The organism is Vagococcus sp. CY53-2, assembly GCF_022604695.1.
GTDB lineage: Bacteria > Bacillota > Bacilli > Lactobacillales > Vagococcaceae > Vagococcus.
In genome coordinates this window covers 1-56,825 of the sequence record NZ_JALAHP010000006.1, presented here as the reverse complement: position 1 = coordinate 56,825, position 56,825 = coordinate 1, and the positions used below count along the sequence as shown (strand labels likewise).

The 56,825-nt window shown below is 35.9% G+C and carries 66 protein-coding genes, 17 tRNA genes and 1 pseudogene; 5 read left to right on the top strand and 79 right to left on the bottom strand.

Annotated elements, in window-relative coordinates:
* Nucleotides 1-62: 62 nt before the first annotated feature.
* The 3 genes from MN581_RS08675 to MN581_RS08665 are packed head-to-tail and all read right to left on the bottom strand — an operon-like array spanning nt 63 to nt 4,270.
* Nucleotides 63-1,466, bottom strand: coding sequence for a C69 family dipeptidase (locus MN581_RS08675; RefSeq protein ID WP_117973880.1), 1,404 nt, complete (start codon nt 1,464-1,466; stop codon nt 63-65).
* Nucleotides 1,467-1,495: 29 nt separating this feature from the next.
* Nucleotides 1,496-2,827: a C1 family peptidase gene (locus MN581_RS08670; protein ID WP_117973882.1), complete on the bottom strand. Its 1,332-nt coding sequence runs from the start codon at nt 2,825-2,827 to the stop codon at nt 1,496-1,498.
* Between the two features lie 24 nt (nt 2,828-2,851).
* Entirely contained in the window at nt 2,852-4,270 is a 1,419-nt protein-coding gene (locus MN581_RS08665) for an APC family permease (RefSeq protein WP_117973885.1), read from the bottom strand.
* A gap of 837 nt (nt 4,271-5,107) precedes the next feature.
* On the opposite strand from MN581_RS08665, the gene MN581_RS08660 reads away from it, so the two are divergent.
* On the top strand, nt 5,108-6,679 hold the full coding sequence (locus MN581_RS08660; RefSeq protein WP_117973887.1) for an Nramp family divalent metal transporter: 1,572 nt from the start codon (nt 5,108-5,110) through the stop codon (nt 6,677-6,679).
* Between the two features lie 91 nt (nt 6,680-6,770).
* Here MN581_RS08660 and MN581_RS08655 read toward each other — a convergent pair whose 3' ends face one another.
* From MN581_RS08655 to MN581_RS08610, 10 genes are all read right to left on the bottom strand, one after another.
* Entirely contained in the window at nt 6,771-7,634 is an 864-nt protein-coding gene (locus MN581_RS08655) for an SDR family oxidoreductase (RefSeq protein ID WP_241699604.1), read from the bottom strand.
* A 156-nt stretch (nt 7,635-7,790) separates the two neighbouring features.
* Nucleotides 7,791-10,298 (bottom strand): sigma 54-interacting transcriptional regulator, encoded by a 2,508-nt coding sequence (locus MN581_RS08650; RefSeq protein WP_241699603.1) that lies wholly within the window; start codon nt 10,296-10,298, stop codon nt 7,791-7,793.
* 178 nt (nt 10,299-10,476) lie between these two features.
* Nucleotides 10,477-11,301: a PTS system mannose/fructose/sorbose family transporter subunit IID gene (locus MN581_RS08645; RefSeq protein WP_079346344.1), complete on the bottom strand. Its 825-nt coding sequence runs from the start codon at nt 11,299-11,301 to the stop codon at nt 10,477-10,479.
* Nucleotides 11,298-12,107, bottom strand: a complete 810-nt coding sequence (locus tag MN581_RS08640; protein ID WP_241699602.1) for a PTS sugar transporter subunit IIC — start codon at nt 12,105-12,107, stop codon at nt 11,298-11,300. Before MN581_RS08640 ends, MN581_RS08645 begins: the two co-directional genes overlap by 4 nt.
* 12 nt (nt 12,108-12,119) lie before the next feature.
* Nucleotides 12,120-12,617 (bottom strand): PTS sugar transporter subunit IIB, encoded by a 498-nt coding sequence (locus MN581_RS08635; protein ID WP_241699601.1) that lies wholly within the window; start codon nt 12,615-12,617, stop codon nt 12,120-12,122.
* 11 nt (nt 12,618-12,628) lie between these two features.
* A complete protein-coding gene (locus tag MN581_RS08630) occupies nt 12,629-13,045 on the bottom strand; it encodes a PTS sugar transporter subunit IIA (RefSeq protein ID WP_117973893.1) in 417 nt (138 codons plus the stop codon).
* Nucleotides 13,046-13,231: 186 nt separating this feature from the next.
* Nucleotides 13,232-14,197 (bottom strand): tRNA-dihydrouridine synthase, encoded by a 966-nt coding sequence (locus MN581_RS08625; RefSeq protein WP_241699600.1) that lies wholly within the window; start codon nt 14,195-14,197, stop codon nt 13,232-13,234.
* Nucleotides 14,198-14,518: 321 nt separating this feature from the next.
* A complete protein-coding gene (locus tag MN581_RS08620) occupies nt 14,519-15,631 on the bottom strand; it encodes a lactate oxidase (protein WP_241699599.1) in 1,113 nt (370 codons plus the stop codon).
* A gap of 45 nt (nt 15,632-15,676) precedes the next feature.
* Entirely contained in the window at nt 15,677-16,384 is a 708-nt protein-coding gene (locus tag MN581_RS08615; protein ID WP_241699598.1) for an LrgB family protein, read from the bottom strand.
* Entirely contained in the window at nt 16,374-16,787 is a 414-nt protein-coding gene (locus tag MN581_RS08610) for a CidA/LrgA family protein (RefSeq protein WP_241699597.1), read from the bottom strand. Before MN581_RS08610 ends, MN581_RS08615 begins: the two co-directional genes overlap by 11 nt.
* A gap of 173 nt (nt 16,788-16,960) precedes the next feature.
* On the opposite strand from MN581_RS08610, the gene MN581_RS08605 reads away from it, so the two are divergent.
* Nucleotides 16,961-17,866, top strand: a complete 906-nt coding sequence (locus MN581_RS08605; protein ID WP_241699596.1) for a LysR family transcriptional regulator — start codon at nt 16,961-16,963, stop codon at nt 17,864-17,866.
* An 8-nt stretch (nt 17,867-17,874) separates the two neighbouring features.
* On the opposite strand, the gene MN581_RS08600 is transcribed toward MN581_RS08605, so the two are convergent.
* The 8 genes from MN581_RS08600 to MN581_RS08565 are packed head-to-tail and all read right to left on the bottom strand — an operon-like array spanning nt 17,875 to nt 25,962.
* The gene (locus MN581_RS08600; protein WP_241699595.1) at nt 17,875-18,504 is read right to left on the bottom strand and encodes a WxL domain-containing protein; all 630 of its coding nucleotides are present in this window, start codon (nt 18,502-18,504) and stop codon (nt 17,875-17,877) included.
* Between the two features lie 16 nt (nt 18,505-18,520).
* The gene (locus MN581_RS08595) at nt 18,521-19,159 is read right to left on the bottom strand and encodes a WxL domain-containing protein (RefSeq protein WP_117973907.1); all 639 of its coding nucleotides are present in this window, start codon (nt 19,157-19,159) and stop codon (nt 18,521-18,523) included.
* A gap of 26 nt (nt 19,160-19,185) precedes the next feature.
* Nucleotides 19,186-19,926, bottom strand: a complete 741-nt coding sequence (locus MN581_RS08590) for a WxL domain-containing protein (protein WP_117973909.1) — start codon at nt 19,924-19,926, stop codon at nt 19,186-19,188.
* Between the two features lie 27 nt (nt 19,927-19,953).
* Nucleotides 19,954-20,748, bottom strand: a complete 795-nt coding sequence (locus MN581_RS08585; protein ID WP_117973911.1) for a WxL domain-containing protein — start codon at nt 20,746-20,748, stop codon at nt 19,954-19,956.
* A 15-nt stretch (nt 20,749-20,763) separates the two neighbouring features.
* Nucleotides 20,764-21,504, bottom strand: coding sequence for a WxL domain-containing protein (locus tag MN581_RS08580; RefSeq protein ID WP_117973912.1), 741 nt, complete (start codon nt 21,502-21,504; stop codon nt 20,764-20,766).
* Between the two features lies 1 nt (nt 21,505).
* Nucleotides 21,506-21,892: a hypothetical protein gene (locus MN581_RS08575; protein ID WP_241699594.1), complete on the bottom strand. Its 387-nt coding sequence runs from the start codon at nt 21,890-21,892 to the stop codon at nt 21,506-21,508.
* A gap of 26 nt (nt 21,893-21,918) precedes the next feature.
* Nucleotides 21,919-24,807 (bottom strand): hypothetical protein, encoded by a 2,889-nt coding sequence (locus tag MN581_RS08570; RefSeq protein WP_241699593.1) that lies wholly within the window; start codon nt 24,805-24,807, stop codon nt 21,919-21,921.
* Nucleotides 24,808-24,813: 6 nt separating this feature from the next.
* Nucleotides 24,814-25,962 (bottom strand): DUF916 and DUF3324 domain-containing protein, encoded by a 1,149-nt coding sequence (locus MN581_RS08565; protein WP_117973918.1) that lies wholly within the window; start codon nt 25,960-25,962, stop codon nt 24,814-24,816.
* 419 nt (nt 25,963-26,381) lie between these two features.
* Between MN581_RS08565 and MN581_RS08560 the strand changes: the two are divergent.
* Nucleotides 26,382-26,657: pseudogene (locus MN581_RS08560) on the top strand (5-methyltetrahydropteroyltriglutamate--homocysteine methyltransferase); the annotation flags it as partial.
* 48 nt (nt 26,658-26,705) lie between these two features.
* Here the strand turns inward: MN581_RS08560 and MN581_RS08555 are convergent.
* From MN581_RS08555 to rpsL, 40 genes are all read right to left on the bottom strand, one after another.
* On the bottom strand, nt 26,706-28,172 hold the full coding sequence (locus MN581_RS08555; RefSeq protein ID WP_241699592.1) for a C69 family dipeptidase: 1,467 nt from the start codon (nt 28,170-28,172) through the stop codon (nt 26,706-26,708).
* Between the two features lie 731 nt (nt 28,173-28,903).
* Nucleotides 28,904-29,296: a 30S ribosomal protein S9 gene (gene rpsI, locus MN581_RS08550; protein WP_071457734.1), complete on the bottom strand. Its 393-nt coding sequence runs from the start codon at nt 29,294-29,296 to the stop codon at nt 28,904-28,906.
* A 13-nt stretch (nt 29,297-29,309) separates the two neighbouring features.
* Nucleotides 29,310-29,753, bottom strand: coding sequence for a 50S ribosomal protein L13 (gene rplM, locus MN581_RS08545; RefSeq protein ID WP_071457735.1), 444 nt, complete (start codon nt 29,751-29,753; stop codon nt 29,310-29,312).
* A gap of 128 nt (nt 29,754-29,881) precedes the next feature.
* A complete protein-coding gene (truA, locus tag MN581_RS08540; protein ID WP_117973922.1) occupies nt 29,882-30,646 on the bottom strand; it encodes a tRNA pseudouridine(38-40) synthase TruA in 765 nt (254 codons plus the stop codon).
* 63 nt (nt 30,647-30,709) lie between these two features.
* A complete protein-coding gene (locus tag MN581_RS08535) occupies nt 30,710-31,507 on the bottom strand; it encodes an energy-coupling factor transporter transmembrane component T (protein WP_241699591.1) in 798 nt (265 codons plus the stop codon).
* Entirely contained in the window at nt 31,497-32,375 is an 879-nt protein-coding gene (locus MN581_RS08530) for an energy-coupling factor ABC transporter ATP-binding protein (protein ID WP_241699612.1), read from the bottom strand. The genes MN581_RS08535 and MN581_RS08530 overlap by 11 nt, the downstream gene beginning before the upstream one ends.
* Nucleotides 32,351-33,190 carry an energy-coupling factor ABC transporter ATP-binding protein gene (locus MN581_RS08525; RefSeq protein ID WP_117973928.1) on the bottom strand — a complete coding sequence of 280 codons (840 nt, stop codon included), beginning with the start codon at nt 33,188-33,190 and terminating at the stop codon, nt 32,351-32,353. Before MN581_RS08525 ends, MN581_RS08530 begins: the two co-directional genes overlap by 25 nt.
* Nucleotides 33,191-33,453: 263 nt before the next feature.
* Nucleotides 33,454-33,840, bottom strand: coding sequence for a 50S ribosomal protein L17 (rplQ, locus tag MN581_RS08520; protein WP_117973930.1), 387 nt, complete (start codon nt 33,838-33,840; stop codon nt 33,454-33,456).
* Nucleotides 33,841-33,869: 29 nt separating this feature from the next.
* The gene (locus tag MN581_RS08515) at nt 33,870-34,808 is read right to left on the bottom strand and encodes a DNA-directed RNA polymerase subunit alpha (RefSeq protein WP_071457741.1); all 939 of its coding nucleotides are present in this window, start codon (nt 34,806-34,808) and stop codon (nt 33,870-33,872) included.
* A gap of 77 nt (nt 34,809-34,885) precedes the next feature.
* On the bottom strand, nt 34,886-35,275 hold the full coding sequence (rpsK, locus tag MN581_RS08510; protein WP_071457742.1) for a 30S ribosomal protein S11: 390 nt from the start codon (nt 35,273-35,275) through the stop codon (nt 34,886-34,888).
* Between the two features lie 28 nt (nt 35,276-35,303).
* Complete coding sequence (rpsM, locus tag MN581_RS08505) at nt 35,304-35,669, bottom strand: 30S ribosomal protein S13 (RefSeq protein ID WP_071457743.1); 366 nt, start codon at nt 35,667-35,669, stop codon at nt 35,304-35,306.
* Between the two features lie 17 nt (nt 35,670-35,686).
* Complete coding sequence (gene rpmJ, locus MN581_RS08500; protein WP_071457744.1) at nt 35,687-35,800, bottom strand: 50S ribosomal protein L36; 114 nt, start codon at nt 35,798-35,800, stop codon at nt 35,687-35,689.
* Nucleotides 35,801-35,832: 32 nt separating this feature from the next.
* Nucleotides 35,833-36,051 (bottom strand): translation initiation factor IF-1, encoded by a 219-nt coding sequence (gene infA, locus MN581_RS08495; RefSeq protein WP_071457745.1) that lies wholly within the window; start codon nt 36,049-36,051, stop codon nt 35,833-35,835.
* Between the two features lie 187 nt (nt 36,052-36,238).
* Entirely contained in the window at nt 36,239-36,892 is a 654-nt protein-coding gene (locus MN581_RS08490) for an adenylate kinase (RefSeq protein WP_117973932.1), read from the bottom strand.
* Between the two features lie 56 nt (nt 36,893-36,948).
* The gene (gene secY, locus MN581_RS08485) at nt 36,949-38,247 is read right to left on the bottom strand and encodes a preprotein translocase subunit SecY (protein ID WP_117973934.1); all 1,299 of its coding nucleotides are present in this window, start codon (nt 38,245-38,247) and stop codon (nt 36,949-36,951) included.
* Nucleotides 38,247-38,687: a 50S ribosomal protein L15 gene (gene rplO, locus MN581_RS08480; RefSeq protein ID WP_117973936.1), complete on the bottom strand. Its 441-nt coding sequence runs from the start codon at nt 38,685-38,687 to the stop codon at nt 38,247-38,249. Before rplO ends, secY begins: the two co-directional genes overlap by 1 nt.
* 43 nt (nt 38,688-38,730) lie before the next feature.
* A complete protein-coding gene (gene rpmD / locus MN581_RS08475; protein WP_117973938.1) occupies nt 38,731-38,910 on the bottom strand; it encodes a 50S ribosomal protein L30 in 180 nt (59 codons plus the stop codon).
* 12 nt (nt 38,911-38,922) lie between these two features.
* The gene (gene rpsE / locus MN581_RS08470) at nt 38,923-39,423 is read right to left on the bottom strand and encodes a 30S ribosomal protein S5 (protein WP_071457750.1); all 501 of its coding nucleotides are present in this window, start codon (nt 39,421-39,423) and stop codon (nt 38,923-38,925) included.
* A 20-nt stretch (nt 39,424-39,443) separates the two neighbouring features.
* Nucleotides 39,444-39,800, bottom strand: a complete 357-nt coding sequence (rplR, locus tag MN581_RS08465; protein ID WP_117973940.1) for a 50S ribosomal protein L18 — start codon at nt 39,798-39,800, stop codon at nt 39,444-39,446.
* A 25-nt stretch (nt 39,801-39,825) separates the two neighbouring features.
* A complete protein-coding gene (gene rplF / locus MN581_RS08460; protein ID WP_079346405.1) occupies nt 39,826-40,362 on the bottom strand; it encodes a 50S ribosomal protein L6 in 537 nt (178 codons plus the stop codon).
* Between the two features lie 29 nt (nt 40,363-40,391).
* A complete protein-coding gene (gene rpsH, locus MN581_RS08455; protein ID WP_071457753.1) occupies nt 40,392-40,790 on the bottom strand; it encodes a 30S ribosomal protein S8 in 399 nt (132 codons plus the stop codon).
* Nucleotides 40,791-40,824: 34 nt separating this feature from the next.
* Nucleotides 40,825-41,010 carry a type Z 30S ribosomal protein S14 gene (locus tag MN581_RS08450; protein ID WP_016184192.1) on the bottom strand — a complete coding sequence of 62 codons (186 nt, stop codon included), beginning with the start codon at nt 41,008-41,010 and terminating at the stop codon, nt 40,825-40,827.
* 18 nt (nt 41,011-41,028) lie between these two features.
* Entirely contained in the window at nt 41,029-41,568 is a 540-nt protein-coding gene (gene rplE, locus MN581_RS08445) for a 50S ribosomal protein L5 (protein ID WP_071457754.1), read from the bottom strand.
* A 26-nt stretch (nt 41,569-41,594) separates the two neighbouring features.
* Complete coding sequence (gene rplX / locus MN581_RS08440; RefSeq protein WP_117973942.1) at nt 41,595-41,906, bottom strand: 50S ribosomal protein L24; 312 nt, start codon at nt 41,904-41,906, stop codon at nt 41,595-41,597.
* Between the two features lie 34 nt (nt 41,907-41,940).
* Nucleotides 41,941-42,309, bottom strand: a complete 369-nt coding sequence (rplN, locus tag MN581_RS08435) for a 50S ribosomal protein L14 (RefSeq protein WP_071457756.1) — start codon at nt 42,307-42,309, stop codon at nt 41,941-41,943.
* Nucleotides 42,310-42,359: 50 nt separating this feature from the next.
* Nucleotides 42,360-42,626, bottom strand: coding sequence for a 30S ribosomal protein S17 (rpsQ, locus tag MN581_RS08430; protein WP_117973944.1), 267 nt, complete (start codon nt 42,624-42,626; stop codon nt 42,360-42,362).
* Nucleotides 42,627-42,649: 23 nt separating this feature from the next.
* Nucleotides 42,650-42,841, bottom strand: a complete 192-nt coding sequence (gene rpmC, locus MN581_RS08425; protein ID WP_071457758.1) for a 50S ribosomal protein L29 — start codon at nt 42,839-42,841, stop codon at nt 42,650-42,652.
* Nucleotides 42,831-43,265, bottom strand: coding sequence for a 50S ribosomal protein L16 (gene rplP, locus MN581_RS08420; protein WP_117973946.1), 435 nt, complete (start codon nt 43,263-43,265; stop codon nt 42,831-42,833). The genes rpmC and rplP overlap by 11 nt, the downstream gene beginning before the upstream one ends.
* A 2-nt stretch (nt 43,266-43,267) precedes the next feature.
* Nucleotides 43,268-43,924 carry a 30S ribosomal protein S3 gene (rpsC, locus tag MN581_RS08415; protein WP_117973948.1) on the bottom strand — a complete coding sequence of 219 codons (657 nt, stop codon included), beginning with the start codon at nt 43,922-43,924 and terminating at the stop codon, nt 43,268-43,270.
* Nucleotides 43,925-43,937: 13 nt separating this feature from the next.
* The gene (gene rplV / locus MN581_RS08410; RefSeq protein WP_071457761.1) at nt 43,938-44,288 is read right to left on the bottom strand and encodes a 50S ribosomal protein L22; all 351 of its coding nucleotides are present in this window, start codon (nt 44,286-44,288) and stop codon (nt 43,938-43,940) included.
* Nucleotides 44,289-44,307: 19 nt separating this feature from the next.
* Nucleotides 44,308-44,586, bottom strand: a complete 279-nt coding sequence (gene rpsS / locus MN581_RS08405; RefSeq protein WP_071457762.1) for a 30S ribosomal protein S19 — start codon at nt 44,584-44,586, stop codon at nt 44,308-44,310.
* 39 nt (nt 44,587-44,625) lie between these two features.
* Nucleotides 44,626-45,459, bottom strand: coding sequence for a 50S ribosomal protein L2 (rplB, locus tag MN581_RS08400; protein WP_071457763.1), 834 nt, complete (start codon nt 45,457-45,459; stop codon nt 44,626-44,628).
* Nucleotides 45,460-45,492: 33 nt separating this feature from the next.
* Complete coding sequence (gene rplW, locus MN581_RS08395; RefSeq protein ID WP_117973950.1) at nt 45,493-45,780, bottom strand: 50S ribosomal protein L23; 288 nt, start codon at nt 45,778-45,780, stop codon at nt 45,493-45,495.
* The gene (gene rplD, locus MN581_RS08390; protein ID WP_117973952.1) at nt 45,780-46,403 is read right to left on the bottom strand and encodes a 50S ribosomal protein L4; all 624 of its coding nucleotides are present in this window, start codon (nt 46,401-46,403) and stop codon (nt 45,780-45,782) included. The genes rplW and rplD overlap by 1 nt, the downstream gene beginning before the upstream one ends.
* 23 nt (nt 46,404-46,426) lie before the next feature.
* A complete protein-coding gene (rplC, locus tag MN581_RS08385) occupies nt 46,427-47,062 on the bottom strand; it encodes a 50S ribosomal protein L3 (protein ID WP_117973954.1) in 636 nt (211 codons plus the stop codon).
* Between the two features lie 24 nt (nt 47,063-47,086).
* The gene (gene rpsJ / locus MN581_RS08380; RefSeq protein ID WP_071457767.1) at nt 47,087-47,395 is read right to left on the bottom strand and encodes a 30S ribosomal protein S10; all 309 of its coding nucleotides are present in this window, start codon (nt 47,393-47,395) and stop codon (nt 47,087-47,089) included.
* 356 nt (nt 47,396-47,751) lie between these two features.
* The gene (gene tuf, locus MN581_RS08375) at nt 47,752-48,939 is read right to left on the bottom strand and encodes an elongation factor Tu (RefSeq protein WP_117973956.1); all 1,188 of its coding nucleotides are present in this window, start codon (nt 48,937-48,939) and stop codon (nt 47,752-47,754) included.
* A 135-nt stretch (nt 48,940-49,074) separates the two neighbouring features.
* A complete protein-coding gene (fusA, locus tag MN581_RS08370; RefSeq protein ID WP_117973958.1) occupies nt 49,075-51,162 on the bottom strand; it encodes an elongation factor G in 2,088 nt (695 codons plus the stop codon).
* A 71-nt stretch (nt 51,163-51,233) separates the two neighbouring features.
* Nucleotides 51,234-51,704 (bottom strand): 30S ribosomal protein S7, encoded by a 471-nt coding sequence (gene rpsG, locus MN581_RS08365; protein ID WP_071457770.1) that lies wholly within the window; start codon nt 51,702-51,704, stop codon nt 51,234-51,236.
* Between the two features lie 41 nt (nt 51,705-51,745).
* Nucleotides 51,746-52,159: a 30S ribosomal protein S12 gene (rpsL, locus tag MN581_RS08360; RefSeq protein WP_071457771.1), complete on the bottom strand. Its 414-nt coding sequence runs from the start codon at nt 52,157-52,159 to the stop codon at nt 51,746-51,748.
* A gap of 281 nt (nt 52,160-52,440) precedes the next feature.
* Between rpsL and rpiA the strand changes: the two genes are divergently transcribed.
* Nucleotides 52,441-53,121, top strand: coding sequence for a ribose-5-phosphate isomerase RpiA (rpiA, locus tag MN581_RS08355; protein ID WP_117973960.1), 681 nt, complete (start codon nt 52,441-52,443; stop codon nt 53,119-53,121).
* Nucleotides 53,122-53,153: 32 nt separating this feature from the next.
* The gene (gene gpmA, locus MN581_RS08350) at nt 53,154-53,840 is read left to right on the top strand and encodes a 2,3-diphosphoglycerate-dependent phosphoglycerate mutase (protein WP_117973962.1); all 687 of its coding nucleotides are present in this window, start codon (nt 53,154-53,156) and stop codon (nt 53,838-53,840) included.
* A gap of 18 nt (nt 53,841-53,858) precedes the next feature.
* On the opposite strand, the gene brnQ is transcribed toward gpmA, so the two are convergent.
* The 18 genes from brnQ to MN581_RS08260 all read right to left on the bottom strand — a co-directional run bounded on the left by brnQ (nt 53,859) and on the right by MN581_RS08260 (nt 56,787).
* The gene (gene brnQ / locus MN581_RS08345) at nt 53,859-55,208 is read right to left on the bottom strand and encodes a branched-chain amino acid transport system II carrier protein (RefSeq protein ID WP_117973964.1); all 1,350 of its coding nucleotides are present in this window, start codon (nt 55,206-55,208) and stop codon (nt 53,859-53,861) included.
* A gap of 74 nt (nt 55,209-55,282) precedes the next feature.
* Nucleotides 55,283-55,354, bottom strand: a tRNA-Glu gene (locus MN581_RS08340).
* Nucleotides 55,355-55,368: 14 nt separating this feature from the next.
* Nucleotides 55,369-55,456, bottom strand: a tRNA-Ser gene (locus MN581_RS08335).
* Nucleotides 55,457-55,473: 17 nt separating this feature from the next.
* Nucleotides 55,474-55,547 (bottom strand) — tRNA-Ile (locus MN581_RS08330).
* Nucleotides 55,548-55,560: 13 nt separating this feature from the next.
* Nucleotides 55,561-55,631, bottom strand: a tRNA-Gly gene (locus MN581_RS08325).
* Between the two features lie 13 nt (nt 55,632-55,644).
* Nucleotides 55,645-55,717 (bottom strand) — tRNA-Asp (locus MN581_RS08320).
* 3 nt (nt 55,718-55,720) lie between these two features.
* Nucleotides 55,721-55,794 (bottom strand) — tRNA-Met (locus MN581_RS08315).
* 9 nt (nt 55,795-55,803) lie between these two features.
* Nucleotides 55,804-55,893, bottom strand: a tRNA-Ser gene (locus MN581_RS08310).
* 11 nt (nt 55,894-55,904) lie between these two features.
* Nucleotides 55,905-55,976: transfer RNA gene (locus tag MN581_RS08305), tRNA-Glu, on the bottom strand.
* A gap of 21 nt (nt 55,977-55,997) precedes the next feature.
* Nucleotides 55,998-56,071, bottom strand: a tRNA-Ile gene (locus tag MN581_RS08300).
* 13 nt (nt 56,072-56,084) lie between these two features.
* Nucleotides 56,085-56,155, bottom strand: a tRNA-Gly gene (locus MN581_RS08295).
* 9 nt (nt 56,156-56,164) lie between these two features.
* Nucleotides 56,165-56,237, bottom strand: a tRNA-Phe gene (locus MN581_RS08290).
* 8 nt (nt 56,238-56,245) lie between these two features.
* Nucleotides 56,246-56,318 (bottom strand) — tRNA-Asp (locus MN581_RS08285).
* 3 nt (nt 56,319-56,321) lie between these two features.
* A tRNA-Met gene (locus MN581_RS08280) sits at nt 56,322-56,395 on the bottom strand.
* Between the two features lie 9 nt (nt 56,396-56,404).
* Nucleotides 56,405-56,494: transfer RNA gene (locus MN581_RS08275), tRNA-Ser, on the bottom strand.
* 20 nt (nt 56,495-56,514) lie between these two features.
* A tRNA-Ile gene (locus tag MN581_RS08270) sits at nt 56,515-56,588 on the bottom strand.
* Between the two features lie 16 nt (nt 56,589-56,604).
* A tRNA-Met gene (locus MN581_RS08265) sits at nt 56,605-56,678 on the bottom strand.
* A 35-nt stretch (nt 56,679-56,713) separates the two neighbouring features.
* A tRNA-Arg gene (locus tag MN581_RS08260) sits at nt 56,714-56,787 on the bottom strand.
* Nucleotides 56,788-56,825 lie beyond the last annotated feature (38 nt).

Genomic DNA, 56,825 nt, shown 5'->3' with positions numbered 1-56,825 from the left:
CTTCATTTCCATAGTTTTAATGAGAAAAGGATAATCGCTGGGATTATCCTTTCAACGGCTTACTAAACGTCTTTAGTAATATCAAAAGTCAGTTTAGATAATCCCAAACCTCTTTGAACTAAATCACCAATATGTTTCATAGCTAAAGCATTCATTTTGTCAATATTTTTATTGTTTTGTTCTGTTAGGAATTCTTCAACGTTTGACACGTTTCCTTCTTTAAAAGCCTTGTCTGTTTCCAACACAAGATGTTTGGCTAGCGTTTTTGCAGATGTTAAGTAGTCAAAGTTCACTGAAGATAATTTATTGTAATCACGTTCTACCAACACAGCTAATGTGCGATACATCCAGTATGCTTGGTTAATATCATAGCTATCTGTTGTATCACGGTAGCTTTTTGGTGTATCTAAACTATTAGCGAAGAATGGTACATATGGGTTAAAGGCTGTCGGAGCACTATTTAACCAAATGATTGCAGCGATTTCTTCAGGTACGTTGTTTCTGATTTCTAAAATATGAGATTCAGCCGTACGGTTCATAGAGATTGGTCTAAATACATTGCGATCGACATCACTCTCAGAATTAAATGGATCATAGATTGTTTCATCAAAGTGTGAACTTAGTACAGCAGCCACATCATTAACTGTCAGTAAACGATTTGGTTTAAAGACAAACGGCATATCGCTACTTCTAGGATCTTCTACTTTATGACCTAAATAGTTTTGACCATACCACACACGGGCAGTATTATATTGTCTGTCTTCTTTTGTACTTGTTCCAAAAATATGGCGGAAATTAAATCCTTCATAATCTGGGTTTAATTGATACTCATCAACAAATTCACGAATTCCTTCAGAATACATAAAGTTTTCTGGGTCGTTAAAATTAATTTCTTCAATGATTGATTGGTTGGCAATCACAGCGCAGCAATCATCTGGCACGCGCTGAGCAACCCAATGATGACCACATGGGATTTCCATATACCACACTTCATCTTTATCACTAAAAATGATACCATTTCCTTCATGAGAACCATGTTCTTTAATCAGTTGACCTAAATAAGTCACACCATCTCTTGCTGATTCAATATATGGTAAGACCATATTAAGTAATGAATCTTCACCTAAACCAGCTGGAGTTAATGGGTCAATGGCTAAAACATCTGTATTTGAGAAAATACTTTCTGTTGAGCTCATGGCCACATTTTTTGAGTTAATTCCAGCTTCACCAAAAATCCCTAACTTACTTTCATCTAAAAATGGCACCATTGTATATTTCAATGATTTATTAGGATATTTTTCAGTAAACTTCGTCATATTACTTTTATAGATACCACTCACATGAGCATCTTCAGCAACGGTAATAAAACGAACGGGTTGGATAGGTTCTTCAGAGTCACAGTTTCTAGCAATCAATGTTGATCCTGTTCTAGAGGCTTTTTTTCCCACAACAACGGTTGTACACATACTATTTCCTTCTTTCTATTAATAAACGCTTAGGCAATTGGATTCATAGGATTCCAAAATGGTAATTCGACAGGTTCTGTTACTAAGGCTTGTTTTAAATCTTCTGTTAGATAGTCTTTTTTCACAACGACTTCAAAGACAAATTCCTCCATCCATTTGTCATCCATCACGCAGTAACCTTGGTCACCGATTTTTTCTCCCCAACTATTTTCTACTTTCCATTTAGTTGGCATATCATCCACAAGGTTTACACCACCAATTACCATAGCATGTGTTGGTAAGCTTTCTTTGTAGTTAAAACGATCGCCTTTTGTCATTGAAAAATCCATGTTGAATAATTCTTCAAATTTATATAAATCATGAGACATGATCCCTTTTTGACGATCAAAATGTTTTAACACATCACAACCAAACCAAACTGGTTCACCAGCTTTTAGTTGTTTAATTGTGGCTTGTTTTAGCTCATCCATTTCAATGTTTAAATAACGGTTTGGTGTGCCACCTACCATGTTTCCTGATAAAGCCACTTCGTAAACTTTACCAAAAGGCATGTTTTCAGCTGGAACGTTGATTAATCCAACATAGTCCGTTACATCAATATCAATGTAGTCAGTGTAAAGTTGTTGAGGTGTTAACCCATGGTAAGAAGTGTATTTTTTGTCTTTATCTCTGAATGTAAAGTCAATTGTTTTTGGTGGTGTCCCTAAAGCAATTGATAATAGTCGGTAAACTTCAGATAAACTTTTTTCAATGTAATCATTGATGGTGGATTCTGTCGCATTATCTTTGACAAGTTGTCTTAACTCAACAGCGTCACGTCGTAATTTGCGATTTAACATCGTATTTAATTCAGCTGATGTAACACTACAGCTAGAGTCGTTCATTTCATAAATTGGTACGACACCATATTTTTCTACTAATGAGATGATTAAGTTCCAATCGCCACCATCTTGTTGCGGTGAGTTGATTAAAAATTGAACGTCGCGACTAGAAATAGGTTCATTCGCTGTATTAAGAATATTTTGATAGAAGTAATTCGCTTTTTCTAATTTGTCATAGAAGAATAAGTAGTTTTGTGATAATTCAAAGTTTTCAATGTTGTATTGTTTTTCTAATTGGAAACGAATGACATTTAAACAAGCAAACATCCAACAGCGGCCACTTTGATTTTGATTAGTCACTTTATGTGAGTCAATATCAATCGAAAAGTTAAAATTCGCATCATCAATTGCACGAATATTTTCAGATGCTTTAAAAATACCGTTTGTTGTAGCTGCTGTTTGGGCGATTTCATTTGCTCTGTCACCTGTAAAAAGTTCTTGCATATGATTAATTTGATCAAAAGTTAATTCGTTTGTCATAATAAAACACTCCATTCAGTTAATTTATTTTGTTGATGCATGAGTTGGTGCACTTTGAGTAGTGGTTGCTACTTTGTCAGCCAATTTAGTTGTTGCTTGAGCGACTTTACCTTTTGGTGCTTGTGGTGCAGATGGTGAGTCTGGTTTATTTTTGATACTTGTGTAATACATGATCAACCCAACGACAAATACACCGATGATTAGTAATAAAACATCTAATCTAAAATTAGTTAATAAATACATTGAGATAACCAACGCAATAATTGGAATGGTATCTCCTCCCTTTAAAGAGAACCCATTATTTGGAAATTGTTTTGTATGTTTAAATTTAATCACGGCTAAAATTGATGGAACATATTGGATAAATGATGCTAACACAATGGCCGCTACTAAGAAAATATAACTAAATGATACTAAGAAAATACTGATAATCATCGTAATAATGACCGCAATATAAGGTGCATCATTTTTATTTCTTTTACCAAAAGCTGAAGGTAAAAGGTTATGTTCTGTTGATAAAGATGCAGCTAAAACTGGTGTGTTAAATGATACGGCAAAAGCCACGCCAAAAATGGAAATAATCATACCAATGACAATCAGTACATATGCCCAATGACCAATAGAAGCGTTTAGTGCTTGAGCAATAGGAATATCAAATTTTGCAATATTTGGTCCTAAGATACCAATCGCTATTGCTTGTACTAACACATAAATAATAGTCACACTAGACATAACGGCGATTAATGCTTTTGGAATATTTTTTTCTGGGTTGTTCATTTGTCCAGCTGCTACTGGGATAAATGAAAATCCAGTGAACATGTAAAATACGACACTAAAGGCTTGACCAAAGTGACCAAAGAAGCTACCTGTTGTTTTAACACTTTCAGGAACAATAGGGGTAAAATGTGCTGTTTTAATAAAGAACACACCGACAACAAGGAAAAATACCAAAGTAGCAATTTTAATAATTGAAGACACGCTGTTGATTTTTTTAACAATACTTGTACCAAAAAGATTGATAATACTTAATAGAACTATCATACCAATTGGAAAAGCATATTTTGCAATTGGATTATCTAACACGGGATACATGCTTTTTAATGTTCGATGTAAGGCAACAGATTCTGCTGTAAATGTCAGACATCCTAAAAACCACGAAAATAAGCCAATTTGAAACCCAGTAAATTTACCAAATGCGTTATACGAATAAAGCCATGCTGCTCCTGATCCAGAAAATCGACTTGATAAATCCGCATAACATAATGCAACCATACTCACTGTTAATGCTGCAGTAAGAAGAACCAGAATACTCATTACCCCAATATTTTTATAAATTTGTTGCGGTAATAAGAACGCTCCTGACCCGACAATTGCATTGATACCTAAAAAATAAATTGATGTAAACGTCAACTTTTTATTAGGCGTTGCTGTTTTCGCACTCATGACATATCATCTCTCCTCTTCATCCATTTCTCATGAATTCGTTTTTAATATTGCTTGTGAGTAAATCATAACTCTTTTTTTTTTTTAAAACAATCTTTGATACATTAACAACAAAATAATCATATTAAATATTATTTTTAGATAAATTCAATACCTTTATGAATTAAAAGTAAATTATTTATGGATTATCTTTTATTTATTTGTAATCAGTTAGTGAATGTTACGTTCTAAATAAGAATAGAATGCTTATTTTTTTTGCCTTACTCATTCTTTATTCATCATTTCATCATATATATTTTTTTCGTCAAAAAAATAACTAACTTATTTCAATGTTTTGTATAAAAAGGCTTTTTATATACTAATCTCAGTATCATTAGATAATTAATTCATCATAACTTTATAAACTACTCATTTTATTGCAAATAAATAGAAAAAAATGAGGCTGGCCCAAAAGTAATTTATTAAGTAAAAATCACCAAACTAATAAAACAGAAATCCCATGAAATCAATATTTTAATAAATTGATTTCACGGGATTTTTTCTATTTTAAGACTTCTGGGTCAGCCTCATACCTATAATTTTATCACTTCATTAGTTTTAGCCAATGAGGTTGTATCTATGCGATACCATCATAATTAGTCGATTATATCGTTCTTTCTTTATAGATTATAAAATAACCGAAATAGGGTGTTGATTATAATTAAAAAATATTCTCACCTTTAATGAACTGTCTTATGTCCTACTATTTCTCAGATGTCAATCTTTCAATAAACTTTACTTTCACATTTGCAGGTTTAAGTGTATGATATGTACAGAAAAAACTAAAGGAGGGGTAAAATGAGTGAACCTCATAATAATCATGAACCTCACAAACTAATGGCCCATACAAATGGACGCTCTTTAGAAGAAATAAATGGATCAGTTGAGGTGCCTGTAGGAAAAGGATTTTGGCGAACATTACTCGCCTATTCAGGACCTGGAGCGTTAGTTGCTGTTGGGTATATGGATCCAGGTAATTGGTCAACATCCATTACAGGTGGACAAAATTTTCAGTATCTATTGATGTCTGTCATTTTGATGTCTAGTTTAGTTGCTATGCTCTTGCAATACATGGCTGCTAAGTTAGGGATTGTCACCCAAATGGATTTAGCCCAAGCGATTCGTGCTAGAACAAGTAAAAGACTGGGAATTGTCTTATGGATTTTAACTGAGTTAGCTATTATGGCCACTGATATTGCTGAAGTTATTGGAGCCGCAATTGCCTTGTATTTACTGTTTGGTATTCCACTGCTCTATGCCGTACTTATTACTGTATTTGATGTTTTGCTATTATTGCTTTTAACAAAAATAGGGTTTAGAAAAATTGAAGCGTTAGTTGTCTGCCTAATTTTTGTCATTCTTTTTGTTTTTATTTATCAAATTGCCTTATCAAACCCATCATGGGGAGCTGTTTTTGAAGGCTTAATTCCTACTAAGGACACCTTTGCTGACTCACCAAGAATCGGAGGACAAACACCTTTAACTGGTGCACTAGGAATTATTGGGGCAACGGTTATGCCACATAATTTATATCTGCATTCAGCGGTATCTCAAACAAGAAAAATTGACCATTCTGATGAAAATCATGTCGCTGAAGCCGTTCGTTTTTCGACTTGGGATTCAAATATTCAATTGACTATGGCATTTTTTGTCAATGCCTTACTGTTAATTATGGGGGTTGCGGTATTCAAATCAGGAACGGTTAAAGACCCGTCATTCTTTGGTTTATATGAAGCGTTGTCAGACCCTAATACTTTAAGTAACGGACTTCTTGTCTCTGTTGCCAAATCTGGTGTCTTATCCACTCTTTTTGCTGTCGCACTTTTAGCATCAGGACAAAACTCTACAATTACAGGAACGTTGACTGGACAAGTCATCATGGAAGGATTTATTCATATGAAGCTTCCAACTTGGTTAAGACGTCTAGTGACACGTTTAATTTCAGTCATTCCCGTTATTATCTGTGTCATGATGACAAGCAAAAAAGGGACATTAGAAGAACACGAAGCACTTAATAATTTAATGAATAATTCTCAAGTCTTTTTAGCATTTGCTTTGCCTTTTTCAATGATTCCATTACTCATGATGACTAACAGTGAAGCTGAAATGGGACATCGCTTTAAAAATAATTGGCTCGTCAAATTTTTTGGTTGGATTTCAGTTATTGCATTAACCTATCTAAATTTAACTGGACTGCCAGGACAAATGGAAGCTTTCTTTGGAGATGAACCATCAGCTAATGAATTAACCTTAGCTCATGGTATTGCTTATACACTTATTATTGGTGTCTTACTGCTTCTTGCATGGACCATATGGGATTTATATAAAGGAAATAAACGAATTATCGAACAATCCCAAAAAAAGATTTAATAAATACCAATTAATTTAAAAGAGATCTCTTCCAAGTCATAAATAAAAACCCCTCAGAATGTATTTTCCACACATTCTGAGGGGTACTTTTTTAACCATTTAATACTGCTCCACCATTAACATGTAAACATTGACCACTCATGTAACTACTATCTTGGTTTGAAGCTAAAAAGACAAAACTAGGTGCTACCTCATAAGCTTCACCACAACGTTTCATCGGTGTATCTAACCCAAATTTTTCATGAGTCATGCCCTTCATTGTAGCGGGGATAAGTGGTGTCCAAATTGGACCTGGCGCTACGCAATTTACACGGATTTTTTTCTTAATAAACTCTTCACGCACTGATAATGAACGAGTATATCCTACAACAGCACTTTTAGTTGTTGAATAAGTCAATAAATAAGGATGTCCACGATAAGCATTGACAGACGCGTTATTTATAATAGCTGCTCCTTCATTGAAATATGGGAAAAGGTATTTTGTAAAATACATAAAACTATAAATATTTGTCGCAAATTCACGTTGAACTTCGGCTTCCGTAATATCAACGATACTATCACGTTCATGCTGTTCAGCAACATTATTAACTAGTATATCAATTGATTTAAACTTATCGATAAAGTAATCAACGGCTTCTTTTACAACATGTTCATGCCCAACGTCTCCCTTGTAAAGATAAACAGTTGCACCTAATTCTTCTGCACGTTGTTTTACTTGTAACGCATCAGCATCATTTTCATGATAGACAATTCCAATATCTGCCCCTTCATGTGCATACGCTATAACAACAGCTGCTCCGATTCCACTATCTCCACCTGTGACAATCGCTTTTTTTCCTTTTAACTTATTCGCTGACAAGTAATTAGGATTTTCAATCAACACTTCTGTTGACACGAATTCATTACTGTCTTTTTGATGATAATCTTCTTTAGGTGTTCTTAATTTATGTTCCAATGATATCTCTCCTTTTCTAAACTAACGTTAGTAAAAAATACACTCATTGTTTTAATATAACTACAATTTGAATACTATCATAAAAAAAGTATTTTTGTTAAATGATAAACATCAAAAAAAAACAAATAATATATAAATATTACACTTAAAAACTGATTAACTGGCAATAATTTCGTGTAAGACATATAATTCCCAATCAGAAATACTAATGCGATAAAAATCTTCAATAGAGGATAGTAAGTCTTTTATATTCCCATAAAAATAGTTATCATTTATTTTTAACTGCGATAAATCTGTTGGCACAGGATAATCAACTGACCCTAAAATCGTACGTTCAATCATCAATGCTAAATGCATCGTCAAATTAAATTTAATTTTGACGTTAAATTTAATACCAAAACGTCGCTCACATTTTTCGATAATTAGCTCTACTTGTTTAATAATGATTTCCGGATTTAAGAAATTTAATTTTTCAGATAGACCTTCTTTTGAGAAGAAATAAATACATTTATTCGTCAAATCGGTCATGTATTTTTCGTGAATGGTATTACGAAACGTATATTTCATGGCTTGATGTTCAGTATCTTCATCTAAAATATCCAATAAATTAACGGAAGACACAGCTGTTTTATTATCTAGATAAGACGTTGTAATAATGAGTTCTGTTGTATCAAGATAACCTTTATCTGAGTTTTCACGATCTAAAATATCGAGTAATTCATTAAAATGCATCACAATGATTTTTATTTCTGGATTAATAAACGGTTCGAATAATTTCTTCAGTTTTTTGGCAATATCATAACCCAAAATACTTGAAATAATAACATTGCGGTCATTTGAAAATCCCTCAAAATACTGAATATCTGTGATAAATTTTTGTTTAATATTTTTTGTGATGTCATAAAAGGTATGATGATTCAGTAGTTGTTGACCAATTTCCAGTGCAAATGACGTCGTAAGATTATTAACAACCAATAATTCTCCCATAATCTCTGGTTTTAAACTCTTATAAAAATGAACCAATGAGCCCATATCTACCAACATAATGACCCCTTCAGAAGTATCTCGCTCAGAAAGCCACGACTTCACTTCTAATACAATGTCTTTAATGGAGGCATCAAGTGGCATGTTAATTGCGTCAAACACATAATTGCCACATAATTGATTGGACACCGCTTGTATACTACTTGCTGTCGTATCACCATGAGCAACAAGTAAGGCATGATAAGCAATTTCTTCTTTTATAGACCCTATTAAAAATAAACTCAACAAAAAACGTGCTTCTTTTTTATATTCAACGGGTAGTTTAGACGTAATTTTTTTAGCAAAAAGTGCCGTACGTGGATAGTCCATACTAATCATTTGTTTTATTGGTTGATGATCAAACTTGATACAATCTTTTAGTAATAGGTATGTAGTTAGTTTTTCAAGATAAGGTGTCACACTATCTACTTTACCCATTATTTGTTTAGTATTAGCAAGTATTTTTTCTCTAATTTGTTTTAAAACATAGGTTTCTCCACCAAAATCATCTTTGAATAGCGGAAAACCCAGTAGCGTTTCTCGTAACTCTAATACATCACTCGTGGAATGTAGTAGCACATTTAGTTTTTCTACCCTCTCTGTTGACACATCCACTAGTTGATTAAGTGGTTCATCATAAATCACTTTCACCACATCATCATGATTATCCCCTATGTAAAGTACGTCTTGATCCTCTTGATAATGAAGTGCATCAGCACAATATAACTTGACCTTATTGGCTAATTGTCCAATATTCCCTGACATTTTTTCATGTAAAAAGTGATCAAAAATCAAACGATCAATCATCATGTCCTTTTTCAACAATTTGGCTTCTTTTAAAAATAAAACGCTTAAAATCGTCTCTCGCTCTTGTAATGGCCGTAGATGATAATCTGCTAACTCCAATACAGCTGAAATACGACGTAAGAAAGTTGGTAATAATACCTCTTTAGGATCTTCTGTTGTCGCAAAAATCAAGCGAACGTTAGCTGTTTCTATTTTATCTTCCTCCCCAATTAAGCGAAACTGACCTGAATCCATAAACTGAAATAATTTTTCTTGATTTTCATATGACAAACGATGGACTTCATCTAAAAATAAAATACCGTTGTCTGCTTTACTAAGTAACCCTTTTTTATCTTTGTCAGCACCTGTATAAGCCCCTTTTTTATGACCAAATAAGGTGGAAGACAACAATTCAGGATTATTCGCGTAATCCGCACAGTTAAATACCACGATATTATCTGAGCAATTCGCCTGTTGTTGATTAAGGTAATCAAAAATCAAGTGTGCTAAATAAGTTTTCCCTACCCCACTATTTCCATGAATTAAAACAGGTAGCCCTTTTGGTGGATAAGACATCGCAGCTTTACAGATTTTTATCATAGATTTGGCACTACCTTTACTGCCAATAAATTGTTCGAACACATCTTGTGACGTATGGTACTCGTGACTAGTTAGTCGCCAAACGATTGGATATGTTTCACTTTTAATAACCTCTTTATCTTTGGCCAACTCATTTAAATATAAACTCGTGACTGAGCGACTTAACCCAATTTTTTTAGCTAATTCAGTTGTCGTAATCCCACCTTGTTCTTCTCCTATACCTTGAAGCAAATGTCTTCTAGTCGACTCCTTCATTCTACCAATCCTCCTACATACTAAAAAACGCATGGCACGTATTGCCCATGCGTTTCACTCTTACATACCGATAACATAACGACACACAACTACTTTGCTTGTTAAATTTTAGCATAGTTTACCTGATTAATGTGTCATGATTTATTACCAAAACCCTATGTATTGTGTAATAAATTGATTAACAAATACCAAGTAACCCTAAAATAATTCCAAGAATCATAATGCCAAACATCACAACATTGATATTTACTTTTTTACGTAATAACCAGAACGTAATCAATGTCACAGTTAATGGCACAATCCCTACAAATAGTTGATCTAAGTAATCTTGAATTTTAATTGGATCAGAACCACTGACTGTTACTTCTAAAATCGTTTTGAATTTTACAGTTGAAGCAGTCATACTTCCCATCATCAGTAACCCAACCATACTAGATGCTTTAGTTAGTATTTTCATACCGCCACTTTCATATAGTTTTTGAATGAAGTTGGCCCCAACAGAATAACCTGTATAAAGAGCATAATAATGAATAATAAAAGCCGGAATATTGTAAAGGGCTAAGAAAACGATGGCTCCCATAACTGATCCAGTACTGGCAATTGAAATCCCAATACTTGCAGCAATGACACGTAAAATACCCCAAAAGAATGAATCTCCGATACCTGATAAAGGTCCCATCAATGATGCTTTAACAGCAGTGATTGAGCTTGCATCAAAATTCTCATCTTCACTATTTTGTTTTTCCATTGAAGTCACAAGACCCATAATAAAGTTATTAATATGCATGGTAGCATTAAACCACGTTGTATGACGGACAATCGCGTCTGCTCGTTCTTCCTCTGTTTTGTAGTAACGATTGATGACTGGAAGTAAAGTATAGATAACGCCTAACGCATGGTATTGTGTCGCTCCTGTACGACTGGCATTCATTGTCCATGAACGCCAAAAGACTGAGCGCATCATTTTTTTATCTTCAACTGACATATCTTGTTTTAGTTTCATGCGAAAAAGTCCTCCTCTTCTTCTTCTTTACTCATTTCACCACTGGCAACTTTTCCTTGTGTAGTTGGTAAATTCATCATTTGTACATCACGTTGAACCATCATCACACAAATGACAATTCCAACAGCCGCCACCGCAACAGCTGGTAATTTCAAGTAAGCTGTTAAAATAAACCCTAATAAGTAAAAGACAGATAATTTATTGTCCCAAAGCAATTTCATCAACATCGCAAACCCAACAGCTGGTAATAAGCCGCCTGCCGCACTCAAACCATTCATCACATTTTGAGGAATGTTGTTTACCATAACGGCAACAGGTTCACTTCCAAGTAGGACCCCAACAAATGAAATCGCGGCAATAATAAAGTAATAGAAAATCCATGTCCCATAATGTAGTGCCACAATTTTTCGTTGATTATTTTCACGTGCAACACGATCCAGCATTGGGGCAAAAATATTCATCAAAACATTTTTCAAGAACATCACCACAAACGCTGCTAACATCCCAATTGGAATGGCTAGTGTAATTGCCGCTTTTTGTTCAACGTTTGCAATAATCGCGAATGTTGTCGCAAGGGTTGTTGCTGTCACTGGTTCGGCAGAAATCACGCCACCAATATTCACATTTCCCATAAACACGGCTTCAAGTGCTGCTCCCATCAAAACACCTGTTTTTAAATCTCCCATCAATAGCCCTGTTACCAGTCCAACAACTAACGGACGTTCCAACATACTTTGACCTGTTAAATAGTTACCAGCAAAACAGATAAACACACTAAGTCCTGCCATAAGTGCATGCATTAACATTTTTTATCCCCCTTAGACATTTTTCAATGCTTTTTTCAATTCTAATTTTGGATTAGTCGGTAAAACTTGATTGTAGCTATCCACCTGTTCTAACTCTGATAATTCTTTGGCAGCCGTTAATTCATCTGGATTAAGTAACACGCTTGGAAAAATCGTTGTTTTGTCTTTTGGATCTGATTTATCAAAACGACCCGCATTTGCCACATTCACTGTTTCTACAGCATCGACGTGTTGTGCAATTTTATTCGCATCAGACACACAGTTCACAATCACAAACATGCGTTTATCTTTCCCGCGAGGGTCATTAAATAATTCAATCGCATCATCTACTGAACGAACTAACAACTTCATCCCATTTGGTACGGCCATTTTTAATGTCATTTGCATCACTTGATTTTTTGCCGCCTCATCATTTGCTACTACTAAAAGTGGGGCATTTAATTCTTTTGTCCATACAACTGCTACCTGTCCATGGATTAATCGGTCATCTACTCTAATTTGTGTAATCATCTTTTCTCCTCCTAAAAAATATCGTCCTCTTCTTCTATTGTGGTTGAAACCAGTTGAACCTGTGATTCTTGAATTGCAGCTAATACCTCTTCTTTTGACAACATGCCAGTATTTTCATGGAACATAATGGATAAAATAATAGCTAAATTTGAATTTGATACCAACATGATATTGTCTTTCCCTGACGTCATAATTTCTGCTGCGATTTTTTGATTCACACTTCCACCATATAAATCTGTGAATACAATTCCCTGACTATCTTCACTAACCTCCTGAATAAATTGTTGAACTTCCGGTGTGTAATCATCATCCGTGACATAAGCATCTATTACTTGGACGTTGTCTCCACTACCTGTTAAGATGTTCAACGAGTTTTGTAACCCACTAGCAAATTTGCCATGTGTGGCAATTAAATAACTTCTCTCCATTCTTTTCACCTCTTCACTTTTATATAAGCAAGTATGATGCCAACTTTCAAAACAATAGAATGCGGTTACAAAAGGCTTTTAGGTAAATTATACTGTTTAAACACTTTTCTTTTTTCCTAAACAACCTAAACACTTAAAAAAGACACTGTTTCTTAAAGTTAAGAAACACTGTCTTTTAATGATTATTTAATTATCTTTTTGAAAAAAGGTATCCAATAAGGCACGTACTTCATCTGTTGATTTGGTATTCATCAAACTAACACGTAAATCACTGGCTCCTGGAAAGCCTTTAACATAAATTTTAAAGAATCGATGCAAACCAACAATGGAACGTGGCACTTGTTTAGCATACTCATCTTGTAAGTCTAATTGAAGTCTCAATAGCCCTAATAAGTCTTCTGTTGAATGATTTTTAGGTTCTTTCTCAAAGGCATAGGGATTTTTGAATATCCCTCTTCCTATCATGACACCATCCACACCATATTTTTCGACTAACTCAAGCCCCATCTGTCGATCAAGCACATCACCATTAATGGTAATGAGTGTATCAGGAGCAATCTCATCTCTTAATGCTAATATTTCTGGAATTAATTCCCACTTAGCAGGTACTTTACTCATTTCATCCCGTGTTCTTAAATGAATCGACAAGTTAGCGATGTCTTGTTTTAAAATATGTGCCAACCAATCAATCATCTCATCTTGCGAATGATACCCTATACGTGTTTTCACACTAACTGGTAGTCCACCTTCTTTTGCTGCGGCGATTAATTCAGCTGCTACATCTGGACGTAAAATTAATCCACTGCCTTTCCCTCGTGTGGCCACATTAGGAACCGGACATCCCATATTAATATCAATGCCTTTAAATCCCATCTCTTTTAATTCTTTACTCATCTGTCTAAAATATTCTGGATTATCTCCCCAGATATGTGCCACAATAGGTTGCTCGTCTTCTTCAAAGACTAATCTCCCTTGAACACTTTCTTTACCATCCGGATGACAAAAACTATCCGAGTTAGTAAATTCGGTAAAAAATACATCTGGTGCTCCTGCCTTTTTCACCACATGACGAAATACCACATCCGTCACATCTTCCATCGGAGCTAAAATAAAAAATGGCTTTGGTAAATCTTGCCAAAAATTGGTTGTCATATCAGTTTCTCCGTTCTAAATCCTTTTACTAAGTCACTTGGTATTATACTAATAATGATAGAAAGACGCAAAGCAGAAAACTCCCTTCCGAATTTACACTAGATAAATACACCATAAGTCTGATATATATATTTCAACCTATCATCTATCATAAAATTAATAAAACAACAACATTAATTTAGTTAACGTATATTCCTGATTTAAAAAAATGAAAGTAATAGCTCTTATCATTATACTGAAACACACCTACCTAAATAAAATTTTAATAATAAAAAACCATCTACCTAATATAACTTAGTTAGATGGTTTAAAGTGCGTATACTATTTTTTCATATCATATAATCGTGCATGTTTGACATCTTCAATTGTTTGTGTTCCTGCTAATTGCATCACACGTTTTAAGTCTGTTTCAAAGTATTCTAAAACAGATTTAACACCTTTCCATCCACCTAAAGCCAAACCAAATAATACTGGACGACCTAGAGCAATGATATCTGCTCCACTTGCTAGTGCTTTAAAGATATGCTCTCCACGACGAACACCACTATCAAATACGATTGGCACACGTCCTGCTACAGCTTCTGAAATGTCAGCTAACACTTCAAACGAGCCTGGCGCATTATCTAATTGACGTCCACCGTGATTTGATACCCAAATACCTGCTGCTCCAGCACCAATTGCTAATACAGCATCTTCTGGTGTTTGCACTCCTTTAACAAATACTGGTAAACCAGAGTACTCCGCAATAAACTTCACATCGGCTGGTTCAATTTTTTGTTTTGATTGAGCGTAAATGTTATTTAGTGACATGTTTTCTCCAGAACCTGTTAAGTAACGAGAAACAATTGGCATACCAAATGGGTAAACAAATTTATTTTCTAAGTCACGTTCACGGTTACCACTCAATGTTGCATCTGCTGTTAAAATAATGGCTGTTGCACCATCTGCTTTTGCTTCATCTAGGATGTTTTTATTCATCTCTTCGTCTTTACTCATATAGATTTGGAACCAACGTGTATTACCATTTAAACCAGCATCAATTTCTTCAAACGTCGCACCAGAATAAGCGCTAATTGACATAATGGTTCCACCGAATTCTGAAATTCCTTTAGCTGTTCCTGCTTCTTTTGTTGCATGAGCTAATCCGTGAGCTGCAATCGGAGCCATAATAAATGGTACTTTCAAGTCATGTTCGAAAATTTTTGTTGAGGTATCTGGGTGTTCGACGCCAGCTAATACACGAGGTAAAATCCCTTTACTTAACCATGCTTCGTCATTACGTTGTAGCGTAAATTCTTTTCCTGAACCACCTGAAATATAGTCAAATCCACCTTTAGGAACGACTTTACTTGCTGCTTCTTCTAATCTATATGTACTAATTACGTCGATTTCTTGCTCAATTGTTGGTGCGTTATATGTTTGTTGTTCTGTCATGTTTTTTCATCCTTTTTAAACGTTTTTTTAAGTGTTGTTTTCTAATTAAAATAAAATATTGGTGACTGGTACAGTAAATGGTGCTAATGCTACGACCGTTAACCCTGTTACCACGATTGAAAGGCCAGACATTGCGCCTTGAACCTCTCCCAGTTCAATTGCTTTTGCTGTTCCCATAGCATGAGATGAGCTACCTAGTGCGACGCCTTGAGCCACTGGATCTGTGATGTTAAACCATTTAAAAATCGTTGGTCCCATCATGGCTCCAATAACCCCTGTAAATACTACTACCGCAACCGTTAATGAGACAATACCTCCTAATGAATCCGATACACCCACAGCAATCGCTGTCGTAATAGATTTTGGTATCAATGTTGCGCCCATCTCTCGTTCAAATCCAAATAACAAACTAAACGCATAAATCATCATAGTGTGAAAAATAACACCGCTAAAAATCCCGGTTAAAATCGCTGGATAATATTTTTTCAAATACACGAAATTTTGTTCTAACTTAATGGCTAACGCCACTGTTGCTGGTGTGACAAAGAGGCTTAAAAACTGTCCACCTTTTTTATAAGTATCTAGTGGAATATCCATAAAAACGAGTATTAAAATAAGCGTGACAATCGCAAATACTAATGGTGTAAATAAGGGATTCTTTGGCCATTTCTCTTTTAATTGTCCTGCTAATAAATACAAGCCTACTGTCAAGCTAATCCATAAAAACGGACTTTCTAACACATTAGATAACATCAACTTCCACCTCAATTTCTTCAAGAGAATCTGTTGTATTTGTTTGCGCTTTCAATTCTTTGGACTTAATAGCTTGGACAATGCGTCCAACAACCCCCATCATTAACATGGTGGTAATCGCCATAATAACAAGTAATTGCCACCATGTATTGGCTAGCACGCCAAAGTTTGACATCAACCCAACACCGGCAGGGACAAAAAAGATTCCCATATTATTTGTTAACCATGTTCCCACTTCATCTACTTGTTCCATCTTAATCCATTTGAAATGAAGAGCACAGAATAATAGCACCATACCAATCACACTTCCGGGAATTGCGATTAATTGGGATAGTAAAGCAGATATCACTTCACCTATTAATGAAAATAAAAAAATCCAAAAAAGTTGTTTAATTTGCTTCATAAAAATCAACTCTCTTTCGTTTTGTAAACGTTTTATTAAGACTAATATAGCATGAGAACCATTCTTTGGATAATATTTTTTGCTTATGGTATTATAACTATTACTTATGTAAATAGCGTTTATATACATTTTACTTATGAGTGTTTTTTCACAATGTTTGAAAGGGGTTTCTAATGAATTTAAAAGATTTATTATACTTTAATCACTTAGCTCATACACTTAGCTTCACAGCAACAGCCGAACACTTTTACGTTTCTCAGCCATCTATTTCAATGGCTATAAAACGATTAGAAAACGAACTAGATACCATTCTAATTGATAGAAAAAGAATTCACAAGAAGCTTAGTTTGACTGAAACCGGTGATATTTTATATCGTTATTCTCATCAAATTTTAAAGTCAGTTGAACAAGCTGAAGAAGAAATTCATGATTTTAAACATCAAATCGTCTATTTTGGGTTCTTACCAACGATTGGTGGATATTTTATGTCCCGCCTTTTACCTCATTTAGAGAAATTTTCTTCCTCAATGAAATTTATTGAAGAAGAAAGTTCCGACACGATGCTAGAACTCGTCAAAACTGGTAAAGTTCCCATTGCCATTATTGGGAGTGATGAACCAACGTTCAATGATAACTCACTCATCCAAATTCCTTTAAAACAAGAAGACATGGCGTTATGGGTTTCAAAAAGCAACCCTCTTTCTACCAAAAAAAAAATCTCCCCTACAAGTTGTAAGGAAGATGTGTTTATTTCACTTGAGAAAGGCTACATGCACCACCGTATTTTTGATGACTGGGTTCGCTCTCACCATTTAAATTCTATTCAGACAATTTACACAAAAGAAATTCAAACAGCTCTCTCTATTGCCAGTTCAACTAATATGATTGCTTTTTTAAGCGACATTTTAGTGCGCGAACATTCTGGACTGGTAAAAGTTGAACTAGAGCAACCTCCTCAAATCTATATTAGTCTTATTGTGAATAAAAAAATTCATCAATCCAATACGTTTCAAACTGAATTTAATCAAACGATTATTGATTTGACTAAAAGCTTTGGGAAACCTTTTAAAGTAGAGTAATCATCTATTTAATGTGACGTTGGTGAGTCGGTTAATGTATAGGTCAATGTTGCTGTATAAGTATCTTGTAAATTTCCAGCTGGGATTTTTAATTGAATTTTATCTGTTGGATACTGTATAGTCCAGCTACCATAACCTTTACCGACATCAGCTGTCACAATATTAACAGTATCTTCACCAGAAGACACAATCTTTCCTTTGTCATCTCCAGTAAAGGCATTATCTGTTGTCAATGTATTAGGTAAAATGGCGCTAGTATCACCATTTGTTGTGGTTGTTGGTGTCACACTAGGATAAAACAATTGAGCACCAGTCAGTTGCTTATCTTTAGTACTTCCTGTAAAATGACTCAATTTGGTAGACAATTGCCATCCAGGAGCATTACCACTTAGTTCTTGAATAGAAATATTCACATCATTTGAATTAGTCGTTACGGTATCTTCTGCTGAAATAGTCGCATCTTTAAATGTAATATCTGATGCCTCTGTCAATTTTAATGTCTCTGTCGGAGCCACCAATTTAAATGTAGCAGTCGCATCTTTATTAACAGATTCAGCAAACGTCACACTACTTGTCATTAAAGCAATAGCGGACAAGCTTAACCCAAATAGTATGTTCTTTATATTATGTGATTTCATTCTATCTCCTCCTAAATTATATTGTTGGTCCATCTGTTAAGGTATAAGTCAATGATGATTCATAGTTTCCCGCAAGGTTACCTGCAGGTATGTTTAATTCTAATTTATGAGTTGCATCATACGTTCCCGTCCATTGACCATTTCCTTTTCCAGATACAGATTTTATTAATACTTTATTACTTGGTGTATTTGAAGAGTTAATCCTTATACCCTTGACTAAAGAATCTTCAAAGCTTTCATCCGTTGCGAGAGTTTCAGGTGTACGCTCAGCCACATCAACTGTTGCATTTGTCGTCAATGTAATGGCTGGATAAAACAATTGAACACCTTTTAATACTCGACTATTGGAGGAATCTTTAAATTCGCCTAAAGATACAGAAAGAGACCAACCCGGAGCATCTCCACGAATGTCAGTTATGACAAGATTAGGTGATTGTTCTTCTGTTAATGTCATATCTGTAATACCTATTGCCTTAGATCCAAAATTTAAATCAGATGCTTTAGTAATCTCTAACAATGAAACAGAAGGATCGGTATTTTGGATTAAGTTAACTGTCGCTTTTTGTGTCTTAGTATCCATATCTACTGCTAATACAGTTTCTCCTATGATTAGAGTAGATAAAAGTAAGGTAAAACAAAACAATATTTTTTTCATAGTACTTCTCCTAACTTGTAATCTGTTTATTTTACGCCATCAACTAATTGCCAAGTCAATGTTGCTTTATAACCAGTATTTGCAGTAATACTATTAGTTGGAGCACTAAAAACTATATGTTCATTATCTGTTGCACCAGCTTCTGCTGTATATCTTGCTAACCATGTTCCTCGTCCTGTTCCCTTATCAGCTGATAATAAGGTTTGTACCCCTGTATTACCAGCAGACAAACTAATATCATGTGTCTTAGCAAGGTCAACATCACTACCATCTACAGTATCATTACTTGTAACAGCTTCACCATTTTTAAATGATATAGTAGCACCCGTAATTGGCTTATTCGTATTTTTAGTATCAGTTGGAACAAAATCTCCTAGAGATACATTTAATTTCCAACCTGCTGCAGTTCCTCTTAAATCACTCACTTGATAAAATCTAGGCGTATCATTCTTAACATTGGCTGTCACAGTTTTACTTGTAATCTCAATATCACTACCAAAATCTAAGTTAGATAAATAGTTAATTTGTAAAGCACCAGTTTGTCCAGTTGTATTTCCATCATTTGGATCGGTTGGACCTGGTTTAGTAGGGTCTTTGGGATCAGTTGGGTTAACAGGTTTCACAGGAGTATTTCCTCCTGCAATGGCTTTAATCGTTGCGTTTGATTCAGCATTTTCTCCTTCTGCTGCCATAATGGTTGTACCAAAAGATGCCATAAAAATCGCACTTAAAGAAATCACACTGATTAATTTGACTTGTTTTTTCATTATACTCTCTCCTTTTTATACTCTCTCTTATTCAGCAGTTGGTGCAGCTGGTGAGTCTGATAAGTTCCATGTAAGTGTTGCTTGATATTGACCTGCATAATTATTTCCTGGAACAGATAATTGAATCGGTTTTTTTTCAGTAGTTGATCCATCTGATAATTCTAGTGCTCTAGAATTATAACGTGCTTCCCATAATCCCATACCTTGATCTTTAGCAGCAGACATCAACACTTTTGCCGTACCACCTGCATCAAACGTTTTAGCAAAACTGGTAGGTGCTACACTATGAGAGGCATCTTTGGTTGTATTAGGTGTAATTTCTGGGAAAGATAATTGTGCCCCTTTTAACGTATGTTCAGTATCATCTGATGCAACATTTTGTTCAACAAAATCACCCAATGTTAAGGTTAAATTCCAACCAGCACCTGTCCCACGACGGTCAGTCACACTATAACCTGGTGTATAGACAGTATCATCTTTTGATATATCTGTATTGTCCACCACACCAATATTAGTAATAGGTGTACCGGTAGATTTAACATATAGCGCATCTCTGGTTGTAGTCGTTGATGTTAATGATATAGCATCAAAATACAGATCCGTTGCACTCGTAATCCCCAAATCTTTTACTGGTAACATTGGGCCAGTAGATGGATATGGGTCTGTACTTGGAGGTGTAATAACGTCAGAACCTGCAGTAATTTGAACATTGGCTGTACCAGTTTTATTAAGACCTTGCGCTTCTTCAGCTACAGTTAATTGGCTAACACTAAAAAGAGTTCCTAAAACTAACAAACTAGATAAATAAATATTTTTTTTCATGTGAATTCTCCTTTTTTATTTTACTGGACTTGCTGATGGGCTATCAGATAATGCCCAGGTAACCGTTCCTTGATACGTTCCAACCATATTACCTGATGGAACAACTAATTGAATATCATCTGCTACGTCCTTCTCCAAACCTGTTGCGTCTTTATTATAAAAAACTTTAAACGTCCCCATACCTTGACCTTTTTCAGCCGTTATAATTTTTTGAAAACTATTTTTGTTTTCAGCATTTGGTGCGTATTCATTTAACGTTGGTGTAATACCAGCGTCATCTTGTGCCACAGCGTTGTCACTACCTGCTACAACTGATCCATTATTTAATGTGATATAAGCACCTCTTAACGTATTCGTTGTTCCTGGATTCGTCGTTGAATCAGTTAGTTCACTTTGTTTTATTTGTAAGTTCCAACCAGCACCTGTTCCTCGTGTATCGGTTACTTGAATGTTTCTTTTAGCAATAGATTCTGCTCCATCATTTTTTAACGAAATTTTTTGTGTTCGTCCACTTAAATTCATGTCTTTAAAATTAAAAACAATGACATTATCGATACTTAGAGGACCACTTTGTCCAGTCTCGCCAGAAGGGGTATCAGGATTTTCTGGTTTTGTTGGCTCTTTAGCACCAGGATTTACCGTAATAGTTGCCTCCGAGTTAATTTGTCCATTTTCTTCGACAGTCACTGCATAGGTTTGTAACCCTGCGACTAATACAGTGGAACTAATTAGTAATGTTCCTAACATTTTTTTCATTTTATATCTTCTCCTTTTGACTAAATTTTTTATCAATAAAAATAGATTTGATTTCCTTTCTAAAAATAATAAAAAGTAATAAAAAACCTATCATCGATACTCCTATACCTAATGCTTCCCCAGTAGAAGGAAGTCGTGCTCCTGAACTGGGAACGGTGCTTGACGCCTGATTAGTTGACGATGAATCACTATTTCCATTCGTTTCTTTTATAGTTTTTCTAGAAAAACTGATGGTTGCATGAGAATTCACCTTGGCGCTTGATGATGAAATATCAGATTCTGAAATAATTGTTTCAGATGTACTCTCTTTTGTCTCAGCTGTCACTTGGACTTGATAACTAAATATAACAATCATCGCTAAAGAACATAGAAAAAGTAATTTCTTCATTTTCACATCCCTCTCTTTTATTTATGCTAAGGTGAATCTTCCAACGTCCATAAAAGTTCCCCTGAGTAACTACCTTTTAAATTACCAGGCTCTTGCTTTAAGAATATGCCCGTGTCTTTATTTCTTAACTGTATGTGACTAAATAACTGATTATCTTTTTGTGTCTCAATAATAGTCGCTGATTGCCCTATACGTAAGGTATCTCCTAGTATATCTTTATAGATAACATTTCCTATAAAAGGAGACTTCTTCCCATTGACTTGTGTGATGCCTGAAGGTAGCGACGCTTTTAATTTCCACGTTGACTCTTGAATGGTATTTATAATAGAAAGAGACTTATCACTTGAATCACTCAATGGTGTTTCAGTGTCTTCTGCAGAGATAGTAACCGAACCAAAGTCTAATTTCTCAGCAATATCTTTAAATTTTAATTGCCCTTCGTATTCATAAATAATGGAAAAATCGTCATTTGGTACAGTGTCTGACTTAGTCATTTCTTTATCATGTTGATAAATTTTGTAATCTGACACAATTACAGGATTATACCCTTCATAATTTAAAACTATTTTTTTATCAGAAATTAACTTATTTAAAACTTCTTCTATATTGTCTCCAATAGTTTCTTCATAAGCATCATTTTTTACTAGTGATTTAGTTTCTAAATCACTATAAATAGGTGTATCCGTTCCCTTATATACTTGTTTAATAGTCATCTTAACAGTACTAGGCACCAAGGTAACTTTTATTATTTTGGTATAAGAGTTAACCTTTACAGGAATATCATACGTTTTATTTGGCTCCCAGTTGTTACTAGGTATAGTTATCAACATGTTACTTGGATCAGCCGACACATCTGTAATGCTGTTTCCCGATATAGCATATCCCTTTGTATTTCCATAATCCTTGGATAAGACGAACTCTCTTTTCTGACTGTCTGACGCGTTTACCCATGTTAGATAATCGATATTGTAGTCTTTTCCGAAAACATAACCATCTGTAATATTTTCGCCTTTTGGATGTACAATCACTTTTGTTGATACGAGTGTTTTGTTCCCCGCTTCATCAATAACGTTTATACCAATATCATGAACACCTAACTCATTGACCATCTTAGTTCGTTCAGCATCGCTATTGACAAATTCGACTGTCATCTTGTCATTTGTTGTAGTTTCGTCGCTATAAGTGGAAATACCATCCAATGGATTATTTAATTTAGTGGTATTCCCTAAATCAGCTTTTATTAATTTAGGTGTAGCTTTTGGTGGGATGGTATCTTTTACGGTAAATTTGATTTGTGTGGCTAGTCGTTTGTCTGTGTCCACTAAGTCAACGGTACCTATCGTTCCACCTTTAACTGTTGATAAATCCAAGTCTGCAAAGCGCCATGTCCCATCGTCTGTTGTTTGTGTCGTATAAATCTTTCCATTTAACTTCATTGTTACAGTTGCATTTGACGCTGCTTTATTTAACTTCACGTTTCCTGGTAAATAATAATCTGTTGTACCGCTAAAGGTAGTAGCCCCATTATTTAAAAAGGATTGATCAGATTCATTGATAAATGTCGGATCCAAAACTAACATAGGAAGCTCAACATTATTAGATATACGACTGTAATCGTTTATTTTAAATGTGTCAGGTGTTAATGTCGGATCAGACGAGCTAACATTAGTTGCACCATGATAATCGAATTTAAGCAAGCTCATCCAGTCCACATTTTGCCAAATTCTTGTAGGATTTCCGATCCCTTTATCATTTTTAAGCCAAACACCAATACTTTGATCATATAAATATAAATTAGATTGTGGTGAGTTACGATAAGAATAAAAGAAATTTCCTGTACCAAAGTAGCGCATATCCAACACATCAGGTTTATAAACATATAAATTAGTATTGTAAGTATATAACGTCCCTGCTCCTCCACTTTCACTTGTCGACGCTATTTTAAAAGTAGCTCCTTGATTGACATATATATTCGCTTGGCCATTAAACGTACCAGCTTGATTATTATAAGGCGTCCCAATATTAACACTAGAAGCTGTTGTTCTTAAAGATGTTCCAACTGATGTCGCTTCTAAACTCCCATCAACATTAATAATTGAAAAGTTTCCAATATTATTAGCAAAAGCTAGATTGCCATTATTAGTATTATTTAACACAACATGGCTTTTTTTACCAATGTATATTCTTCTATCCCCTACTGATTGAGACATTGATGCTGGTCCACCATTGGTTTCATTAATATACGAATTATTATAACCATCAAATGTTAAGTTAACGCCACCTGTTCCTCGACCATAGTCGTTAGGGTTCCCATAACCAAAAGAGTTACCAGTAAAGTCGCCTAAAAACGTCATATTTCCAGCACGTATATTTTGTGCATAGGTCTCCACTGTTACTGTACCTAAAGAGAACACATTCGTTGCCAATCCAACAAAAAAGTTACCACCAGTATCATTACTTTTATACGTTATGTCTTCAAATACAACATTTATATTTTTTTGATAAGAAACATTTAAAAAGGCCGAATTCTGAGTAGTGGGTCCTCCGATGATTTTTCCATTAAATAATTTAAACTGATTTGTCGTACTAGTTCTATCTATCAATAAATAACCGTTTGTCCCTGCATTTAATGTATGACCATTTAGGTTTAATTCTTTATCACCATTAATAATGATTCTACTGGTTATGGTCATATCATTTTGAAGTTCAATACTTACTTTAGAAGTGGAACTATTAAGTGCTGTACTTAATTCAGATAATGAACTAACCTTTGTTACGGTGTAATCATCGAACGTCGGAACATCTAAAGGGGCTTGATCAATTGTGTATGGCTCTCCTACCGCTTCAACAAAACTTGGATAAGATAAACTCCAAAAAAGAATGAGACTAAATACTATCACCCATGTTTTTTTCAATCTTTTCTACTCCTTCCTATCAGATTTTCTACTCCTTTTTTTACCACCTCCCCTATTACCACCTTTTGTTTTATAACTTGTAGCATGAGAACTTCTTTTCGCTTTGTTTTGTTGCTGTTTTAATTTTGCTCTATGTCGTAAAACTAAGACTAATAAAATCAAAGATAAAAGGATAAATATGGCAATGATTAGAATATATAGCCAATACGGTTTTTCTGGTTCTTCTAGTTCTACTGCCTCTTTGTTTAACTTGTTACTCTCATCCTTAGTAATCGTAAAATCTTTAGTAAATTGCCACTTTTTAGTACCCGATGTTGCTAACAGAGATAACGTATATTCTCCTGGATCTAATCGCTCGTTATTCCACATAATAGGGTAGTCAAAATTAGAGTTAGGTGCCATCTCTAACCCCTTTTTAGTATCACTTTTTAAAACCTCTTGTTTTCCTTTTTCAGTCACTTTGGCTTCTACTGTCATATCTCCAAACATAGTTGGTTCCGTATTCTGTAAATTAGCTGTAACTGCTGTACGATAAGACACTAAATCAGGTTTTACCTCATTCAGTACCACTTCAGGTTTTACCGTTTCCTCACTTTCTCTTAACATAACCGCTTTAACCAGTTGAAATTTATTAACAATTTTTACCCCTCCAGATGCGGAATTATCTGTTCCTTGTTCAGATTCAACCACATCTACCAAAAAACCACCGAGAATCATTCCTTTGAACGGCTCTTTAGGAACCGTCATCTCAAACCTAACCTCTTCGCTTTTACCAGCCGGAACGGTTACTTGCTTTTCCTTCTCAACCAAACTTGTAAAAGGTGTTTTTAGATTAGAATCGTACTTGTAATCTTTATCTTGTCTAGAGTAGTCAATAACACCATTTTGATTGGTAATAGCATTTGTTGGCGTCACTCGTAATGTTTTTTCCTCTTTGCCAGTGTTGCTCACAATCACTGTTAATGTTTCTTTTTGACTTGGTTCAACCAATAAATCATAATATGTTGCTTGCTTATCTATTTGGTTAGATACCGGTTTGACAGATATGGTATATGTCAAATCTTCATTTGAAGCATGCGCAACTTTTGTAAAAATAACTGGACTAGTCAATACAACCAATAGGCATACTCTTTTTATCAATTTTTTTAAATCCATTTTTTTACTCCTTCACCTATTTTTTTATAAAAGTTCAACTATCTTTTTATACAATACCCCCCCACAATAAAGAACAAAAAAACAACTATTTCTGTATAAATAAATATTTAAATAGTTTTAACTGTATAAAAAAAATATTTAATATATAATTTTTCAAAAAAATATCTTATTTATATATATATATTACACTATTTTCATTTATTTTCCATTAATATACTATATAAAATAAAAAAGTAACAATAAGCATACTAAATAACATATAATAATTAACAAGTTTAATTTTTGAACTAGAACATATTTAAAAAAACGCCCATTGTTTTATTGAGCTATTTTAATTAAATAACCATTTTTTATTAAGTATTCTGTATAAATATAAATAATTTACTCTTACAGACTATTTCTTTGATTAATTTTATTGTGGTAGTTACCAAGCGATTGCGAAAAAATTCTTAGGTGAACAATATTATGATCGCTTCTTCTTAGAGTGGGATGATGAAACAAGAATCTATCAATTACTCGAAAAAGCGAGTCAAATTTTATCTAAAGAAAGATTATTACTCTCTCATCAATGTGAATTTGCTTCATGTGATTGTGGGAATGAATTAACCCAAGCACAACAATGGGCAAAAATCGACCAAGGACAAAAAATCGCGACACACTTTTGGTCAGATAGCTATGTAAATCAGTATAATTAATCAGAAAAACTCCATGAAACCTAAATTACTGTTTCATGGAGTTATTTTTTATAAATCTTTCTTATGCTCTACTTTTGTTTTTTCAGTACTCTTAATGATTAAATCTTTGTTTAACTGTTTGTATCGATTTAGAGTATAATCAGAAAAACCTTTTGTTTGTTCGTTTAAGTAGTCTGGTAACTTTTCAGGATTTTCTTTGATGATTTTTTCAGCTTCTTTATCTGTCTTTTTCATCTCTTGTGTCAAATGGTTTCTAACTTCTTTTCTCACAGGTAACACTTGATCATTTTTAAATTCTGCATAATAAGGAACTGTCAAAACATTCGTCATACGATAATTCCAGTAAGCTGATTCTGCATCTGGCTTATCGGTTCCCATTTGATATTCTTTAGGTGTTTGCGTGATTCCTGAATAAAACGGTACATAAGAACTCGTATCAGGCACACCCATTGCTAACCAGTGAATCCCGCTAATTTCCTCTGGCACATCGTTTCTAACTTGTAAGATATGCGACTCCATTGTTCTCGGTACGTTGATTGGTCGAAACTCTTCTGGTTTGCTTCCTGTATAGGTATCATTCTTAGTATTGTTAAAATGATTTCTTAAAACAAATCCTACTTTTGCCACAGAAACTTTGTCATCTGGCTTTTTGAATAAATCAAAACTATCATTTTTCAAATCTAATTTTTTTGCTTCAGAGGGCGTTAAAATTTGCTGTCCTATTAATGTACGTGGAATATTGTATTGAGCATCAGACTCTTTGTCTGCAAACACATCACGAATCGACACATCTTCTACTTTATCCACTAGTTTATTCTTTTTAATAAAGTTTTTCAACCCTTCTGAATACATCACATTATCTTTGTCATCCCAATCAATTTTTTGAATGGACAATGTATTGGCTATCACTGCATATTGATCGTCTGGAACACGCACTGCCACCCACTCATGACCAGTCAATAATTCCATATACCAAATATCGTTTTTATCTGATAAAATAATTCCATTTGTCTCGGCAGAACCTTTCTCTTTTACAATATTCCCCAAGTATTCAACACCATGCTTAGCCGATGTTATATAAGGTAATACAACAGTCACAAGAGAATCTTCCGCTATACCGTCTTTTACATGAGGGTCCATTTTTAAAACTTTTTCTTTTGTTGTTGCTGATTCAGTCGCACTCATTGTAATATTTTTACTATTGATACCTGCTGACTCATACAATCCTTCAGAGTCATCCCACTCCGGCGTTGCTGTGTACTTCATTTGCTCTTTAGGTAATGTCATTTTAAAGCCATTGCCTTTAGAAACGTACTCTCTTTCATTTGAATTTTCAGGACGAACGTAAAAATGTTTAGCCCAAGCAGTCCCCATGTCTTCATTTCTTGCTATCAACGTCGAGCCATCAACTGATGCATCTTTACCAACTAACACTGTCGTACATGCTTGGACAGAGGTTGGTATACTTAACGCTAGTGCCACAAAACCTATAACTCCTGTTGCCTTTTTCATCATTTTCATTCTCCTCTCAGTTGCCATCATAGTAGCATCTAAAGAAAGCGTATACAACGAAATAAAGATGAGTTTAATTATACTTTCACAATATTAACTATAAATTTCATGTTCTTTTAATAGTAAAAAGAATTACCGAATAAACACTGTTAAAGTCGCATTTATAATGACTATAAGCATTGGATTTTATAGTAAAAAAGACATCGTTTCAAATGGCGATGTCTTTTGGCTATTTACCTTTGAGTATTAAGTTTATACTTATAATTTATATTATTAAATTAATAGTAAAAAAATTTTCTAAATTCATACTTTAATTCTAAAACACTTCATAATCATAATATATTCATCTCTAGTCAGATGAACGCTAACTGTCTTAATCAAACCCAAGATAAATTTTCTTAGCTACATTCTTTTCTTTTTTAAACTCGTTAACAAGTTCTAAACAAAAAATCTTTTCAAAATCATCTGTAAAAATAACTACTTTATTTAAAAATAACTTTTTCAAATTTACCAAATGGAATCTATAGAAAATAGACAGATACTTTTTTTAATCTTGCATATATCCCATTATGCTTGAATCTCATTACCACCACCAAATGGATTCCATTTATTGATAATAAGCTAGTCTGAATCTATAAATTTGTATTATACTATTCAAAGCAAACAAAACCATGTTCAACAAAAAAACACCCTCCAAAAACGGAGAGTGCTTTGGTATTCTGTATAAAAACGAATTAACGTTTTGAGAATTGAGATGCTTTACGAGCTTTTTTAAGACCTGGTTTTTTACGTTCAACCATACGAGCGTCACGTGTTAATAATCCTTCACGTTTAAGAGCTCCACGGAAGTCAGGATCTACTTGTAATAATGCACGAGCAATACCATGACGAGTTGCGCCAGATTGTCCTGCATATCCACCACCATTAACGTTTACGAAAACGTCATATGCGCCTTTTGTTTCAGTTAAAACAAGAGGTTGCATAATTACTTCACGTAAATCAGCATGTGGAATATATTCTTCGATGTCTTTGTTGTTCATAACTACTTTACCTGTTCCAGGTACTAAGCGTACGCGAGCAACAGATTTTTTACGACGGCCTGTGCCGATATATTGTACTTTAGCCAATCTATTTTCCTCCTTAAATTAGGTTTGTAATGTCTAATACTTCTGGTTTTTGAGCTTGTTGTTGATGTTCGCTTCCACCATAAACGAATAATTTAGACCATTGTTTACGTCCTAAAGTATTCTTTGGTAACATACCTTTGATAGAATTTTCAACTAAACGACGAGAGTTTTTATCACGTAGTTCACCAGCAGTGATAGATTTCAAACCACCTGGATGTTGGCTGTGACGGTAATATACTTTGTCAGTTGCTTTTTTACCAGTTAATTTTACTTTATCAGCATTAATTACAATTACATAATCACCAGTATCCACATGTGGTGTGAATGTTGGTTTATTTTTTCCACGTAAGATAGATGCTACAACTGTTGATAGACGTCCTAAAGGAACATCTGTTGCATCCACTACATACCATTTACGATCTACTTCGCCATTTTTGGCCATATATGTTGTACGCATGGGTGTTTTTCCTCCAATTTTCTTCTGTTGTTTGACATAACACAATAAGTTTCCGGGGCTCATCGTGGGGCAAACAATACCACTAACCATATTATCCTTATTTTGTTGATATGTCAACAAAATTCATATTATTTATGACACTTTTTCTCGCCGTTATAATCGACTTTCATTAAAAATAACCCCTCTGGTTGAGCAGTTGGTCCTGTCATTTTCTTGTCTTGGTTCGCTAGGGCACGTTGTATAGCGTCTTCTGGCAGTTGTCCATTTCCTATTTTTAATAACGTCCCAACAAGCATGCGCACCATTTTATATAAAAATCCATTTCCCTTAAAAATAAATAATAATTCATCTTCGCCAACTTCTTCTATTGTCACGCTGTAAACAGTTCGTGTCTTATCTTCCACAGAACTTCCTGTCGCGCAAAACACGCTAAAGTCATGTTCTCCTTCAATAAAACGTACGGCACGCCTCATAGACTCTAAATCAAGCTCATAACGATAGTGTGCTGCGTACAATCGTTTAAATGGATTGGGAGATTTACCTGTATCAACATGATAGTGGTATTCTTTACCTGTCGCCAAGTATCTCGCATGAAAATCTTCTGTCACTTCTTCAATCGATAAAATACTAATATCCTCTGGTGTTTGAGTATCCAGTGCAAAACGTAATTTTTCAACCTCTCGTTTTTGTGGCAAATCAAAATGGATCACCTGACCGACTGCATGAACCCCTGAGTCCGTTCTACCAGACGGATGGATTGTCACAGGCTTTCCACTGTTTAATCGCTTTAGAGTGGCTTCTATGACCTCTTGGATGGTCACAGCATTAGGTTGAATCTGAAATCCCGCATAGTTTGTTCCATCATAACTAATAATGGCTTTATATCTTGTCATTCACTTTATCTCCTTTATTTTTTCCAATGAAAAAACGAGGCACAAGTCCTCGCTTTTAATGTCTTAATTTCTAACTAGTACCAGTACAATCGTCAATACGACAAATGACAACATAGCTAGTGTATCGGTTTTATTCCAGTTTAGAACACGATATTTCGTACGGCCTTCGCCACCACGATAACCACGTGCTTCCATCGCAATCGCTAATTCTTCAGCTCGGTTAAAACTACTTACAAATAACGGAATCAGAAGTGGCACAATAGCTTTCATCTTATCCATTAAGTTTCCTTCGCCAAAATCAACCCCACGAGCACGTTGCGCATTCATGATTTTTTCTGTTTCATCCATCAACGTTGGCACAAAACGCAACGCAATAGATAACATCAATGAAATTTCATGCGCTGGAAATTTTACTTTTTCCAACGGTCTAAGCAAATACTCAATCGCATCTGAAAGTGATAATGGGGGTGTGGTTAGCGTTAAAAGTGTCGACATAAAAATAATCAACACAAAACGTGTAAAGATAAAGAACCCATTGACCAAACCGAATTGGCTAATGCTTATCCAACCCCACTCAAAGTACACATGTCCCCCACGCGTAAAGAGTACCTGGAGTCCCACTGTAAATAAAATCAACCAAATTAATGGTTTCACTCCTTTAAGGAAGAAACTTAGTTTAATCTTTGATAACCAAATACAAAATAGCGTGAAAGCAAACATCACACCAAATGATAAAAAGTTATTACAAATAAAGATAATCCCAATAAAGTAAAAACTAGCGATTAATTTGGCACGAGGATCCATACGATGAACCACTGAGTTACCTGGTATGTATCGACCCAAAATTAATTTATTCATCATCTGAAAGCACCTGCCTTTTCTCAAGTATCGGTAAAAGCTCTTCAGATAATTCTTCTGCAGTTAGTGGCAAGCGACTAAATTCCATGCCCTTTGCCATTAAATCAAAAGCAAATTCTGTCGCTGTTGGAACGCCTAATTGTTTTTCACGTAACCATTTTACATCATTGAAAATATCACGTGGATGTCCTTGTTTTTGGATTTTTCCTTTTTCAAGAACCACCATAAAATCAGCATACTCAGCCACATCATCCATTAAATGCGTCACTAAGATAATGCCAATCCCTCTTTCCTTATGTAGACGATAAAACATATCCATCATGTCTTTTCTACCCTTAGGATCAAGTCCAGCTGTTGGCTCATCTAAAATCAACACTTCAGGTTCCATTGCCAAAACTCCCGCAATGGCCACACGTCGCATTTGTCCTCCTGAAAGATCAAACGGGGAGCGCTCAAGATAGCTATCATCTAGACCAACAAGTTTTAACATTTCACTAGCTAAACGTGCACTTTCTTCTTCAGACACACCAAAATTTTTCGGACCAAAGGCTATATCCAAAGCAACTGTTTCATCAAATAATTGTGATTCAGGAAATTGGAACACAATTCCTACTTTTTTACGAATTGGCTTCAAATTTTTATTGCTAGTCTCAGGAGTAATCACTCGGTCTCCAATATATACTTTCCCACTTGTTGGTTTTAGTAATGCATTCAAATGTTGCAACAAGGTTGATTTCCCACTACCAGTATGACCAACAATCGCACTGTAGCTATTACTTGGAATGTCTAAGTCAATATCAAACAAAACACGTTGCTCAAATGGGCTATTAGGTTGATACGTAAAGTCTACTTTCTCAAACCGTATGTCCATAGCCATTCCACCAATCCTTCCCTTGTCAAATACTCATTTGGTACATTAATTCCTTTTTTACGCAATGACGCTTTTAATTTTTCGGGAAATGGTATATCTAACCCCATCCCAATTAATGCTTCACCATGAGAAAATATTTCCTCCGGTGTTCCTTCATGGATAATCTCACCTTGCTTCATCACAAGAACACGATTAGCATAAGCAGCTTCATCAATATCATGTGTAATCGAAATAACTGTTAAATTTGTTTCTTCTTTCAATGCACGAATCGTTTCAATCACATCTTGTCTACCTTGTGGATCAAGCATGGAGGTTGCCTCATCTAAAATAATCACGTCAGGTGCTAAAGCAATCACCCCTGCAATAGCAACACGTTGCTTTTGTCCACCTGATAGTCTAGCTGGCTCTTTTATCTTGAAATCAGACATACGAACTCTCTCAAGCGCGTTGTTGACCCTTACAATCATTTCATCACGAGGAATTCCTTGATTTTCTAAACCAAAGGCTACATCATCTTCAACTGTTGAGCCAACAAATTGATTATCTGGATTTTGAAACACCATACCAACCATTTTACGAATGTCCCAAATATTTTCTTCCGTTAACAACTCTCCATTAACTTTTATTTCGCCAGATTCCGGTGAAATTAAACCATTAATGGTTTTTGCTAAAGTAGACTTACCTGATCCATTATGACCAATTAACGCTACCCATTCACCTTTATTAATGGTAAGTGATACATCATTTAACGCTTTATGTTCCTGTCCATAATATTGGAAGGATATATTATTTAATTCAATTAAGGGATTTTTCATTTTACTGCCTTCCTTAAATAACGTCATTTTAATTTTTAAAAAATGCTTCTTTCTAAACTCAAACTTTTTGAGGATACAAAGAAACATTTTTATGTATAATAACCATTTATCATAAATGATGATATAAAAAAAGCACTTTATATGATGAGCGCAAGTCCTCTATCACAAGAGACAGAGGACTGCACCGAGCTAGACTCGGAGAAAACTCTCCAACATCATAACACTCTAAAAAGATCATCTATAAAGTGATGCAATTATCAAAATTAAACAAGTTCAATGATAACCATTGGTGCTGCGTCTCCACGGCGTTGTCCTTTTTTAAGGATACGTGTGTAACCACCTTGACGGTCAGCATAACGAGGTCCTAAGTCATTGAATAATTTTTGTAAAGCACTTTCTTCAATGATAGTTTCTTCTTTTTCGTCTAAACGAGCATCTAAGTATTCGTTTCTTACGAATGCTGCTGCTTGACGACGAGCATGAAGATCCCCACGTTTACCTAAAGTAATCATTTTTTCAGTTGTTGAACGGATTTCTTTTGCACGAGCTTCAGTTGTCTCAATGCGTTCATTGATAATTAAATCAGTTGTTAAATCACGTAACATTGCTTTTCGTTGGCTGCTTGTGCGACCTAATTTACGATAACTCACGTCGTGTTCCCTCCTTTAATCGGTTTAGATTAGTCCTCTTGGCGTAATCCTAAAGAAAGATCGGCTAGTTTAGCTTTAACTTCTTCAAGTGATTTACGTCCTAAGTTACGAACTTTAATCATTTCTGCTTCTGATTTATTGGTTAATTCTTGTAAAGTGTTGATGCCTGCGCGCTTCAAACAGTTATAAGAACGAACGGATAAATCAAGCTCTTCGATTGTTGTTTCTAACATTTTTTCTTTTTGTGTTTCTTCTTTTTCAATCATGATTTCGGCATTTTTTGCTTCATCAGTCAAGTTAACAAAAATATCTAAATGCTCAGTCAAGATTTTAGCAGATAAACTGATAGCTTCTTGTGGAGCGATAGATCCATCTGTCCAGACATCTAAAGTTAGTTTGTCGTAATCATCACGACGCCCAACACGTGTATTTTCTACTTGGTAGTTTACACGATTAACTGGCGTGTAGATAGAGTCCACTGGTAATACACCAATAGGCATATCTTCACTTTTATTTTCTTCTGCTTGTACATAACCACGTCCTGGCTTAACAGTTAAGCTTGCACGGAAAGTCGCACCTTCAGCAACGCTACAAATGAATAAATCTTTATTCATAATTTCAACATCACTGTCAGTAAGAATATCTCCAGCAGTCACGTCAGCTGGGCCAGTTATATCAATTTCAAGTGTCTTTTCTTCATCAGCATAGAGCTTTAAAGCAAGTCCCTTGATATTTAGAATAATTTGAGTGACATCCTCACGTACACCTTTGACAGTTGAAAATTCATGCAACACACCATCGATTTGTAAATTAGTGATGGCAGCCCCTGGTAGAGACGATAATAAAATACGGCGCAAAGAGTTACCTAAAGTCGTACCATATCCTCTTTCAAGTGGTTCGATGACGAACTTGCCATAATCTCTATCTTCATCGATTTTTGTGATTCTTGGTTTCTCAAATTCAATCATTCTTGTCTATACCCCTTTCAAAACGAAAGTGTCTTGTTCAATGTCGCTATAATTCCTATCCAATGAATAAACTCTCACTAAACACGACGGCGTTTTGGAGGGCGACATCCATTATGTGGAACTGGAGTAACGTCACGAATTGCTGTCACTTCTAATCCTGTTGCTTGTAATGAACGAATAGCTGCTTCACGACCAGAACCAGGTCCTTTTACAGTTACGTCAACAGTTTTCAAGCCATGTTCCATAGCTGCTTTTGCTGCAGTTTCAGCTGCCATTTGAGCTGCGAATGGAGTTGCTTTTTTACTACCTTTAAATCCTAATGAACCTGCAGATGACCATGCAATGGCATTTCCATGTACGTCAGTTAACATTACGATTGTATTATTGAAAGTAGAGTGGATATGTGCCACACCTGCTTCAATATTTTTTTTCACTCGGCGTTTTCTTGAAACTTTTTTTGCTACCATGAAGCTTTAAACCTCCTTCACTCTAATCTTATTTTTTCTTACCAGCGATTGAACGAGCTGGTCCTTTTCTAGTACGAGCATTGTTTTTTGTGTTTTGACCACGAGTTGGCAAACCACGACGATGACGCATACCTCTGTATGAACCAATTTCCATCAAACGTTTGATGTTTAAGTTCACTTCACGACGTAAGTCACCTTCAACTTTTAATTTATCTACTGCAGCACGGATGCTATCAGTTTGTTCGTTAGTTAAATCGCGCACACGAATATCTTCAGAAACTCCTGCTTCTTTTAAGATTTCTTGAGAAGTTTTCTTTCCAATACCGTAAATGTAAGTAAGCGAAATAACAACACGTTTATCACGAGGAATATCTACACCTGCAATACGAGCCATTATTCGTTACACCTCCTTTATCCTTGACGTTGTTTATGTTTTGGGTTTTCACAGATAACCATAACTCGACCTTTACGACGAATTATTTTGCATTTTTCACAAATTGGTTTTACTGATGGTCTTACTTTCATGATTATACCTCCTTGAATTTTACGGAGTACAATTATTTAAAGCGGTAAGTAATACGACCACGAGTTAAATCATATGGAGATAACTCAACAGTTACTTTGTCACCAGGTAAAATACGAATGTAATGCATTCTGATCTTTCCTGACACGTGAGCCAAAATAACATGGCCATTTTCTAATTCAACTTTAAACATTGCATTCGGCAAAGTTTCGACGACTGTACCTTCGATTTCAATCATATCTTCTTTCGCCACAACTAGTACCTCCTTATACAGTGTTTACATCTGACAATTGACAAAAATAGTACTCACACCTATTTCATTTCAACTTTTGTATTATAGCATAAAAGCTACACAAAGAAAAGATACCTGCATCAATTCAATGAAAAAAATGCGGGTAAGAAATAGTAAGTGACATAGAATAGATAACTAGATGAGCTTTCTAATTGGCTTTATCTATGATTGATTTCACATCTTCAAAAACAGCATCAATATCACGATCTCCATCAATAGTGTGTAATACACCTTTATCTTGGTAATACGCTAAAATTGGTTCGCTATTTTTAATGTTAACTTCTAGACGATTCTTAACTGTCTCAGGCTTATCATCTTCTCTTTGATAAAAATCATGACTACCACAACGATCACAAGTACCTTCCACTTTGGGTGGATTGTTTGTTTTGTGATAAGTTGCGCCACAACTTCTACAAATGATACGACCAGCAAGACGGTCAACTAATACATCTTCTGCTACATGGATGTTTAGAACATCATCTACTTTTTTACCTAACTCCTCTAAAATTGTATCTAATTCTTCTGCTTGAGCTAGTGTACGAGGAAATCCATCTAATAAAAATCCTTTTTCTGTATCAGCTTGTGATAAACGATCTTTTACAATCCCGTTTGTCACAGAATCCGGAACTAATTCGCCTTTATCGATATAAGATTTTGCTTCTTTACCAAGAGGTGTTTCATTCTTCATTGCTTCACGGAACATATCTCCAGTAGAAATATGTGGGATTTCATAAACATCGACGATTCTTTCCGCTTGAGTACCTTTACCTGCTCCTGGCAACCCCATTAGGATGAGATTCATTTGTTTTCCTCCTTAAGTTCGAGAAAAGTGCTGAGGTAAAACCTCAACACACACTCTTACTCTCTGATAAAACCAGTGTACTGACGCTTCAACAATAACCCTTCAAGCTGTTTATTTGTTTCAAGAGCCACACTAATGACAATCAGTAAACTTGTTCCTCCCAATCCAATTGATTGAGGTAAGCCCCAAATATTTTGTGCAATAATTGGTAGAATTGCCACTAATCCTAAGAAGACAGATCCAACAACACTTAATCTCATTAATAAAGACGAAATGAATTTTTCTGTTTCTTGGCCAGGTCGTACACTTGGAATATAACTTCCTTGCTTCTGCAAATTCTCAGCTACTTTCTCAGGATTAACCTGAACAAAGGCATAGAAGAATGTAAAAGCAACAATCATAATTGTATAAAGTATTCCACCTGGGATAGTTGAATAATTAAACAATGTAGTCAACACGTCAAACCAACCTTTTCCGCCTTGTGTTGTTTTAAAGGCAGTCAAAATAGCTTGCGGTGTTGCTATAATTGAGCTGGCAAAGATGACAGGAATAACTCCTGCTGCATTTACTTTTAATGGTAAATAACTACTTTGTGGTGCACCAGCTACACGTTTTGTATATTGAATTGGTATCTTTCTTTCTGCTTGTTGCACATAAGTTACCATAACTACTACTAAAAGAACAGCAATAACTAAGGCAAGTATGAATAATACAGATTTCCACATATCAGATTTATCAATATTGACAAAATAGTCTACGTAGATTTCTTTGATGCTTGATGGGAATCTGGCGATAATTCCAGCAAAGATAATCATTGAGACACCATTTCCAATTCCTTTTTCAGATATTTGCTCGCCCATCCAAGTAACTAACATGGTACCAGCTGTTAAGATGATTCCGATACTTACATACGTAAATACACTTGGACTTTTCACTAGTCCGGCATTTGCATACAGGTTAAAACCAGCTGTGATAGCAATCGATTGAACAAAGCCTAACACCAACGTAATATAACGTGTTGCTTGGTTTAATTTTCTACGTCCTACCTCACCTTGTTTTGACCATTCAACAAATTTCGGTACGATATCCATTTGAAGTAATTGAACAATAATAGATGCAGTAATGTATGGCGATACTCCCATTGCGAACAATGAGAATCTCTCCATGGCATTACCACTGACTGTGTTGAACATCGCCATTAAAGCTAAATCATTAAGATTTGTTAATGCTTTTGCGTCAACACCAGGTACTGTAATATGTGCTCCAACTCTAAACGCGAAGAGAATGAAAAGTGTAAAAAATATCTTATTACGGATATTTTCTATCTTAAACGAATCCTTCAACAGCTTAAACATTAGATCACCTCAACTGACCCACCAGCTGCTTCAATTGCAGTTTTTGCAGATTCAGAGAATTTAGCTGCTTTCACAGTTAATTTTTTAGTTAATTCACCATTACCTAAAACTTTGATTCCTGATTTTTCGTTTTTAACGATTCCTGCTTCAATTAAAGTAGTTGGTGTTACCTCAGTACCATCTTCAAAACGATTTAACACGTCTAAGTTGATTACTGCATAATCTTTACGGTTAATGTTAGTAAATCCACGTTTTGGTAAACGACGGAATAAAGGAGTTTGTCCCCCTTCAAAACCTAAACGTACACCACCACCTGAACGTGATTTTTGACCTTTTTGTCCACGACCTGATGTTTTACCGTTACCAGATGATGATCCACGACCTACACGATTACGTACATGTCTTGATCCTTCTGCCGGATGTAACTCATGAAGTTTCATATATTCGGCACCTCCTTAAAAATAGTCTACCTACAAATTACACTTAAATTTCTTCAACGTCCACTAAATGAGATATAGTGTTAACCATTCCTTTAATTGCTTCGTTGTTTGGTTTAACAACTGTAGAATTAGTTTTTTTCAAGCCTAAAGCTTTCACTGTATCGCGTTGGTTTTGAGGACGTCCAATGATACTACGTTTTAAAGTAATTTTTAATTCGCTCATTTTTGGTCCCCCTTATCCGATTAGTTCGTCAACAGAAATGCCTCTAAGTTCAGCCACTTCTTCTGCACGTTTTAGTCTACTTAATCCTTCAACAGTTGCACGAACAACGTTGACAGGTGTGTTTGATCCTAAAGATTTACTTGTAATATCAGAAATACCCGCTAACTCAAGGACGGCACGCACTGGTCCACCAGCAGCAACCCCAGAACCGGCTACAGCAGGTTTCATAAGGATACGTCCACCACAGAATGATCCAATCACTTCGTGAGGAATTGTTGAGCCTACCATTGGTACTTCGATTAAGTTTTTCTTAGCATCTTCTACTGCTTTACGAATTGCTTCAGGTACTTCTTGAGCTTTACCAGTACCAAATCCAACGTGACCATTTCTATCTCCAACTACTACTAAAGCAGCAAAGCGTAGACGACGTCCACCTTTAACAACTTTAGATACGCGGTTAATAGCTACTACGCGGTCTTCTAAGTCGAATTGTCTAGCATCTAAATTAGCCATGAATGGTGTTCCTCCTTTTCCTAAAATTCTAGTCCATTTTCACGTGCTGCTTCAGCTAATGCAGCTACACGTCCATGGTAAAGGTATCCACCACGGTCAAAGACTACTTCTTTAATACCTTTTTCTGTTGCTTTTTTAGCGATTGAAGCTCCTACAGCTGTAGCTGCTTCTGTTTTGTTTTCTCCTGCGATATCTTTATCAACAGTAGAGGCACTTGCAAGTGTCACACCCGCTACGTCATCAATTAATTGAGCGTAGATGTTTTTGTTAGAACGGAATACGTTCAAGCGTGGGCACTCGGCAGTACCAGAGATTTTACTACGTACGCGTTGATGTCTTTTTTGGCGCACTTTATTTTTATCTGGTTTTGAAATCACACTTGTCACCTCATTAGTTTATTTGTTATTTACCAGTTTTACCTTCTTTACGTCTTACGTGTTCGCCAACATAGCGAATACCTTTGCCTTTGTAAGGTTCAGGAGGACGTACTCCACGAATGTTTGCTGAAAGTTCACCAACAACTTCTTTGTTAGACCCTTTAACAACAATTTGTGTATTTGAAGGAACTTCAATTGTGATGCCTTCTGGTGTTTCAAACTCAACTGGATGTGAATATCCAACGTTTAAAACAAGTTTTTTACCTTGTAATTGAGCACGGTAACCAACACCAATTAGTTCAAGAGCTTTTTCAAACCCTTCACTAACACCAACAACCATGTTGTTTAAGTTAGCACGCATTGTACCATGTAAGGTTTTGTTTTCTTTAGTATCATCAGGACGAGTTAAGACAACTTCACCTTCTGAAATGTTTAACGTAATATTTGGTGAAAACTCACGAGTTAATTCACCTTTTGGACCTTTAACCGTAACAGTGTTTCCTGATTGCGTTACTGTAACACCTGCAGGAACTACGACTGGTTTATTTCCGATACGACTCACTCTAGGCCACCTCCTTGATTAATAATTTTTTACCAAACGTATGCTAGTACTTCTCCACCAGTATTACGCTCTCTTGCTTCTTTATCAGTTAAGATACCTTCTGAAGTTGAGATAATAGCTATACCTAAACCATTTAATACTTTAGGCACTTCATCAGCTTTTACATAAACACGTAAACCTGGTTTTGAGATACGTTTTAAGTTAGTAATAACGCGTTCGTCGTTTTTACCATATTTTAAGAAAACACGGATGATTCCTTGTTTGTCATCTTCGATGAATTCTACTTCACGCACAAAACCTTCACGTTGTAAGATTTTTGCGATTTCAAGTTTGATTGTTGATGCAGGCACTTCTAATGATTCGTGTTTTACGATATTCGCATTACGAATACGAGTTAAGAAGTCTGCAATTGGATCTGTCATCACCATTGAGTCCTTTACCTCCTTTTGCGGTTTACTTTTTTTACCAGCTTGCTTTCTTCACGCCGGGAATTTGTCCTTTATAGGCAAGTTCACGGAAGCAAATACGGCAAAGTTTGAATTTGCGATAAACTGAATGTGGACGTCCACAACGTTCACAACGAGTATATTCTTGAGTTGAGAATTTTGCTGGACGTTTATTTTTAGCAATCATTGATTTTTTAGCCACGTAGTTCGCCTCCTTAAATTATTTTTGGAATGGCATTCCAAGTTGACCTAATAACTCACGAGCTTCCTCATCAGTATTAGCTGTTGTAACAATAACAATGTCCATTCCTCGAACTTTATCTACTAAATCATAATCAACTTCAGGGAAAATTAATTGTTCTTTTACACCTAAAGTGTAATTTCCACGTCCGTCAAATGATTTTTTGCTGATACCATGGAAGTCACGTACACGAGGTAAAGAGACAGATACTAATTTATCTAAAAATTCGTACATTCTTTCTCCACGTAAAGTTACTTTACATCCGATTGGCATTCCTTCACGTAAACGGAAACCAGCGATAGATTTTTTAGCTTTTGTAATAATTGGTTTTTGTCCAGAGATTAAAGCAAGTTCTTCAACAGCTTTATCTAAGTTTTTACTATTTGATACTGCATCACCAACACCCATGTTAATAACGATTTTATCAACTTTAGGTGTTTGCATAACAGAAGAGTAATTAAATTTTTCCACCAATGATGGTGTTACTTCATTAAGATACTTTTCTTTTAGGCGGTTCATTCAACATTGCCTCCTTCCTGATATTCTTATTTATCTAAAACTTCTCCAGTTTTCTTAGAAACACGTACTTTTTTACCATCTACTTCTTTGTATCCTACGCGTGTTGGTTCACCATTAGATGGATCAACCACCATTACATTAGAAACGTGAATAGATGCCTCCATTTCGATAATTCCACCTTGTGGAGCTGCCGCGCTAGGTTTTTGGTGTTTTTTCATAACGTTAACACCTTCTACGATGACGCGATCTTTCTTCGGAAATGCTTGGAGTACGATTCCCTCTTTATTCTTATCTTTACCTGAGATAACTTTTACTTTATCGCCTTTTTTAACGAACATCTTGTTTCGCACCTCCTTTAAACATGAGTATGTATTATAACACTTCTGGTGCTAGTGAGACTATTTTCATAAAGTTGTTGTCACGTAATTCACGAGCAACTGGCCCAAAGATACGAGTACCACGTGGGCTCTTGTCATCACGAATAATCACACATGCATTTTCATCAAATTTGATATAAGAACCGTCACTACGACGAGCTCCTGATTTTGTACGAACGATAACAGCTTTAACTACTTCGCCTTTTTTAACAACTCCACCTGGTGTTGCTTGTTTAACCGTACAAACCACAACGTCACCGATATTTGCTGTTTTACGACCAGAACCACCAAGTACTTTAATTGTAAGTACTTCACGAGCTCCTGAGTTGTCAGCAACTTTCATACGACTTTCTTGTTGGATCACTTGAGTATCCTCCTTTCAAACTTTCAGGTTTCTCTATAGGAAAATTCGAATTAAATAATTACTGCTTCTTCTACAACTTCTACTAAACGGAAGCGTTTTGTCGCAGATAATGGACGAGTTTCCATAATTTTAACGATGTCTCCCGTTTTTGCTACATTGTTTTCATCATGAGCTTTATATTTTTTAGAGTATTTAACTCTCTTGCCATAAATCTTATGAGTTTTCTTTGTTTCTACTACAACAACGATAGTTTTATCCATTTTATCGGAAACTACTCGCCCAGTGTAGACTTTACGTTCATTTCTTTCTTGAGTCATCTATCAATGGCCTCCTTCCACTATTACTTAGCAGCTTCTTCACGCAAAACTGTTTTGATGCGTGCAATCGATTTACGAACTTCTGAAATTCGCGCTGTGTTTTCTAATTGACCTGTTGCTAATTGGAAACGTAAGTTGAAAAGTTCTTCTTTATACTCTTTCTCTTTAGCGATCATTTCGGTAGTGGTTAACTCTCTGATATCTTTAACCTTCATTCGATTCACCACCCATTTCTTCACGTTTTACAATTTTTGTTTTAATAGGTAACTTATTAGAAGCAAGTCTTAATGCTTCACGAGCTACATCTTCTGGAACGCCAGCAACTTCAAACAAGATTTTTCCACGTTTTACTGGTGAAACCCAGCCTTCAGGAGCCCCTTTACCAGAACCCATACGAACACCAATTGCTTTTGATGTATATGACTTGTGAGGGAAAATTTTAATCCATACTTTCCCACCACGTTTCATGTGACGAGTCATTGCGATACGGGCAGCTTCAATTTGACGGTTAGTAATCCAATGAGAATCTACAGCTTGTAAGCCATATTCACCAAATGCGATTTCTTTTCCACCTTTAGCTTCACCACGCATTTTACCTCTAAATTCACGACGGTGTTTTACACGTTTAGGTACTAACATGATTATTTCCCTCCTTTCTCAGTGTTTTTCTTTTCAGGAAGAATTTCTCCACGATAAATCCACACTTTAACTCCTAGTTTTCCGTATGTTGTATCTGCTTCTTCCCAAGCATAATCAATATCTGCTCTTAATGTGTGCAATGGAACAGTTCCTTCAGAATAACCTTCAGAACGTGCCATGTCAGCACCATTTAAACGTCCAGATACAAGAGTTTTGATACCTTGAGCACCTGATCTCATTGTACGTTGGATAGCTTGTTTTTGAGCACGACGGAATGCTACACGATTTTCTAATTGACGTGCAATTCCTTCTGCTACTAATTTAGCATCTAAATCTGGTTTTTTGATTTCAACGATGTTAATATGAACTCGTTTACCAGTTAATTTATTTAATTCTTTACGTAAAGCTTCAACTTCAGATCCGCCTTTACCAATAACCATACCAGGTTTAGCAGTATGAATTGAAACGTTCACGCGATTTGCAGCACGTTCGATTTCAACGGTTGAAACAGAAGCATCAGCCAATCTAGTCGAAATGAATTTACGAATCTTCAAATCTTCATGTAGGTATTCAGCGTATTCTTTTTCTGCATACCATTTCGCATCCCAGTCACGAATGACGCCGACACGCATTCCAATTGGATTAATTTTTTGACCCACTGGTTGTCCCTCCTTATTTTTCTGATACTACTACTGTAATATGACTTGTTCTTTTGTTGATAGGTGAAGCAGATCCTTTTGCACGAGGACGGAAGCGTTTCATTGTTGGTCCTTCATTTACAAATACTTCTGATACTACTAAATCTTCAACATCTAAATCAAAGTTATTTTCTGCGTTAGCAATAGCTGACATAAGCACTTTTTCAACAATACCTGCTGCTTTGTTAGGTGAGAATTTCAAGATTGAAATTGCTTCTCCTACTTGTTTACCTCTGATTAGGTCAACAACAAGTCTTGTCTTGCGAGGTGAAGTGCGAATTGTTTTAGCAGTTGCTTTAGCTGAAGTAATTCTTTCTTCTGACATATTCGTGTCCTCCCCTCAATTAGCGATTTGTTTTTTTATCGTCAGCAGCATGTCCGCGATAAGTTCTTGTTGGTGCGAATTCACCTAGTTTATGGCCTACCATGTCTTCTTGAATGTAAACAGGAACATGTTTTCTTCCATCATATACTGCGATAGTATATCCTATAAAGTTTGGAAAAATTGTAGAACGACGTGACCAAGTTTTAATTACTTTCTTTTTCGGTTGATCTTTTTGTGCTTCCACTTTTTTCATTAAGTGTTCATCGACAAAAGGTCCTTTTTTTAAGCTACGACCCATGGTGAACCTCCTCTCACATATTTCATATTAGCTATCAAATTATTTAGTTTTACGACGACGTACAATAAGTTTATCTGATTTAGCTTTTTTGCTACGTGTTTTGTATCCAAGTGTTGGTTTGCCCCATGGACTCATTGGAGATGGACGTCCGATAGGTGCTTTACCTTCACCACCACCGTGTGGGTGATCATTAGGGTTCATTACGCTACCACGTACAGTAGGACGTTTACCTAACCAACGATTACGACCAGCTTTACCGATGTTGATTAATTCGTGTTGTTCGTTACCTACAGTACCGATTGTTGCACGACAAGTTCCTAAAATCATACGAACTTCTCCTGAATTCAAACGAACTAATACATATTTACCTTCTTTACCTAACACTTGAGCGCTAGTACCAGCTGAACGAATTAATTGTCCACCTTTACCAGGTTTTAACTCAATGTTATGGATAACAGTACCAACTGGGATATTATTCAATGGTAGAGCATTTCCTACTTTGATATCCGCATCTGGACCTGAAGAAATTTGTGCACCTACTTGGATGCCTTTTGGTGCTAAGATATATGCCTTCACACCATCAGTGTAATGGATTAATGCAATGTTAGCAGATCTGTTTGGATCATACTCAACTGTTTTTACAGTACCAACCACATTATCTTTATTACGTTTAAAGTCAATTAAACGATATTGGCGTTTGTGTCCACCAGCTTGATGACGTACAGTAATTTTACCTTGGTTGTTACGTCCAGCGTTTTTACTTAATGGTTGTAATAACGTTTTTTCTGGTTTAGATGTTGTGATTTCAGCAAAATCAGAACCAGTCATGTTACGACGACCATTTGTGGTAGGTTTATACTTTTTAATCGCCACGTGATTTCCCTCCTACTTTAGTTGATGCTGTAATTATTCAGCATCAAAAATTTGAATTTCTTTTGAATCTTCTGTTAGTTGTACAATTGCTTTACGGCGTTTTTTAGTATAACCAGCATGTTTACCCATTCTTTTAAGTTTAGGTTTTACATTCATGATGTTCACTTTTTTAACTTTAACGTCGAAAACTGATTCTACAGCTTGCTTAACTAATGTTTTGTTGGCTCTTACGTCAACTTCAAACGTGTATTTTTTTTCGTCCATAGCTGCTACAGACATTTCTGTAATAACTGGACGTTTAATTACGTCGATTAATTCCATTATGCAAGCACCTCCTCTATTTGAGTTAGAGCAGTTTTAGTTACTAATAGTTTGTCAGCAGCAACTACGTCAAGTACACTTACGTTATTTGATTCTACAATAGAAACGTTTGGTAAGTTACGTCCTGATAAAGCAGCAAAATCATTGCCACCTTCTAGTACTACTAAAACTTTAGTGTCAACACTTAAGTTTGCTAAAACTTGTTTAAATTCTTTTGTTTTTGGTGCGTCGAAAGCTAATCCTTCAACAACAACTAGTTTGTTTTCAGCAACTTTTTCTGATAAAACAGATTTAATTGCTAAACGACGAACTTTTTTAGGTAATTTGTAGCTGTAAGAACGTGGTGTTGGTCCAAAGACAACTCCACCTCCACGCCATTGTGGTGAGCGGATAGATCCTTGACGCGCACGACCTGTTCCTTTTTGACGCCATGGTTTACGTCCACCACCGCGTACAGCGCTACGGTTTTTAACAGCGTGAGTTCCTTGTCTTAAAGAAGCACGTTGCATGATAATTGCATCGTAGACAACACTTTCGTTTGGCTCGATACCAAAAATAGCTTCATTTAATTCAATTTCGCCATTTTGAGTTCCATCTTGTTTAAATAATGCTACAGATGTCATTCTTAGTTCCTCCTCTCCCACAATTATTTAGCAGCCTTAACAGCTGTTTTTATTTCAATTAATGATTTTTTAGCACCAGGTACATTACCTTTTACTAAAATAACATTTTTATCTGCATCTACTCTTACGATTTCAAGGTTTTGAACGGTAACACGATCTCCACCCATACGTCCAGCAAGTTTTTTGCCTTTAAATACACGTGATGGATCAGACGCTCCACCCATTGAACCTGGACGACGATGGTATCTAGAACCATGTGCCATTGGTCCACGAGATTGTCCATGACGCTTAATAACCCCTTGGAAGCCGTGTCCTTTAGTTGTACCTGTGACATCAACAATGTCTCCTGCTTGGAAAACATCAACAGTGATTTCTTTACCTACTTCATATTCTCCCAGCTCAACATCATTGAATTCTCTAATGAAGCGCTTAGGAGTCGTATTTGCTTTTGCAACATGACCCTTAGCAGGTTTGTTTGACAAAATATCACGTTTATCTTGGAAACCAACTTGGACAGCTTCGTATCCATCAGTTTCAACAGTTTTAACTTGTAAAACAACGTTTGGAGTTGCTTCGATTACTGTTACGGGAATTAATTCGCCGTTTTCTGTAAATATTTGTGTCATACCTACTTTTTTACCTAAGATTCCTTTGGTCATGAGTACACCTCCATCTTTTTGTTATTATAATTTAATTTCAATATTTACACCACTTGGCAAGTCTAGCTTCATTAAAGCGTCAACTGTTTTTGGTGTTGGGCTCACAATATCAATTAAACGTTTGTGAGTACGCATTTCGAATTGTTCACGTGAATCTTTGTATTTATGTGTCGCACGAATTACTGTATAAACTGAACGGTCAGTTGGTAATGGAATTGGTCCAGAAACCTCAGCACCTGTTCTTTTTGCTGTTTCTACAATTTTTTCTGCAGACTGATCTAATACACGATGTTCATACGCTTTTAAACGGATACGAATTTTTTGTTTTGCCATTTTGTTCCCTCCTTCGCCTATTTTAAAAGTAGACATAGCTCCTCGAAAATATCCAACACGCCACCATGGCAATGCTTCCTGGCGTGTCGCAACCTCTCGATTCAACGCCTCCGTATTTTTATACGAGGTACTAATACACTTTTTTATCAGCACCTCTAGAATTATACTAAAAAAGAATGCTATAAGCAACCCTTTTTTACATTAAATTCTTTTTATTTTCACCTTATTAGATATTTTTTTTATTTTATGCCTTAAATAACAAAGTTTGAAAACCATTAAACAAAAAAAGGTTGAAAACAAATGTTTTCAACCTTACGTCCTTACACAACAATGCTTTATTTGAATAGATTAAAAAATTAACCTACGATTTCAGTTACAACGCCTGAACCAACAGTACGTCCACCTTCACGAATTGAGAAACGAGTTCCGTCTTCGATCGCGATTGGATGAATTAATTCAACGTCCATAGCTACGTTATCACCAGGCATTACCATTTCAGTTCCTTCTGGTAAGTTACATACACCAGTTACGTCAGTTGTACGGAAGTAGAACTGAGGACGGTAGTTTGTAAAGAATGGAGTATGACGTCCACCTTCTTCTTTAGATAAAACGTAAACTTCAGCTTTAAATTTAGTATGTGGAGTGATTGTTCCTGGAGCAGCTAATACTTGTCCACGTTGGATATCTTCACGAGCTACCCCACGTAATAAAGCACCAATATTATCTCCAGCTTCAGCGTAATCTAATAATTTACGGAACATTTCAACACCTGTTACAGTTGTTTTAGCAGTTTCTTCAGCGATACCTACTAATTCTACTTCGTCACCAACGCGAACTTGTCCACGTTCAACACGACCAGTAGCAACAGTACCACGACCAGTAATTGAGAATACATCCTCAACTGGCATCATGAATGGTTTGTCAGTATCACGTTCTGGTGTTGGGATATACTCATCAACAGCAGCCATTAATTCTAAGATTTTTTCTTCGTAAGAAGCGTCGCCTTCTAAAGCTTTTAATGCTGAACCAGCAACGATTGGAGTATCATCTCCTGGGAAGTCGTATTCAGATAATAAGTCACGAACTTCCATTTCTACTAATTCTAATAATTCTTCGTCGTCAACCATATCCATTTTGTTTAAGAAAACAACGATGTATGGAACACCAACGTTACGAGATAAAAGAATGTGCTCACGAGTTTGTGGCATTGGACCATCAGCAGCAGATACTACTAAAATCGCGCCGTCCATTTGAGCAGCACCAGTGATCATGTTTTTAACGTAGTCAGCATGTCCTGGGCAGTCAACGTGTGCGTAGTGACGAGTGTCAGTTTCATATTCGATATGAGAAGTAGAAATTGTGATTCCACGTTCTTTTTCTTCTGGAGCGTTATCAATATCAGCATATGATGAAGCTTCTCCACCGTTTTTCTTAGCTAAAACTGTTGCGATTGCTGCAGATAAAGTTGTTTTACCGTGGTCAACGTGTCCGATTGTACCAATGTTTACATGGGCTTTCGAACGGTCAAATTTTTCTTTTGCCATTTTGTATATATCCTCCTAAAATTTAAAAGTTGTTTATTTATATTATAATGATGAAGGAAGAAAATCAATTAATGAGTTTCATACCCTCATTCATCATCATTCTACATGAAATTTAGAAAAAAGCCTAGTCAAAAATTAATCTTGAGACCCGCCATTTTTCTTGATAATTTCTTCTTGAATAGATTTTGGTACATCTTCATAGTGGTCAAATACCATCATAAATGTACCACGTCCCTGAGTTGAAGAACGTAATGTTGTTGCGTATCCAAACATTTCAGCAAGTGGAATCATTGCGTTAACAATTTGTGAGTTACCATGTGCTTCCATACCTTCAACGCGTCCACGACGACTTGTAACATGTCCCATGATATCACCTAAGTTATCTTCTGGAACAGTAATTGTTACTTTCATCATTGGTTCAAGAATAACTGGTTGTGCTTTCTTAGCTGCTGCACGTAAAGCCATAGAAGCCGCAACACGGAATGCTGTCTCGTTCGAGTCAACATCATGGTAAGAACCATCATATAATTTAGCTTTAATATCAACTAATGGGTATCCAGCAAGAACACCATTAGCCATAGAATCTTCTAATCCTTTTTCAACAGCTGGGATGTATTCACGAGGAACCACACCACCGACGATAGCATTTTCAAACTCGAAGCCTTTTCCTTCTTCGTTTGGTGTGAACTCAACCCATACGTGACCGTATTGACCTTTACCACCAGACTGGCGAACGAATTTACCTTCCGCTTGAGTCATAGGCGCTCTAAATGTTTCACGATAAGAAACTTGAGGAGCTCCTACGTTTGCTTCTACTTTGAATTCACGTTTCATACGGTCTACTAAAACGTCTAAGTGCAACTCACCCATACCTGAGATAACAGTTTCACCTGTTTCAACGTTTGTTTCAACACGGAATGACGGATCTTCTTCAGCTAGTTTTTGTAAAGCAATACCCATTTTATCTTGGTCAGCTTTAGATTTAGGTTCTACCGCTACTTGAATAACTGGTTCTGGGAACTCAATTGATTCAAGAACAACTGGTGCATCTAATGCACACAATGTGTCCCCTGTTGTTGTATCTTTCAATCCAACAGCAGCTGCGATATCTCCAGCATAAACTGTACTGATTTCTTCACGTGAGTTGGCATGCATTTGTAGAATACGTCCGATACGTTCTTTTTTGTCTTTAGACGCATTTAAAACGTATGAACCACTATCTAATGTTCCAGAGTAAACACGGAAGAATGTTAAACGACCTACGAATGGGTCAGTCATAACTTTAAATGCTAATGAAGCAAACGGTGCGTCATCACTTGATGGACGTTCTGTTTCTTCATCAGTTTTAGTATCAATACCTTTAATTGCTTCAACATCAGTTGGAGCTGGTAAATAGTCTAAAACAGCGTCTAACATTAATTGGACACCTTTATTTTTGAAGGCTGAACCAGCTAATACAGGGAAGAATTCAACATTGATTGTCGCACGACGAATTCCTTGTTTTAATTCTTCTTCAGTGATTTCTTCACCTTCTAAATATTTCATCATTAATTCTTCATCAGTTTCAGCTACAGCTTCAACTAATTTTTCACGCCATTCATTAGCCATATCCATATATTCTTCAGGGATGTCAGTTTCTTGGATATCTGTTCCTAAGTCATTTGTATAGATTTCAGCTTTCATTTTGATTAAGTCGATAATTCCAGTGAAGTTATCTTCTGAACCAATTGGTAATTGAATTGGGTGAGCATTTGCTTGTAAACGGTCATGGATTGTTTTAACTGAGTATAAGAAATCTGCACCAGTTTTATCCATTTTATTACAAAATACAATACGAGGTACTTTGTATTCAGTTGCTTGTCTCCAAACAGTTTCTGTTTGAGGCTCAACACCTGATTGTGAGTCAAGTACGGTAACAGCACCATCTAATACACGTAATGAACGTTGAACTTCAATTGTGAAATCCACGTGCCCAGGAGTGTCAATGATGTTTACACGGTAACCTTTCCATTGTGCAGTCGTTGCTGCAGATGTAATCGTAATACCACGTTCTTGCTCTTGTTCCATCCAGTCCATTTGTGAAGCTCCCTCATGGGTTTCACCTAATTTATGGATTTTACCAGTATAATAAAGGATACGCTCTGTTGTTGTTGTTTTACCAGCATCAACGTGGGCCATAATTCCGATATTACGAGTTTTTTCTAATGAAAACTCTCTTGCCATTCTATTCTAACTCCTCTCAAACTTGATTGATTTAAATACAACTGTATTCTCTTCGTTTTAAAAAGAGGATCTTACCAACGATAGTGAGCAAATGCTCTGTTGGCTTCAGCCATTTTATGCACGTCTTCACGTTTTTTAACTGAAGAACCAGTGTTATTAGCTGCATCCATAATTTCTTTTGCTAAACGTTGTTCCATTGTGTGCTCCCCACGTAAACGTGAATAGTTAACAATCCAACGTAATCCTAAAGTTGAACGACGTTCTGGACGAACTTCAACCGGTACTTGATAGTTAGAACCACCAACACGGCGAGCTTTAACTTCAAGAACAGGCATAACATTTTCCATTGCTTGTTCGAAAACTTCTAATGGATCATTCCCTGTAGACTCTTTAATAATATCAAATGCATCATAAATAATGCTAGAAGCAACACCACGCTTACCGTCAACCATTACACGGTTGATTAAACGAGTCACTAATTTTGAGTTATAAATCGGATCTGGTAATACATCACGTTTTGCAACAGGACCTTTTCTTGGCATGTGTAACTCCTCCTTCCAAAAATTTTATTTAATCAATTTAATTATTTTTTAGGTTTTTTAGTACCATATTTAGAACGGCTTTGTTTACGATCAGTAACACCAGCAGTATCTAAAGCACCACGTACGATATGATAACGAACCCCTGGTAAATCTTTTACACGACCTCCACGGATTAAAACCACACTATGTTCTTGCAAGTTATGTCCAATACCTGGAATGTAAGCTGTCACTTCAATTAAGTTTGACAAACGAACACGAGCATATTTACGTAACGCAGAGTTAGGTTTTTTCGGTGTCATCGTACCCACACGTGTACAAACACCACGTTTTTGTGGAGAGTTCACGTTAGTTTGAGATTTTTTGAAACTATTATAGCTTTTACCTAAAGCAGGTGAGCCAGATTTAGTTGTTTTTGATTTACGAGATTTACGTACCAATTGATTAATTGTAGGCATGATAAAGTTCCTCCTTCCTTATAGAGCTTTTCTAGAGCCACACATCCAGGTGGTTCTTTTTCAAATTTAAAAAATTAATGCAAGAAATCCTGCATCGTAAAATAGGCTTTAATACAGTCGATACATTTAAAAAGACTTGTTCTCAAGCACCTTTGTAATATTAACACACTCTATTAATAAACGTCAATACTTTAATTTATAAAATTTAATTTTTTAGTGTATCTTTTTTTTAAGATAATGCTTACAATAAATTTATAGAATACTAGGAGGAATTTTTTATTATGAATCTTAAAAAATTAGTTGGCATTGAATCAGCAAATTATGTAAAAGACGGTATGATTGTCGGTCTTGGTACTGGATCAACAGCTTACTATATGGTAGAAGAAATTGGACGTCGTGTAAAAGAAGAAGGATTAAATATTACCGGGGTAACCACATCCAAAGCAACACAGGTACAAGCTTTAGCTTTGGATATTCCTTTAAAAAGTATCGATGAAGTAGACTACGTTGATTTAACGATTGATGGTGCTGATGAAATCTCTGATGACTTCCAAGGAATAAAAGGTGGGGGTGCTGCCCTTCTATTTGAAAAAATTGTCGGAACTTATTCAAAAGAAATCATTTGGATAGTTGATGAATCAAAAATGGTGAAACATTTAGGTACTTTTCCACTTCCTATTGAAGTGATTCCTTATGGAAGTGCTCAACTATTTAAAGTATTTAATGAAAATAAGTTAAATCCAATTTTACGTCTAACGGACGATGGTAATCCTTTGCTAACAGACAGTAAAAATTATATTATAGACTTACACCTAGAAAAAATTGAGAATCCTGGAGAATTAGCTGCTTGGCTAGATACTCAAGTTGGTATTGTTGAGCATGGCTTATTCTTAAATATGGTGAATCGAGTAATTGTTGGCACACAAAATGATGGGGTTAAAACAATCGACATTTCTAGATAATAACTTATATATACGAAGGGTAGATGAACCAGATGAAAACATTAGTTTTTATTCGACATGGACAAAGCGTATGGAACTCTCTTAACTTATTTACTGGATGGGTAGATGTTGATCTAAGTGAACAAGGAGTAAAAGAAGCTCAAGAAGCTGGTAGAAAAATAAAAGAAGCTGGTATTTTATTTGATGTTGCATATACATCATACTTAAAACGGGCTATAAAAACATCTCATTATGTTCTAGAAGAATCAGACCAACTCTCAACACCTGAATTTAAATCTTGGCGTTTAAATGAACGTCACTACGGTGCATTACAAGGATTAAACAAGGCTGAAACGGCTGAAAAATATGGGGTAGATCAGGTTCAACTGTGGAGACGCTCATATGATACACTACCTCCATTACTTGACCCAAGTAGTCCTGAGTCATCCACACACGATCCAAAATATCGTTACTTGGATAAACGAGCAATTCCAGAAGGAGAAAATTTAAAAGTAACACTTGAACGTGCCTTACCTTTTTGGAATGATCATATTGCTCCATCTTTATTGAAAGATGATGTCGTATTAGTTGCCGCACATGGTAACTCACTACGCGCTTTAGCAAAACACATTGAAAATATTTCTGATGACGATATCATGGCTCTAGAAATTCCAACCGGTCAACCTTTAGTTTACGAATTGAACGATGACCTAAGTGTCTCTAAGAAATATTATTTATAAACCAAAAACCCATCTAGCTTAGATGCTTGATGGGTTTCTTTTAATATTAAATAGTAATGAAATAATCAGTCCTACAAATGCAAAAATAATCCAACTTAAACCACTACTAAAAAATGGAATAGATTGTTCAGAAAAACTTAAAATAGATGTGATTAAATTATTTTGTTGCATCCACTCAGGCAATGCTCGAATTGCATCTAAAATAGATGAGATAACCGTAAATCCTATCACTATTTTATAACAATTTCTAATATTATCTGTCCACTTGCTTAACAATGATAATAAAATCAAAACCATTGCCAAAGGATAAATAAACATTAATACGGGAATAGATGCTGTAATAATCGCATTTAATCCTATATTAGAAATCATCAAGGCCATAAATAAACATCCCAATACAAATGATAAATAATGTCTATCAGAAAACATTTCTGAATAAGATTTACCAAATGAAGTTGCTAATCCAATAGCCGTTTTTAAACAGGCTACAATCACGATTAAACCTAATAAAATATTACCAGGTACACCTAAATAATAATCTGCCAATTGGGACAATGTTACACCACCATTTTTATTTAACGATAAAGTCCCTAAACTCATCGCTCCCATAATTGATAACAACGTATAAATAACACCCATAAGGACAATACCAAAAATTCCAGATTTCATTGTTTCAATGGCAATTCTTGATTTTTTTTGAATCCCAAATCCTTTAACACTTTCAATAATAATAGCCCCAAATGCTAATCCTGCCAAAGCATCTAATGTATTATATCCACCTAAAAATCCTTTTATAAAAGGAGTAGATTTATATGAAGCTTGCACGGAAGCATTTTCTATCGATCCCATAGGTTTTATAAAACTTACTAAAATGAGACAACTTAATAAAATTAAAAATAATGGCGTTAAATACTTTCCAATATAATCTAAAATTTTACTTGGTTTAAATGAAAATAATAAAACAAATGAAAAAAATATAGTACTAAAAATAAAAAGAGATAATGTTGATTTATCCTTAGGTATAAAATGAGCAAAAGACATTTCATATGAAGTTGTGGCTAACCTCGGCATTGCAAAGAATGGACCTATAATTAAATATAAAACAACAGTAAAAAAATAAGCAAAAGCCGAGGATACTTTACTCGCTAGTTCAAAAATTTTATTTGTCCCAGTCGCACCAAAAGATATAATAGCTAGAAAAGGAATTCCAATCGCTGATAATAAAAATCCATTATTTGCTAATAACACATTTTGACCCGCTTCTTGACCCATCTGAATCGGAAAAATTAAGTTACCTGCTCCAAAAAACAAACCAAACACCATCATTCCAATATATAACTTTTCCTTGTATGATAATTTTTCTTTCATATTAATTTAATTTCCTTTCCTTTATATTTTTGTATAAAAAAAAGCTTGAAATTGTATATACAATTTCAAGCTTATGACCCGTACGGGACTCGAACCCGTGTTACCGCCGTGAAAGGGCGGTGTCTTAACCGCTTGACCAACGGGCCTAATAAAAAAGCTATGGAGAAGGAGGGATTTGAACCCTCGCGCCAGTTACCCGACCTATACCCTTAGCAGGGGCACCTCTTCAGCCACTTGAGTACTTCTCCAAAAAATTTAAAACTAATGGGCCTAAATGGACTCGAACCATCGACCTCACGCTTATCAGGCGTGCGCTCTAACCAGCTGAGCTATAGGCCCTATTTAATTCTAAAGCGGGTGACGAGAATCGAACTCGCGACAACAGCTTGGAAGGCTGTAGTTTTACCACTAAACTACACCCGCTAATATAAAAGAACGGTCCCGACGGGAATCGAACCCGCGATCTCCTGCGTGACAGGCAGGCATGTTAACCCCTACACCACGGAACCTAATTGCGGAGACAGGATTTGAACCTGTGACCTTCGGGTTATGAGCCCGACGAGCTACCTAACTGCTCCACTCCGCGATATTAATAAGGAGGATAAGGGATTCGAACCCTTGCGTGCTTTTACACACCTGACGGTTTTCAAGACCGTTCCCTTCAGCCGGACTTGGGTAATCCTCCATAATAAAATATGACCCGTACGGGACTCGAACCCGTGTTACCGCCGTGAAAGGGCGGTGTCTTAACCGCTTGACCAACGGGCCAAAAATACTACTTAAAACTAATGGGCCTAAATGGACTCGAACCATCGACCTCACGCTTATCAGGCGTGCGCTCTAACCAGCTGAGCTATAGGCCCTATTTAATTCTAAAGCGGGTGACGAGAATCGAACTCGCGACAACAGCTTGGAAGGCTGTAGTTTTACCACTAAACTACACCCGCTAATATAAATGGCGCAAGACAGAATCGAACTGCCGACACACGGAGCTTCAATCCGTTGCTCTACCAACTGAGCTACTGCGCCATTAAATACGGTCCCGACGGGAATCGAACCCGCGATCTCCTGCGTGACAGGCAGGCATGTTAACCCCTACACCACGGAACCTAATTGCGGAGACAGGATTTGAACCTGTGACCTTCGGGTTATGAGCCCGACGAGCTACCTAACTGCTCCACTCCGCGATATTAATAAGGAGGATAAGGGATTCGAACCCTTGCGTGCTTTTACACACCTGACGGTTTTCAAGACCGTTCCCTTCAGCCGGACTTGGGTAATCCTCCATAATAAAAATAACTTTCAATGGACCTTGTAGGACTCGAACCTACGACCGCCCGGTTATGAGCCGGGAGCTCTAACCAACTGAGCTAAAGGTCCAAAGGTCGAAAATTTATCGCGGCGGAGGGGATCGAACCCCCGACCTCCCGGGTATGAACCGGACGCTCTAGCCAGCTGAGCTACACCGCGAAATAAACAATTACTATAAAATATAAGTAATTAAACGCGCCCAAGAGGAGTCGAACCCCTAACCTTCTGATCCGTAGTCAGACACTCTATCCAGTTGAGCTATGGGCGCTATTAATGATGCCGAGGACCGGAATCGAACCGGTACGG

What these genes read in the sequence shown, in the direction of transcription:
- MN581_RS08675 (WP_117973880.1), bottom strand. Translation starts at nt 1,466, where the DNA reads ATGTGTACAACCGTTGTTGTGGGAAAAAAAGCCTCTAGAACAGGATCA.
- MN581_RS08670 (WP_117973882.1), bottom strand. Translation starts at nt 2,827, where the DNA reads ATGACAAACGAATTAACTTTTGATCAAATTAATCATATGCAAGAACTT.
- MN581_RS08665 (WP_117973885.1), bottom strand. Translation starts at nt 4,270, where the DNA reads ATGAGTGCGAAAACAGCAACGCCTAATAAAAAGTTGACGTTTACATCA.
- MN581_RS08660 (WP_117973887.1), top strand. Translation starts at nt 5,108, where the DNA reads ATGAGTGAACCTCATAATAATCATGAACCTCACAAACTAATGGCCCAT.
- MN581_RS08650 (WP_241699603.1), bottom strand. Translation starts at nt 10,298, where the DNA reads ATGAAGGAGTCGACTAGAAGACATTTGCTTCAAGGTATAGGAGAAGAA.
- MN581_RS08645 (WP_079346344.1), bottom strand. Translation starts at nt 11,301, where the DNA reads ATGAAACTAAAACAAGATATGTCAGTTGAAGATAAAAAAATGATGCGC.
- MN581_RS08640 (WP_241699602.1), bottom strand. Translation starts at nt 12,107, where the DNA reads ATGTTAATGCATGCACTTATGGCAGGACTTAGTGTGTTTATCTGTTTT.
- MN581_RS08635 (WP_241699601.1), bottom strand. Translation starts at nt 12,617, where the DNA reads ATGATTACACAAATTAGAGTAGATGACCGATTAATCCATGGACAGGTA.
- MN581_RS08630 (WP_117973893.1), bottom strand. Translation starts at nt 13,045, where the DNA reads ATGGAGAGAAGTTATTTAATTGCCACACATGGCAAATTTGCTAGTGGG.
- MN581_RS08625 (WP_241699600.1), bottom strand. Translation starts at nt 14,197, where the DNA reads ATGACAACCAATTTTTGGCAAGATTTACCAAAGCCATTTTTTATTTTA.
- MN581_RS08620 (WP_241699599.1), bottom strand. Translation starts at nt 15,631, where the DNA reads ATGACAGAACAACAAACATATAACGCACCAACAATTGAGCAAGAAATC.
- MN581_RS08615 (WP_241699598.1), bottom strand. Translation starts at nt 16,384, where the DNA reads ATGTTATCTAATGTGTTAGAAAGTCCGTTTTTATGGATTAGCTTGACA.
- MN581_RS08610 (WP_241699597.1), bottom strand. Translation starts at nt 16,787, where the DNA reads ATGAAGCAAATTAAACAACTTTTTTGGATTTTTTTATTTTCATTAATA.
- MN581_RS08605 (WP_241699596.1), top strand. Translation starts at nt 16,961, where the DNA reads ATGAATTTAAAAGATTTATTATACTTTAATCACTTAGCTCATACACTT.
- MN581_RS08600 (WP_241699595.1), bottom strand. Translation starts at nt 18,504, where the DNA reads ATGAAATCACATAATATAAAGAACATACTATTTGGGTTAAGCTTGTCC.
- MN581_RS08595 (WP_117973907.1), bottom strand. Translation starts at nt 19,159, where the DNA reads ATGAAAAAAATATTGTTTTGTTTTACCTTACTTTTATCTACTCTAATC.
- MN581_RS08590 (WP_117973909.1), bottom strand. Translation starts at nt 19,926, where the DNA reads ATGAAAAAACAAGTCAAATTAATCAGTGTGATTTCTTTAAGTGCGATT.
- MN581_RS08585 (WP_117973911.1), bottom strand. Translation starts at nt 20,748, where the DNA reads ATGAAAAAAAATATTTATTTATCTAGTTTGTTAGTTTTAGGAACTCTT.
- MN581_RS08580 (WP_117973912.1), bottom strand. Translation starts at nt 21,504, where the DNA reads ATGAAAAAAATGTTAGGAACATTACTAATTAGTTCCACTGTATTAGTC.
- MN581_RS08575 (WP_241699594.1), bottom strand. Translation starts at nt 21,892, where the DNA reads ATGAAGAAATTACTTTTTCTATGTTCTTTAGCGATGATTGTTATATTT.
- MN581_RS08565 (WP_117973918.1), bottom strand. Translation starts at nt 25,962, where the DNA reads ATGGATTTAAAAAAATTGATAAAAAGAGTATGCCTATTGGTTGTATTG.
- MN581_RS08555 (WP_241699592.1), bottom strand. Translation starts at nt 28,172, where the DNA reads ATGATGAAAAAGGCAACAGGAGTTATAGGTTTTGTGGCACTAGCGTTA.
- rplM (WP_071457735.1), bottom strand. Translation starts at nt 29,753, where the DNA reads ATGCGTACAACATATATGGCCAAAAATGGCGAAGTAGATCGTAAATGG.
- truA (WP_117973922.1), bottom strand. Translation starts at nt 30,646, where the DNA reads ATGACAAGATATAAAGCCATTATTAGTTATGATGGAACAAACTATGCG.
- MN581_RS08535 (WP_241699591.1), bottom strand. Translation starts at nt 31,507, where the DNA reads ATGATGAATAAATTAATTTTGGGTCGATACATACCAGGTAACTCAGTG.
- MN581_RS08530 (WP_241699612.1), bottom strand. Translation starts at nt 32,375, where the DNA reads ATGGACATACGGTTTGAGAAAGTAGACTTTACGTATCAACCTAATAGC.
- MN581_RS08525 (WP_117973928.1), bottom strand. Translation starts at nt 33,190, where the DNA reads ATGAAAAATCCCTTAATTGAATTAAATAATATATCCTTCCAATATTAT.
- MN581_RS08515 (WP_071457741.1), bottom strand. Translation starts at nt 34,808, where the DNA reads ATGATTGAATTTGAGAAACCAAGAATCACAAAAATCGATGAAGATAGA.
- rpsK (WP_071457742.1), bottom strand. Translation starts at nt 35,275, where the DNA reads ATGGTAGCAAAAAAAGTTTCAAGAAAACGCCGAGTGAAAAAAAATATT.
- rpsM (WP_071457743.1), bottom strand. Translation starts at nt 35,669, where the DNA reads ATGGCTCGTATTGCAGGTGTAGATATTCCTCGTGATAAACGTGTTGTT.
- rpmJ (WP_071457744.1), bottom strand. Translation starts at nt 35,800, where the DNA reads ATGAAAGTAAGACCATCAGTAAAACCAATTTGTGAAAAATGCAAAATA.
- MN581_RS08490 (WP_117973932.1), bottom strand. Translation starts at nt 36,892, where the DNA reads ATGAATCTCATCCTAATGGGGTTGCCAGGAGCAGGTAAAGGTACTCAA.
- secY (WP_117973934.1), bottom strand. Translation starts at nt 38,247, where the DNA reads ATGTTTAAGCTGTTGAAGGATTCGTTTAAGATAGAAAATATCCGTAAT.
- rplO (WP_117973936.1), bottom strand. Translation starts at nt 38,687, where the DNA reads ATGAAACTTCATGAGTTACATCCGGCAGAAGGATCAAGACATGTACGT.
- rpmD (WP_117973938.1), bottom strand. Translation starts at nt 38,910, where the DNA reads ATGAGCGAATTAAAAATTACTTTAAAACGTAGTATCATTGGACGTCCT.
- rpsE (WP_071457750.1), bottom strand. Translation starts at nt 39,423, where the DNA reads ATGGCTAATTTAGATGCTAGACAATTCGACTTAGAAGACCGCGTAGTA.
- rpsH (WP_071457753.1), bottom strand. Translation starts at nt 40,790, where the DNA reads ATGGTGATGACAGATCCAATTGCAGACTTCTTAACTCGTATTCGTAAT.
- rplE (WP_071457754.1), bottom strand. Translation starts at nt 41,568, where the DNA reads ATGAACCGCCTAAAAGAAAAGTATCTTAATGAAGTAACACCATCATTG.
- rplX (WP_117973942.1), bottom strand. Translation starts at nt 41,906, where the DNA reads ATGTTCGTTAAAAAAGGCGATAAAGTAAAAGTTATCTCAGGTAAAGAT.
- rpsQ (WP_117973944.1), bottom strand. Translation starts at nt 42,626, where the DNA reads ATGACTCAAGAAAGAAATGAACGTAAAGTCTACACTGGGCGAGTAGTT.
- rpmC (WP_071457758.1), bottom strand. Translation starts at nt 42,841, where the DNA reads ATGAAGGTTAAAGATATCAGAGAGTTAACCACTACCGAAATGATCGCT.
- rplP (WP_117973946.1), bottom strand. Translation starts at nt 43,265, where the DNA reads ATGTTAGTACCTAAACGTGTAAAACACCGTCGTGAATTTAGAGGTAAA.
- rplV (WP_071457761.1), bottom strand. Translation starts at nt 44,288, where the DNA reads ATGTCAGAAGAAAGAATTACTTCAGCTAAAGCAACTGCTAAAACAATT.
- rpsS (WP_071457762.1), bottom strand. Translation starts at nt 44,586, where the DNA reads ATGGGTCGTAGCTTAAAAAAAGGACCTTTTGTCGATGAACACTTAATG.
- rplW (WP_117973950.1), bottom strand. Translation starts at nt 45,780, where the DNA reads ATGGAATTAATCGACGTAATTAAACGTCCAGTTATTACAGAAATGTCT.
- rplD (WP_117973952.1), bottom strand. Translation starts at nt 46,403, where the DNA reads ATGACATCTGTAGCATTATTTAAACAAGATGGAACTCAAAATGGCGAA.
- rplC (WP_117973954.1), bottom strand. Translation starts at nt 47,062, where the DNA reads ATGACCAAAGGAATCTTAGGTAAAAAAGTAGGTATGACACAAATATTT.
- rpsJ (WP_071457767.1), bottom strand. Translation starts at nt 47,395, where the DNA reads ATGGCAAAACAAAAAATTCGTATCCGTTTAAAAGCGTATGAACATCGT.
- tuf (WP_117973956.1), bottom strand. Translation starts at nt 48,939, where the DNA reads ATGGCAAAAGAAAAATTTGACCGTTCGAAAGCCCATGTAAACATTGGT.
- fusA (WP_117973958.1), bottom strand. Translation starts at nt 51,162, where the DNA reads ATGGCAAGAGAGTTTTCATTAGAAAAAACTCGTAATATCGGAATTATG.
- rpsG (WP_071457770.1), bottom strand. Translation starts at nt 51,704, where the DNA reads ATGCCAAGAAAAGGTCCTGTTGCAAAACGTGATGTATTACCAGATCCG.
- rpsL (WP_071457771.1), bottom strand. Translation starts at nt 52,159, where the DNA reads ATGCCTACAATTAATCAATTGGTACGTAAATCTCGTAAATCAAAAACA.
- rpiA (WP_117973960.1), top strand. Translation starts at nt 52,441, where the DNA reads ATGAATCTTAAAAAATTAGTTGGCATTGAATCAGCAAATTATGTAAAA.
- gpmA (WP_117973962.1), top strand. Translation starts at nt 53,154, where the DNA reads ATGAAAACATTAGTTTTTATTCGACATGGACAAAGCGTATGGAACTCT.
- brnQ (WP_117973964.1), bottom strand. Translation starts at nt 55,208, where the DNA reads ATGAAAGAAAAATTATCATACAAGGAAAAGTTATATATTGGAATGATG.